The organism is Marivita sp. (genome assembly GCF_017643905.1).
In the GTDB taxonomy this organism is placed as follows: domain Bacteria; phylum Pseudomonadota; class Alphaproteobacteria; order Rhodobacterales; family Rhodobacteraceae; genus Marivita.
Genome location: NZ_JAEPMO010000013.1, coordinates 1 through 45,134, shown reverse-complemented (window position 1 = coordinate 45,134; position 45,134 = coordinate 1). Strand labels below are relative to the sequence as shown.

The window sequence follows — 45,134 nt, the reverse complement described above, 5'->3', positions numbered from 1 at the left end:
CTGAGGTATCTCAGGTCTCTTTTGGTCTATCTGCTCGCTGCTATTCTCAACGCAATCCAAAATTTGGAAACCAAAGCTCCCCGCAATCAGCCGCTATACACACCCGTCACAGCCTGAATTGCCTTGTTCAAGGTCGACTACATCGTGGCGGGGTTTGCCGGGGTGGCCGGGATGGCCTTGCTGCTTGTGCAACCTTTGCTGGTCGGCGGTCATCTGCCCGGTCTGAGGGGCATGCGGGGGCGCAGCCTGCATCGCGTCATCGGCGCCTTTCTGGTTCTCGCTGTCGTTGTACATGTTGCAGGACTTTGGGTCACCAGCCCTCCCGATGTGGTCGACGCGCTGCTGTTCGTTTCACCGACACCGTTTTCGGCATGGGGCGTGATCGCCATGTGGGCGGTGTTTGCGGCGGCCCTGCTTGGCCTGCTGCGTCGCAGGTTCGCGGCGCGGTTGCGACTGTGGCGTGTGTTGCACAGCGCCTTGGCCTGCGTGATCGTGATCGGCACAGTCGTGCATGCGGTGCAAATCGACGGCACCATGGAGACCGTCTCAAAATGGCTGCTTTCGGGATTGGCCCTGATTGCGCTGGGTCGCGTGATCCTGGATCGCCGGGTGTGGGCGGTGCTGAGCCTGCCCCGCGCGAAGTGAGTCACTGCAGGTACGGGTTGACGCTGCTCGGTCGCTTCGGTCAGGTGCGCCTGAGGAGAGCCCAATGGACCAGATTACGACACATGTGCTGCGGGACGGCGATACCGAGATAAAGATCTTGTCTCTGGGCTGCGCCATAATGGACTGGCAAGTCAGGGGCATTCCCGTTGTGCTTGGTTACGCAGAGCCGGAGCATTACCGTCAGAACCCGGCCTGGATGGGGGTGATCTGCGGCCGCGTGGCGAACCGGATCGCGCAGGCGCGGTTCGTGATGGACGGTGTGGCATATGCCCTGCCGGTCAATAACCCGCCGCATCACCTGCATGGTGGACCGGGCGGAATCGGCAAACGCAACTGGCAGATGTCACCAGATGGCGATCGTGCCGTGGAGCTGCGCTTGGTGTCGGACGACGGCGATCAGGGCTATCCCGGAAAAGTGGACTTCCGCGTTGTCATACGGTTGGAGGGTGGGCGTCTGACCTGGGAGATGGACGCTCTGCCCGACCGGGTGACGCCGATCAACCTTGCGCAGCATCTCTACTTCAACCTGACGGGGCAGGGGACAGTGGCGGATCATTCCCTGACGGTCGCCGCGGATCGATATACGCCCAATGGCCCGGATCTTGTGCCTGTTGGCCGGATCGACCCGGTGCAGGGCACGGATTTCGATTTCCGAACACCTGTCCGCCTTGGTGACGGTGAGGGTTGGGACGGGAATCTAATTCTGACCAAGGGCGCGGGTCCGGCAGCCAGAGTGGTGGCGCCGAATGGTCTTGGACTGCGCCTGTGGACCGACCGACCCGGATTGCAGGTCTACACGTCGAACACGCTTACCCCTGCCCTGCCCAAAGGCCCCGGTGCGGCGCATGGTCGGTTTGCCGGGCTTTGCCTTGAAGCGCAGGATTTTCCGAACGCGGTGAATGAGCCTGCGTTCGGGTCTATCCTGTGTTCCCCGGATGCCCCGTATCGACAGGTGACCTCCATCGAGATCGGCTAGGGCAGGGCAGGCGATGCGTCGACGCATCGCAGCTTTCCGTTCACGGAAAGCCGCCAGTGGCAGCGGTGCGCGGTGTCCGGATGTTTCGGACAGTGTCGGCCTTGCATGCGTATTTGGAAAGAGAAAAAGCAGGCGGATCAATGCTGTCCCGTCGCCAGATCGCTGAGGATCGGGCAATCGGGGCGATTGTCCCCGGCACAGCTTTTCACAAGGTCGGACAATGTGCGGCGCATCGATTCTAGTTGCGCGATCTTGTCTTCGATCTTGGCCAGATGCGCTTGGGCGAGGTCCTTCACATCCGCGCTGGCACGGGTGTCGTCTTCGTAGAGAGCCAGTAGGGTCCGGCAATCCTCGATGGTGAAACCCAAGGCGCGGGCGCGACCCAGAAAGGCCAGTTTGTGCAGGTCGCTTTCGCGGAACACACGGTAGCCGTTGGTGTCGCGCAGGGGCGTGATCAGGCCGATGTCTTCGTAGTACCGAATGGTTTTGGGCGGCAGGCCGGCTTTCTGAGCGACGTCTCCGATGTTCATGCCGGGGCCTCCGTATAGCGGGGTGTCGAGATGTCTTCCTGAACCGGCGCGATCTTGCGCAGGCGCAGGGCGTTGGTCAGGACAAACACGGAACTCAGCGCCATCGCGCCCGCGCCCAGCATCGGCGAGAGCAGGATGCCAAAGGCTGGGTAAAGCAGACCGGCTGCGACCGGGATCAGCGCGGTGTTGTAGGCAAAGGCCCAGAAGAGGTTCTGCCGAATGTTGCGCATCGTGTGCTTTGACACGTCGACCGCGTTCACGACGCCGGACACCCGACCGGAGGACAGAACAATGTCGGCCGCTTCGATGGCCACATCGGTGCCGGTGCCTATGGCGAGCCCGATGTCGGCTTCGGCAAGGGCGGGGGCGTCGTTGATCCCGTCGCCGACAAAGGCCACGGTGCCGAACTGGTCGCGCAGGGCCTTAATCGCATCGACCTTGCCATCGGGGCGGACGCCCGCTGTGACGTGGTCAATGCCCAGCTGGCGCGCAATGGCATTGGCTGCCGCCGCGTTGTCGCCCGAGATCATCGCGACCTTGAGACCTGCAGCGTGCAGTGCGTCTATGGCAGGTCTTGCGCTGGGTTTGATCTGGTCGGCCACAGCGAAGACGGCGAGGGCTTGTCCGTCACGGGCAAGGCAGACAAGGCTTTGGCCTTGCTCGGCGAACCGCGCGATGCTGTCCTTGAGAGGCGCGGTGTTCACGCCGTGATCCAACAGGTGCTGCTCTGACCCTACGTGCACAGTCTGCCCACTCACCGATGCGATGAGACCCGATCCGGGGATCGTCTCGCTGTCCGTGACATCGGGAAGATCGGTGGGCGCAGCCGACAGGATAGCGCGCGCAATGGGGTGGTCCGATCCCTGTTCCACCGCGGCGGCCAGCCGGAGCATCTCTGCCGAATCGCAACCGGGGGCAGTATACTGATCGGCGAGAGTCGGGCGCCCTTCGGTCAGGGTGCCGGTCTTGTCGAAGGCCACGACCTTGGCGCTGTCGAGCCGTTGCAGCGCATCTCCCTTGCGGAAGAGCACGCCCAGTTCGGCAGCACGTCCTGTGCCCACCATAATGGAGGTTGGGGTCGCGAGCCCCATGGCGCAGGGGCAGGCAATGATGAGCACGGCGACTCCGGCCACCATTGCGTATCCTAGCGACGGCTGCGGACCGAAGGCCAGCCAGATGGCCACGGTGATCGCCGCGATGCCCAGTACGACGGGGACGAAAATTCGCACCACCTTGTCAGCCAGCGCCTGTATCGGCAGTTTCGCGCCCTGAGCGGTCTGGACCATGTCGATGATGCGGGCCAGCACCGTGTTCGCGCCGACCGCCGTCGCGCGGTAGATGAGCGCCTTGCGTCCGTTGATCGTGCCCCCGGTTACGCTGTCATCTGTTGTTTTTGCGACGGGTACCGGTTCGCCTGTGATCATCGATTCATCGACATAGGAATCGCCCTCGATCACGACGCCATCGACCGCGATGCGTCCGCCGGGCAGCACTTTGATCTCATCGCCGACGGAAATCTCGGACAGGGGAACTTCGGTAAAGACCCCATCCCGTGACAGCAGAACAGTGTCGGGACGCAACCCGATCAGGTGCCGAATGGCAGCGCCGGTGCGCCCTTTGGCGCGGGCTTCCATCCAGCGGCCAGCAAGGATCAGTGTGACAATCACGCCGGCGGCTTCGAAATACACGGCACGGGTGCCATCGGGCAGGAGCGCCGGGGCAAACGTGGCAATGGTTGAATAGCTCCACGCCGCGAGCGTCCCAAGGGCCACGAGGCTGTTCATGTCCGGGCTGCCTTTGGCCAGGAGCGGCAATCCGATACGAAAGAACCGACGCCCCGGCCATGCAAGAACCAGTGTGATCAGAAGGAATTGCAGCACCCAAAAGGTCTGCATCCCGATGCTGCCCATGATCACGTGATGCAGCGGCGGGTAGAGGTGGCCACCCATTTCCGTCAGAAAAACAGGCAGCGTGAGTGCTGCGGCGATTATCGTGTCGCGGCGCAACGGTTCGATTTCGGAAGGTGGTTCCGACTGGGTGTCGTTGTCGACCGCTTTGGCCGGATAGCCTGCGTCCGTCACCGTTTGGGCCAGCGCGTCGATGGTTACTGCGCCATCAAGAACACGGACGCTCGCAGTCTGCGTGGCGAGGTTCACATTTGCGGACAAGACACCGGGCATCGCCTCGAGCGCGCGTTCAACGCGGCCTGTGCAGGAGGCGCAGGTCATGCCTTCGATGGACAGGCGGTGGGTGGCTTCGCGTGCAGGGTAGCCCGCCGTTTTGAGTGCGGCGCGCAATGTTTCGGGCGAAGCGGTTCCTGTAACTTGCGCCATGTGGTTGGCGATGTTGACGGACGCCTCAGACACGCCGGGGGAGGCTGCCAATGCGCGTTCGGCGCGGCCTGCACAGCCTGCGCAGCTCATGTTGTCGACGGAAAAGCGGAGAGTGGTCATGTGGGAATCCTTGTGGTTCAAGGATCAGATAGGGCTTCCAGTCGCTGGAAGGTCAAGGGGGCAGGTCAAGAAATCATGCGGCAGGAGCTGGACGCCTAGTTCAACGGGCTTTTTGCAGCCGGTGCAAAAATCCGCGCCCGGCATTCTTCGCACAAGAGCGGCAGGCCAAACCGCGACGCCGCGCAGAGCAGCGGAAGAAGAGCATTGGGGGCTACGAGAAACCCAGCCTCTGCCAACGCAGCGTCGCGCCTTTGTTCCGTTGACGCCATCACGAAACGCACCAAGGCGGCTTCGTCGGGCGACATACCCTTGGTCTCCATGGGCATGATCGTCAGGGGACGCCAGCCGTGTTTCGCCAGCAACTGAAGCATCTGTTCGAAGGCTTGCAGACAGGATCTCGCGCGGGCCTCTCCCATCGAGGTTTTCAGATCATCCCACATCTCAGTTTGCGCATCGAAATTGGTGTTCCATGCACGAAGAAGCGCAATCACGCGGATTTCGGCGGAACGCAGGTCATCGTCCGGCAGAAGAATGTGAGTGTGGTGCATGGGCGAGCCTTGTTGCATCGGGTTTGGACGCGGTGAGCTAATACCTAATTAAAAAAATCAGGATTATTCCTTCATAGAGGAACGAGCCTTGGGCAATCAAGGCGAATGATGGGGTCTTGGTTCAAAAATCAGGAAAACCGGCTGTTTTGTTGGCCAAATGACCAATTGCCCGGTTACCGCCGGACGTGCCCAACACAGATGCACTGCCTCTTGGGTTAGGAAATCCCGCTTTCCGCCGCGATCTGCGCCTTGGACTTGCGCTCGCGTTCGGTGGCCGACTTCAACTGACCGCAGGCTGCCATGATGTCTTCGCCGCGCGGCGTGCGGATCGGGGACGCGTAGCCGGCCTTGTAGATGATGTCGGCAAAGGATTCGATGCGTGACCAGTCAGACCGCTGGTAAGGCGCGCCCGGCCATTCGTTGAACGGGATCAGGTTGATCTTGGCCGGGATGCCCGAGATCAGTTTGACCAGACGGCGGGCGTCAGCATCGCTGTCGTTCACGTCCTTGAGCATTACGTATTCAAACGTGATCCGTTCGGAGTTGGATTTTTTCGGGTATTCCCGCAGCGCGTCCAGCAGTGTTTCGATGTTCCAGCGCTTGTTGATCGGCACCAGCATGTCGCGCACGGCGTCCGTGGTCGCGTGGAAGCTGACAGCGAGAAGGCAGCCGATTTCCTCGGCTGTCTTGGCGATTTCCGGCACAACGCCAGACGTGGACAGCGTGATACGGCGACGGCTAAGGGCGATGCCTTCGCCATCCATCGCGATCTTCATCGCGTCGCGCACGTTGTCGAAATTGTAGAGCGGTTCCCCCATGCCCATCAGCACGATGTTGGACAACAGGCGCGGGCCGTTTTCACCTGTGCCGACACCGGGTTCAGGCCATTCGCCCAGATCGTCGCGCGCGAGCATGACCTGCCCGATGATTTCCCCGGCGGTCAGGTTGCGGACCAGTTTCTGCGTGCCGGTGTGGCAGAAGGAACAGGTGAGCGTGCAGCCCACTTGGGACGAGATGCAGAGCGTGCCTCGGTCGGTTTCGGGGATGTAGACCACCTCGACTTCATGCCCGCCTGCGATGCGGACGAGGTATTTGCGGGTGCCATCCGCCGAGACCTGTTTCGACACGATCTCGGGCAGAGCGATTTCGAAATGCGCGTCAAGATCAGCGCGATAGGCTTTGGCGAGGTTGGTCATGGCGTGGAAATCGCGCACGCCCCACTGGTAGACCCATTGCCAGATCTGACCCGTCCGCATCTTGGCCTGCTTTTCCGGTGTGCCCATGGCGATCAAGGCGTCGCGTAGCTTGTCGCGGGTCAGGCCGACAATATTCGTCTTGCCGCCCTCCGGCAGTTTGCGGGGGATGGTCAGAACGTCTTGCGTGATCGGTGCAGAGCCGGTCATGGGGGCAGCCTTTCTCGAAAAGAGATGGGCCACATATAGGATTCTTTGGGCTTTGCCAAAGGGGAATGCGGGGGAAAGGCTCTTGTAAGAGCCTTGGGAAGAGTCTTCGAAGACGCTTCCCTGTGCCTAGATCATCGTCCAGCCCTGATAGGCCATCCCGATCAGGAACGCGCCGCCCAGCGAGATGGCGATGTAAAGCGTGAACACCCGGGGTTTGACCAAGGCCCAAACCGCAATGGCGGCGGGCAGGGATGTCACGCCCCCGGCCACAAGGAAGGCAAGGCCCGCGCCCTGCGCCATGCCCTGCTCCATCAGTCCGCTGATCAGCGGCAGGGCTGCATAGCCGTTCAGATAGGCGGGCACACCCACGACCGTTGCGATGGCGATGGGGCCAATGCCGGTGCCGCCAAGAACAGAGGTGATGGTTTCTGCCGGGATATAGGCCAGCATCAGGCTTTCCAGCAGAAATGCCAGTGTCAGCCATTGCGCGAGGAACAGCGTGGTTTTCAGCGCCTCCTTGCCGAACTTCTCAACCCGGTCGGCGTGGTCCCAAAAGCGCCAGACGACGGGCTTGGGGTTTCGGATCTTGGCCGATCCGCAGCCGCCATTGCCCACACCTTCGCGTAGGGCGTCATGCAGGACATAGCTGCCAGCCAGAAAGTACACGATGAAGCCACCCGCCACGCCAAGGCCAATCGCCGCCAGCGTCTTGGCCACCGCAAATTCAAACCCAAGCACCCCAGAGGTCAGCAGGAACATCGATGGGTCCATCACCGGCGACGCCAGCCAGAAGGCCATCACTGCCGACAAGGGCACGCCCATCGTCAAAAGTGCGGCGATCAATGGAATGACGCCGCAGGAACAGAAGGGCGACAGACCACCCGCCAGCGCGGCCAGAAAGATCATCAGCGCGGGCGATCCGGTAAAGGCGCGGGCGATCAGGTTGTCGGCCCCGGTCGCAACTGCCCATGCGGCTATGCCGATGGACAACAGAAGGTAGGGGCCGGTTTTCACAAGTGCCTGAACCACAAATCCAAGGCTTTCCTGGGCCTGAGAGGGCGATATCAGGGCGACCAGCATGAAGAGGATAGCAGAGGTGATCCACACCTTCTGTTTCTTGATCGCGATCCAGGTCTGGTTCGGCGGGGCGTTCGATGTGAGGTCGGCCATTCTGTATGTCCTTGTTTACGCGGCGTCGGTGTCGGCGTTTGCGCCAAACCCCGTGCAGCATTCGTCCGACAGGAAGCCAATCACCTTGTTCATCCTGTCGAAATCGACCGTGTTGATCACTTCGCGTCCCTGTCGCGTCTGTGCGACCAATCCGGCGTCGACCAGCATCTTGAGATGATGTGCCTGGGTCGAGGCAGGCAGGCCAAGGTGTTCGGCGATCTGGCTTACAGTCAGGCCTGAATGCCCGGCCTTGACCAGAACGCGGAAAATCTGAAGCCGGGCTTCATGGCCCAGGGCCGACAATGCGCGCGCGTGAAGTTGGATCTGATTCATGAAACTATAAAACTAGAAATGTAGTTTTGTTGCAAGGACCAAATTTCAGCCATGACAGAAAAGGGCCGGACACACCTGTCCGACCTGCCAAAATACCGACATCGATATGAAAGGGCCAAGACAGATCGCTCTGCCTCGCCGATGGCTTACCCGCCGGAACAGCGCTTTTCCGCGTCTTCGACCGCAGCGGTGAACCCCAAAAGCGAGAACGTGTCCTTGGTCGTGGTGCCCCGTGCCGAACGCGCCGTAATCACCGCATCAGCCCCGCGTTTCATCGCGGTGACGATCTTGGAATCGTCCTGCGGTGTGGCGGGCCATGCCCATTCGCCTTCAGTGAAAAACTCGAACTCGGTGCCGCTGATGTTGACATTGACCGTCGATCCCGGCGCGAACGGATAGCCGCCGGTAAAGGCCACCTGGCCCTGCACTTCGGCACCCGGACGGTAGAACACCATCAACAGGATTTCGCCGCGCGTCACGGCCACGACGCGTCCGTCTTTGGTGTTCACGCTTTCCTTGTAAGTCGTCACCGCCCAGCATTCGCGCGGATCCTGTCCTTCGAACACGCTCCAGTCGGTGATGGCATTCACGCGGTTCGTGCTTGTTTCCTGCGCCGCGCCCATACCTGCCGTCACCAGCGCCACCGCACCGATCACTGCCCCGCCAATCCATGAATTCATGCGTCCAGCCTCCAGACTGTCCTTAGCCTCAACTCGTTTGTTTGCCACAGTATGGGGTTAACCCCCCTTATGTCACTGCAACTTTGCCCTCGACGGCGTGAGAATAGCCTGATTTATGGGGATCTTTAAAGCCCAATTGGCAGTTTTTTGCCCAACCCTACAGGAGCAACCTATGGCACAGCCTGCTGCTTTGGCCGAGGTCTGGCGCGGACCGTTTCTCGAAAGCCACCATAGCGGTCACGCGGTGATTTGTGACGGATCGGGGCAGATCGTTTCTGCCTGGGGGGATCCTGACGCCGTTGTGCTGCCGCGCAGTTCGTCGAAGATGATCCAGGCGCTGCCTCTGCTGACATCTGGCGCAGCCGATGCGCGGGGTCTGACGACCGAACAGCTGGCTTTGGCCTGTGCGTCGCATCAGGGGGCGAAGATCCATGTGGACCGGGTGAATCGCTGGTTGGCCGATCTGGGTCTGTCCGACGATGCGCTGTGCTGTGGGCCGCAGGTCAGTCGCGACACCGATCTCAAGATCGAAATGATCCGCGCGCACGAGTCGCCCTGCCGCGTACACAACAACTGTTCCGGCAAACACGCGGGCTTCCTGACCCTGACCCAGCATCTTGGCGCGGGTCCGCACTATGTCGACCCTGAACATGCGGTTCAGAAAGCCTGCCTTGAGGCGTTCGAGACGGTCACGGATCAAACAAGCCCGGGGTTCGGGATCGACGGCTGTTCCGCGCCAAACTTTGCCACCACGATGCACGGTATGGCCCGTGCGATGGCATGGTTTGCAACCGCCTCGCAGCGCTCAGACACCATGAGCACCGCTGGGGCGCGGCTGGTCGAGGCGATGCACACCCATCCAGAACTTGTCGCTGGCGAAGGCCGGGCCTGTACGCGGCTGATGCGGGTTGCCAAAGAGCCGGTTGCTCTCAAGACGGGTGCCGAGGGGTACTTCATCGCCATCCTGCCGACCCGTGGCTTGGGTGTTGCGGTCAAGGCGGCAGATGGTGCGACCCGTGCCGCGGAATGTGCGATTGCTGCGATCCTCGTGAAGCTGGATGTGCTCGACGCCGACAATCCCGAAGTCAAAGCCTTCCTGACTCCGACCGTTCACAACTGGGACGGTCTGGTGACCGGTGAGATCAGGCCAGCGCCGGGGCTTCTGGCGTAACGAACTCGGCGCGGCTGTAGCCCTGCAGGAACAGCAGGGCTGTCAGATCACCGTGGTTGATGCGCAGCTTGGCTTGTGCCTGCACGCTGGGCTTGGCGTGCAGCGCAACCCCGGCACCGGCCCGTTGCAACATGCCGAGGTCATTGGCCCCGTCGCCCACGGCCAGCACGTCGGCCTCGGTGATCCCAAGTCGCGCTGTGATCTCTTCAAGTGCCGTCACTTTGGCTTCGCGGCCAAGGATCGGACGCGATACATCACCGGTCAGCGTGCCGTTTTCGACAAGCAGTGTGTTGGCGCGGTTTTCGTCAAAGCCAAGCGTTGCGGCCACCCGCGAGGTGAACGCAGTAAACCCGCCTGACACCAGCGCGGCATGCGCCCCTTGCGCCTTCATGGTGGCCAGCAAGACAGGGCCACCGGGCATGAGGGTGATGCGAGTGGCAAGAACGTCGTCGATCACCGACTCGGGCAGCCCTTTGAGAAGTGCGACCCGTTCGATCAACGCACCTTCGAAATCCAATTCCCCATTCATGGCCCGCGTGGTGATCGCTTTCACATGTGCACCGACGCCCGCCACCTCGGCCAGTTCGTCGATGCATTCCTGCTGGATCATGGTGCTGTCCATGTCGGCCAGCAGCATCTTCTTGCGCCGATTCGCGCTGTGCTGAATCGCCAGATCGACGCCCTGATCCTGAAGCGCCGTCCAACTGGACTCGGCGGTGTCGGGCACAGAGGGCATGTCAAATTCCGCCGCTTCGTCCGGGGACAGCCAGACCAGATCACCGCCGCCCCATGCGTTGCGCAGCGCTTCGGCAAGCGCGGAATCAAGGGCTCCCGGACGGGCAATCAACGTGGCTGTGAACATAAAGAGACTCCAGGCAGGGTAGGCGGCGATGTACCGACGGTCCGGAAAAAAGACCAGTCAGAAGTACGGCACAGACCTCTACTTCTCTATCCAAATTCGCCCGGTCTGCGCCACCAGCCGTCGCGACCTATGGCGAACTGATCAAAGTTTCCGATCCGCAACAGACGCCGCAAAGGAAATGCCAAATGCGCCGCATTGGTCGCATTTTCCGACTTGCTTGGCTGACGCCGCACGCATAAACGCAGCAGCGGGACACCCCTCCCCAACGAGGGGCGCTTATCTGGAAGGGTAGCTAAAATGGCTATTGCACAACCGGCATCGCGGCCGGTCAATCCGCGGTTCTCCTCTGGCCCCTGTGCCAAACCCCCCGTTTACAAACTGGAAAATCTCGCCGACGCGCCGCTGGGTCGCTCGCACCGCGCTGGTGTCGGCAAGGTCAAGCTGAACGCCGCGATCGAAGAGACACGCGCGCTGCTTGGCGTGCCCGCTGACTACAAGATCGGCATTGTTCCCGCGTCCGATACCGGCGCGGTTGAAATGGCGATGTGGTCGCTGCTCGGCGCTCGCAAGGCCACCATGGTCGCCTGGGAATCCTTTGGCGCTGGCTGGGTCACTGACGTTGTGAAACAGCTCAAGATCGACGCTGAGGTGAAAACCGCTGACTATGGTCAGATCGTCGACATGGCGACGGTCGATTATGACACCGATGTCGTGTTCACCTGGAACGGCACCACCTCCGGCGTGCGGATGCCCAACGGCGACGCGATCCCGGCGGACCGCGCGGGCCTGACGATCTGTGACGCCACCTCGGCCGCCTTCGCGATGGACCTGCCGTGGGACAAGCTCGATGTGACGACCTTCTCCTGGCAGAAGGTGCTGGGCGGCGAGGCGGCGCACGGGATGCTGATCCTGTCCCCGCGTGCGGTCGAACGGCTCGAATCCTACAAACCGGCATGGCCGCTGCCCAAGATCTTCCGCATGACCAAGGGTGGTAAGCTGATCGAAGGCATCTTTGTTGGTGAGACCATCAACACGCCCTCCATGCTGGCGGTCGAGGATTACCTGCTGGCGCTCGATTGGGCGCGTTCGGTTGGCGGCCTCAAGGGGCTGATGGCGCGGGCGGATGCCAACGCCAAGGCTGTCTGGGATTTCTGCGAGGCCAACGACTGGATCGCCAACCTTGCCGAAGACCCGGCCACACGGTCGAACACCTCGGTCTGCCTGAAATTCACCGATAACCGGATCACCGATGGTGCGGCATTTGCCAAGGCGGTCGCCAAGCGGCTTGAAGCCGAAGGCGTCGCGCTGGACATCGGGGCATATCGTGACGCGCCTGCAGGTCTGCGGGTCTGGTGTGGTGGCACGGTCGAAACGGCAGACATCGAAGCGATGCTGCCGTGGCTCGACTGGGCGTTCCACGCCGAGATCGAGGCGCTCGCCCAAGCGGCCTGACACGTGCCGGGCTGAAGCCCGACCTTCCCAAGATGCGTAAGGCGGGCATTTGCCCGCCACTCTTCCCATATTTTCAAAGGACCACTGACATGGCTCCCCGTGTACTCATCTCTGACGAACTTTCCGATGCAGCCGTCCAGATCTTCAAGGACCGCGGCATTGATGTCGACTTCCAGCCCAAACTTGGCAAGGACAAGGAAAAGCTTGCCGAGATTATCGGCCAGTATGACGGCCTTGCGATCCGCTCGGCCACCAAGGTCACGCCGACGATCCTTGAAAACGCGACCAACCTCAAAGTTATCGGTCGTGCCGGCATCGGCACCGACAATATCGACAAGGACGCCGCCTCGAAAAAAGGCGTGATCGTCATGAACACGCCCTTTGGCAACATGATCACCACCGCCGAACACGCAATTGCGATGATGTTCGCCTGTGCGCGTCAAATCCCGGAAGCGTCTGCTTCGACACATGCAGGCAAGTGGGAAAAGTCGAAATTCATGGGTGTCGAACTTACCGGCAAAACGCTGGGTGTGATCGGTGCAGGCAATATCGGCGGCATCGTTTGCGACCGGGCGCGTGGTCTGAAGATGAAGGTCATCGCCTATGATCCCTTCCTTGGTGAAGACAAGGCCAAGCAGATGCAGGTGGAAAAGGTTGAACTGGACGACCTGCTCAAGCGTGCCGATTTCATCACGCTGCACGTTCCGCTGACGGATCAGACCCGCAACATTCTGAGCCGCGAGAACCTTGAGAAGACCAAGAAGGGCGTGCGGATCATCAACTGTGCCCGTGGCGGTCTGGTAGATGAAGAGGCGCTGGCCGATCTGTTGAAATCCGGCCATGTGGCTGGTGCCGCGTTCGACGTGTTCAGCGAAGAACCCGCCACCGACAACCCGCTCTTCAACCTGCCGAACGTGGTCTGCACCCCGCACCTTGGCGCGGCCACAACCGAAGCGCAGGAAAACGTGGCGCTGCAGGTCGCCGAGCAGATGGCCAACTACCTGCTGACCGGTGCAGTTGAAAACGCGCTGAACATGCCGTCGGTGACGGCTGAGGAAGCCAAGATCATGGGCCCGTGGATCAAGCTGGCGGATCATCTGGGCAGCTTTATCGGCCAGATGACCGACGAGCCGATCAAGGCGATCAACATCCTCTATGACGGGTCGGTCGCCGAGATGAATCTCGAGGCGCTGAACTGTTCTGCGATTGCCGGGATCATGAAGCGCGTGAACCCGGACGTGAACATGGTCAGCGCTCCGCTCATCGCCAAGGAGCGGGGCATCAAGATCAGCACGACCAATCAGGCGAAATCCGGTGCGTTTGACGGCTACGTCAAGGTGACCGTCGTCACGTCAGAGCGCGAACGCTCGATCGCGGGCACTGTGTTCAGTGACGGCAAACCGCGTTTCATCCAGATCAAGGGCATCAATATCGACGCCGAGATCGGGGCACACATGGTCTATACCACCAACGAAGACGTGCCGGGCATCATCGGGACGCTGGGCACAACCATGGGCGAAAACAACGTCAATATCGCGAACTTCACTCTGGGGCGGTCTGCCGCCAAAGGTGAGGCGATTGCGCTGCTGTATGTTGATGAACCGGTGCCGACCAAGGTGGTGGACAAGCTCAAGGCGACCGGGCTTTTCAAGCAGGTCAAGCCGCTACAGTTTGATGTTGCCTAACGCCGGTATCCAAGCTTTTCGGGGGCGGTTCTGATTGCGCCGCTCCCAACCTCATGCCACACACCGGACATGACACGCACCATATACGCGATCGGTGATATTCACGGCCAGCTTGGCATGCTCGAAGACGCGTTGGCGATGATCGACGCTGACGGTGGCGCCAACGCACGCGTGGTCTTTCTCGGCGATTATGTGGATCGCGGCCCTGACAGCAAAGGCGTGATCGATACACTTATTCAGGGGCAGTCCACAGGGCTGGATTGGGTGTGCCTCAAGGGCAACCATGACCGGTTCTTTGAGTGGTATCTCGCCCCTGATGGTCCACGTTTTGATCCGCATCTTCTTGTGGGATATCACTGGTTTCACCCGGCCATTGGCGGCACGGAAACCATCGCGTCCTATGGCGTCTACCTGCCGGACCGCATCCGTAAGGCCGATCTGGCCGATCTCTTGCACGCAGAGGTGCCGGACACGCACAAAGCGTTCCTGCGGGCGTTGAAAACGTCCCATCACGAAGACGGGTTGTTCTTCGCCCATGCGGGCATTCGCCCCGGTGTTCCGCTGGATCAGCAGGTCGAAAACGACCTGCTTTGGATCCGGCAGGAGTTTCACAGCGACAAGCGCAACCACGGGTCCATCGTTGTGCACGGCCATACCCCCGTTGATGCGCCGGAGCGCTATGCGAACCGGATCAACCTCGACACGGGCGCCGGTTATGGGCGCCCGCTGACCGTTGCGGTGTTCGAGGGGGATGAGGTGTTCCGATTGACCGATGCAGGCCGCGAACGCATCCCTAGTCGTAGCTGAGCGTGGTAGCCTTGCCCCGGAACACCGCATAGGCCAACGCGGAGTATCCCATGATCATCGGTAGCACGAAGAGCGTGCCAATCAGGATGATGAACAGGCTTTCGGGGGCACTGGCTGCATCGTAGATGGTCAACTGGTCGGGCACGATGAACGGGTAGAACGAATAGGCCATCCCGAAAAAGCCCAGCACGAAAAGCACGATGGTTGCCGCGAAGGGGAACCACGCAAAGCTGTCATCGCTGGTGGGCAGGCGGCGCAGCGCCAGCCACAGAAGCACGATCAGCGCACCCGACATCAGCGGCAGAGGCAGGAGCAAAAAGAACTCCGGCATGGAGAACCATTTGTCGAAGATGCGCGGGCTGACAAAAGGTGAGGCCAGCGAGACCGCGCCCATACCAAGCACAACCCCCCAAATCCCGCCTTTGGACCATTGCACTGCCTTGAGCTGTAAAGCGCCTTCGGTCTTCAGGATCAGCCATGTCGCGCCGATGAAGCTGTAGGCGACCGTGAGGAACACGGCCGTCACCGCCGAGAAAGCCAGCGTAAAGGCGGTCACCTCCAGCCCCATGATGTACATGCCCAGCATGTAACCCTGGCTGAGCGAGGTCATCATTGACCCGATATAGAACGCCCAATCCCAAGCCTTCTTGTGATGCGACGGAGCTTTGACACGGAATTCAAACGAGACACCGCGCAGGATGAGCCCGACCAGCATCACCGCGACGGGCAGATACAGTGCGGTCAGAATGGTGCCATGGGCGGATGGAAACGCCACCAGCAGGATGCCGATGGCCAGAACCAGCCATGTTTCATTCGCATCCCAGAATGGGCCGATGGATGCGATCATGCGATCCTTTTCATCCTTGTCGGCGAAGGGGAACAGAACCCCAACGCCAAGGTCAAACCCGTCCAGCACGACGTAGATGAGGATCGACAGCCCAAGCAGGGCGGCGAAGGCGAGGGGCAGCCAAGTGGCCGGGTCTCCGAAAAGGTCCATGGCTTACTCCGCCGCAACAGTGACTTGGGCTTCGCCTGACGCTGGTATGCGCGTTCCAAGCGGTTCGCCCTTGGCGGCCTTGCGGGCAAGGTAGAAGAGCACGCCGATATAAGCCGCAAGCAATGCTGCGTAGATCGCGAGGTAGACGATCAGGGTCGAGGCGACCAGCGGAGCCGGTACATCAGCCACAGCGGCTTCCGTAGTAAGCACGCCCTGCACCAGCCATGGCTGACGACCGATCTCGGTTGTGTACCAGCCGGCAAGCGTTGCCACCCAGCCGGAAAAGGCCATCGGCACCATCGCCCAAAGCAGCGGCTTGGGCAGACCTTCGACACCGCGCTTCTTGCGGGCCATGAAGAACACGGCAGACCAGCTGAGCAGCAGCATCGCCATGCCGGTCGCCACCATAATGCGGAAGCTGAAGAACACGGGTGCCACGGGCGGGTGCAGTACGGTACCATCCTCTGCCACGAAGTCATTGAGCCCAGGCACGACGCCATCAATCGAGTGTTTGAGGATCAGCGAGGCGCCGTTCGGGATGCCGATCTCGAAATCGTTGGAACGGGTTTCCTCGTTCGGGATGGCAAACAGAACCAGCGGCACGTTCGGCCCGGTTTCCCAGTTGCCTTCCATCGCGGCCACTTTCTGGGGCTGATGCTCCAGCGCGTTCAGGCCGTGGAAGTCACCTGCCAGGATTTGCAGCGGGATCAGCACCGCACCGATGGTCATGCCGGTCTTGAGCGTCGCGCGGACGCCGTTCGACCGATCCCCGATCAACCAACGGAACGCGCTCAGACCCGCCAGAAGGAAGGCCACGGTCAGGCCAGAGGCCAGCAGCATATGGACCAAGCGGTATGGCATGGACGGGTTGAAGATGATGGCCCACCAGTCGGTCGCAAAGGCCACGCCATCGCGCATCTCGAACCCGGCGGGTGTGTGCATCCAGCTGTTTAGGACGAGAATCCAAAACGCTGACATCGTCGTGCCGAACGCCACCAGAAACGTCGACAGTGTATGTAGCCAGCTTGGCACCTTCGACATTCCGAATAGCATGATCCCGAGGAATACCGCCTCAAGGAAGAAGGCGGTCATAACCTCATAGGCCAGCAGTGGGCCTGCGATATTGCCGACGCTTTCCATGAAGCCCGGCCAGTTGGTGCCGAACTGGAACGACATGGTGATGCCGGACACCACACCCATTGCAAAGCTGAGGGCAAAGACCTTGACCCAGAAGCGATAGGCCTCAACCCATTTCTGGTCACCTGTTCCGGCAAAACGCAGTTTGAAGAAAAGCAGTACCCAGCCCAATGCGATCGTGATCGTCGGGAACAGGATGTGAAACGAGATATTCGCACCAAACTGAATGCGCGAGAGGATGAGAGTGTCCATGAAAGGCCATCCTTTAAGGTAATTTTGTCTGTTACTGTGAAAGATAGGGCGCAGATGCAGGTTTCCCTGCTCCTGCGACAGCATTGCACACCGATTTCTGAAAGATGCCTTGGCGCAAACTCTATTTTTGGTTGCGCCTTGTTCAAAAGCACTTCGATACAGGACAATGTTGCGCAAAACACTCTCTAAAAGAAAGATTTTTGCGGCGTTTGGGCGATCTTGAGCAGAAAAAGAGGCAAATGGGCTTTTCATTTAATGGTAGAGTGTCGGCACCGGCAGTTAGACCGGGAACACTCCAAAGGGGGACATTATGTCTGAGAAATTCGTCGTGGGATACGACGGGAGCGATGTTGCAAAACGTGCTCTCGATTTCGCCGTATCACGGGCCCAGGCCCAAGGGGGCAGCATCCTGATCGTTCATGTTCTGGAATGGTCGCCTTACTCGTTCCTGACACCAGAAGAGATTGAAGAGCGCCATGCGCGCCGAAAAGAAGAGCTGGATCGCGCGGAAAAGGCGCTGATGGCGCCTCTGAAAGCCATGATCGCAGCCGCAGGTGTCCCTGTGGAAACCCAGATCAAATACGGCCACGTCGCCAAAACGTTGTGCGAAGTCGCCAAGAAGGAAGGCGCCACGCAGATGGTCATCGGCCGTGATGGCGATGGCGGACTGTCCAGCCGCGTGTTCGGCTCGGTTGCCGGCTCTCTGGTTCAGGTCGCTCCGGTGCCCTGCACAATCGTTCCATAACCGCAGAGGAAATCCAAAAGATGACACGTCTTGTTCCAACGGCGGTTCTGGCCGTCTGTTTCACCATGGTCGCAGCCCTTTCGGCATCGGCACAATCCATCGACGAAACCATCAACGGCATCTTCGCCAGCTCCACAGGTTGGTTCGTCAACCTGATCTTTAGCAACTTTCCCGGCACCAACTTTCCATGGATCGTCGGCTGGCTGGTGGTCGCTGCAACCGTGTTCACCGTCTATTTCGGGTTGATCCAGTTCCGCGCCTTCGGCCACGCCATCGCGCTGGTCAAAGGCGATTATTCGGACCCGAACGATGCGGGTGAGGTCAGCCACTTTCAGGCGCTGGCAACCGCGCTATCCGGCACTGTCGGCCTTGGCAATATCGCCGGTGTGGCGGTGGCCATCGGCATCGGTGGGCCAGGTGCCACGTTCTGGATGATCCTTGCCGGTCTTCTGGGTATGGCGTCCAAGTTCACCGAGTGTACGCTGGGCGTGAAGTACCGTAACGAATACCCGAACGGTACGGTGTCCGGTGGTCCGATGTACTACCTGACCAAAGGGTTCGCCGAACGCGGCGTCGGTGGCGGCAAGTTCCTTGCGGTGATGTTCTCGATCTTCTGTATTCTCGGGGCGCTCGGCGGCGGTAACATGTTCCAGGCCAATCAGGCCCATGCGCAGCTGACCAATGTGTTTGGCGAATACCCCGGTTGGATCACTGGCGTTATCTTTGCCGGGATCGTGTTCGCGGTGATCGTGGGTGGTCTGAAATCCATTGCCCGCGTGACCGAAAAGGTCGTGCCCTTCATGGGGATCATTTATGTCGGCACCGCGCTGATCATTATCCTCATGAACTACGACAAGATCGGCTGGGCCCTTGGCCAGATCTTTGCCGGGGCGTTTACCGGGCTTGGTGTGGCTGGCGGGCTTGTCGGTGCATTGATCCAGGGCTTCCGTCGCGCCGCGTTCTCGAACGAGGCGGGCGTGGGCTCGGCCGCGATTGCACACTCTGCGGTGCGCACCAAGGAGCCCATCACCGAAGGGTTCGTGTCTCTGCTGGAGCCGCTGATCGATACGGTGATCGTCTGCACCATGACGGCACTTGTGATCATCATCACCGGTCAGTTGATCTCGGATCCGAACACTGGCCTTTACGTGCTCAATGAAGCGGGCACCGCGATCCGCACCGTGGGCGACACATCCGGCGTGGCGCTGACCTCTGCGGCGTTCTCGTCGTCCATCGGAGGCTTCAAGTATATCCTCGCGCTGGCGGTGATCCTCTTTGCCTTCTCCACCATGATCTCGTGGTCCTATTACGGGCTGAAGGCGTGGACCTACCTGTTCGGTGAAGGCAAGGGTCAGGAACTGACCTTCAAGGTGATCTTCTGCCTCTTCGTTGTCATTGGCGCAGCAGCCAGCCTTGGCCCGGTCATCGACTTCTCGGATGCCGCGATCTTTGCCATGGCGGTGGTGAACATCATCGGTCTTTACGTCCTGATGCCCATCGTGAAGCGCGAGCTGAACAGCTACTGGTCGCGTCTGAAGTCCGGCGAGATCAAGAAGTTCTCCTGAACCGTTCAATGGACCTGAAATGCGAAAGGGCGGGCCATCTGGTCCGCCCTTTTCCGTGTCCGCATCGCAAAAGCGGTTTCAAAACCCGCGCGACATCATATATCTACCCCTCTCGCGGGCAAAGGAGACCGCAGCGATGGCCAAGCCAAAGGACAATCCGAACTACAAGGTGATCGCCGACAACCGTCGCGCGCGGTTCGACTATGCCATCGAGGATGATCTGGAGGCGGGCATTGTTCTGCAAGGCTCCGAGGTGAAGTCCCTGCGCGAGAACAGCGCGAACATCACGGAATGCTACGCGGCGGTCGAAGAGGGCGAACTGTGGCTCGTGAACTCGTATATCGCGCCTTACAACCGCGCGATGTTCCCGCATGAGGAACGCCGCCGCCGCAAGCTTTTGGTGTCGCGCAAGGAATTGTCACGCCTCTGGAACGAGACTCAGCGCAAGGGCATGACGATTGTGCCGCTGGTGCTTTACTTCAACGACAAGGGCAAGGTGAAGATGAAGCTCGGCATCGCCAAGGGTAAGAAAAACCACGACAAGCGCGAAACCGAAGCCAAGCGGGATTGGAGCCGTCAGAAGCAACGTCTGCTCAAGACGGCCGGCTGACGGGGAATTTCACACAGCTTTTTCGCTGAAATCCGAACCAGGTTTCAGCCACGCTCTCTCGCACATGCGGGGTGTGAGGGAGGCGCTGATCTTTGGAACTTTTTATATCGATGATGTCCGGCCTGTTGGTTGGGGTGATCGCCGGAGCGATGTTCAAGCATATAGACTATGGAGCACTGGTTAATGCGCTGGTCGGCCTGGCGGGTGGCGCAGCCGGTTATCAGGCAATCAGACGGGGGGCCTCGTCCAACAATTCAGAGCATACCGACCCTGCGCCCAGTCTTGAACTCGATGTATTTGTCGATTTGCTTGTGATTGGCGGAGTCGGTGGTGCGATCCTGCTTGTGGTATACGGTGCGCTGCGCAATCGGGCGTCGCGCTAGAGTCGAAAGTCACATCCGCGTCGATCCAGTCCTCTCCCTTGCGAGTCAGGGCGGTGAGTTCTATGCAGAACCGATCACATTAAGAAGCGGCGACAGACATGGCACAGGACGACCCGAAAACGCTGGTCTCGACAGACTGGCTTGCCTCGCATATGCGCGACCCCGATCTGCGCATTCTGGACGCGTCGATGTACATGCCGGGAAGCGAACGGGACGCAAAGGCCGAATATGCCCAGGGCCACATCCCCGGCGCACGGTTCTTCGACATCGACGAGATCTCTGACAGCCGCTCTGACCTGCCGCATATGGCGCCGCCGATCGAAAAGTTCATGTCGCGGATGCGGGCGATGGGTGTCGGCGATGGCCATCAGGTGGTGGTTTATGACGGCGCGGGCCTGTTTTCTGCTGCGCGTGTCTGGTGGCTGTTCAAGCTGATGGGCCAGAACGATATCGCGGTCCTCGATGGCGGCTTGCCGAAATGGGTCGCCGAAGGTCGCGAGCTTGAAGACATGCCTCCGATCATCCGCGACCGCCACATGACGGTGCGGCGTCAGGCGCATCTGGTCAAGGACGTGACGCAGGTCTCTGCTGCCTCCAAGCTGCGCGATCAGGAGATCATCGACGCACGCTCGCCCGGACGGTTCCGGGGTGAAGAACCCGAGCCACGCCCCGGCATGCGCGGCGGCCATATTCCCGGTTCGAAAAACGTCCACTATGCAAGCCTGCTCAACGCCGATCAGACGATGAAAACGCCCGAGGAAACCCGCGCGATTTTTGAAGCGGCGGGTGTGGACCTGTCGAAACCAGCCATCACCACATGCGGCTCTGGCGTCACCGCGGCGATCCTGTCGCTTGCAATGGCGCGCATGGGCAAAGACGACCATTCCCTTTACGACGGCTCGTGGTCCGAATGGGGGATGTTCCCCACGGTTCCCGTTGCCACTGGAGACAATTGATGTTCGAGACCCTCAAGGAACAACCTGCTGACAAAATCCTTGCCCTGATGCAGACCTATCGCGACGATCCGCGCGATGGGAAAATCGACCTGGGCGTTGGTGTCTACAAGGATGCGTCCGGCAACACGCCGATCATGCGCGCAATCAAGAACGCCGAGCAGCAGCTGTGGGAGGCCGAAACCACCAAGGCCTATACCGGTCTTGCGGGTGATCCGGCCTTCGCAGATGCGATGATCGCGATGGTTCTGGGCGATGCCGTGCCGCGCGCCAACGTGGCGGCTGTGGCAACGCCCGGTGGCACGGGTGCCGTCCGTCAGGGCTTTGACATGGTGAAGATGGCGAACCCGGAGGCCAAGGTCTTCGTCAGCGATCCGACCTGGCCGAACCACCTGTCGATCCTCAAGCACATGGGCATGACCATGGTGCCCTATCGTTATTTCGATGAGGAGTCGCGCGGTGTGGATTTCAACGGCATGATGGAAGACCTCGCCAAGGCTGGTCCGGGCGACATCATCCTTGTGCACGGCTGCTGCCACAACCCGACCGGTGCGAACCTCAACATGTCGGAATGGAAGGCGCTGGTTGATCTGCTGATCAAGACGGGTGCGACGCCGATGGTCGACATCGCCTATCAGGGCTTTGGGGACGGGCTCGAGGAAGACGCAGCAGCGACCCGCCTGATCGCGGCGTCGGTGCCGGAGACCATCATCGCAGCAAGCTGTTCCAAGAACTTCGGTATCTACCGGGAACGCACTGGTCTGCTCATGGCCGTCGCGGCCAATCCGTCGGCGCATAAGCTGAATCAGGGCACTTTGGCCTATCTGAATCGTCAGAACTATTCTTTCCCGCCGGATCATGGCGCGCGTCTGGTTACGATGGTGCTGACCGACGATGCGCTGCGCGCGGAATGGGCTGCAGAACTGGAAGAGATGCGGAACGGCATGCTTGGCCTGCGCGAACAACTCGCCGCTGAGCTGCAGCGCCTGTCGGGCTCTGACCGGTTCGGATTCATCGCCCAGCACCGGGGCATGTTCTCGCGGCTCGGGGCGACACCCGAACAGGTAGAGCGGCTGCGCGAGGAGCATGCGATTTATCTTGTCGGAGATTCCCGTCTGAACATCGCGGGTCTCAACAAGGAGTCGGTGCCGATCCTTGCAAAAGCGATGATCGACGTCGGGATCTGAGTTTACCTGTTATTCGAATTGCATGGGCGCCTTCGGGCGCCCATTCTTTTTGTCTCGGCCTGCAGCCTCGGGCCTATGGGGGTGTGACGCGTTTTTCGGGTGCGGTGCGGTTTGCAATGTTGCATTTGCATATTTGCAAAAAGAAGAAGCCGTCAGCCATGCGCCTTGACGCTGTCCTCGGGGGCCTGATCGCGGTCGAACATGCCGTAGTCGCGCATCACGTGGCAGACGCGCAGGCGGTAGTCCGAGAATATACCATTGCGGCCGTTGGATTGGGCATTGCGGTGCGCGGCCAGTTTGCGCCAGCGGTGCACCGCGTCTTCATCCTCAAAGAAGCTGATGGACAGAAGCTTGTCCGGGTTCGTCAGGCTTTGAAAGCGTTCGACCGAGATGAAGCCTTCGACCTGTTCCACCATCGGTCGCATGGTGGCTGCGATGTCGAGATAGGTGTCTTTCTGGCCCTCGGCGGGCATGACTTCGAAGATGATGGCGATCATTTTGGGTTCCCTTTTTGGGGGCGACAATGACTTGACTGCTCGCGGCAATCAATCCGGGTTCGCGCGGGTGAAGGGCAGCGGCATCGGTGGTTTGTACGGTTTGGGTGTCGAAACGTAAGGTTGAACCGTACGGGACGGATCGGGCGTCAGGATGTGCCGCAGGAGCGCCACCGGGTGGCGGCGTAGGGTGAGGCGCAGGGCGACGTAATCCTCGACCACCTGTTCGCCCTCGGTCATGGCGGGCAGGTGGGCTGCGGGTTCAATGATCGCCTCGCCGTCGATGTCGCCGTCAAACAGCGGCAGGGTCTTGCGGGTGGTCAGCGCCTTGGCCTCCCACAGGGCTTGCCTGCGGGTGAGGCCGATCTCGCGGAAGGTGTCGGCCTCGGCCAGACGGGCGATGGTCGCGGGGTCAAGCCCGGCGCGACGCCAGAGGTCACCGATGCTCTGGTAGCCATTGCCGCGTCCGGCGGCGATCCATGACGCGTCTTCCTCGTTCAACCCTTTGATCTGTCGGAAGCCCAGCCGCAGGGCGAGGCCACCCTTGGCGTCGGGTTCCATCACGTTGTCCCAGAAGCTGGCATTGATGCAGACAGGCAGGACGGTCACGCCATGTTCGCGCGCATCGCGGACGATCTGGGCCGGGGCGTAAAACCCCATGGGCTGGGAGTTCAGCAGCGCGCAGGCGAAGATGCCGGGGTGGTGGTGTTTGATCCATGCACTGGCATAGACCAGCAGGGCAAAGCTGGCGGCGTGGCTTTCGGGAAAGCCGTAAGATCCGAAGCCTTCGATCTGCGAGAAACAGCGTTCGGCGAAATCATCGTCATAGCCCTTGTTGCGCATGCCGCGCATGAAGAGGGTGCGGAACTCTGACACGTTGCCGTGTTTCTTGAAGGTGGCGAGAGACCGGCGCAGGCGGTCGGCCTGTTCGGGGGTGAAGCCCGCGCCGACAATGGCGATCTGCATCGCCTGCTCCTGAAAGAGCGGCACGCCAAGAGTTTTGCCCAGCACCGCCCCCAACTCGTCCGAGGGAAAGCTGACCTCTTCTTCGCCATTCCGGCGGCGGATGTAGGGGTGAACCATGTCGCCCTGGATCGGACCGGGACGGATGATCGCGACCTCGATCACCAGATCGTAGAAGGTGCGCGGTTTCATTCGGGGCAGGAAGTTCATCTGCGCGCGGGATTCGACCTGAAAGACACCAACGCTGTCGGCTTTGCAGAGCATGTCGTAGACCGCCGGGTCTTCGGGCGGCAGGGTGGCGAGGTTGTAGTTCTGGCCGTGATGCAGTTTCAGAAGATCAAAGCTCTTGCGGATACAGGACAGCATGCCGAGGGCCAGCACATCGACCTTGAGGATACCCAGAGCGTCGATATCGTCCTTGTCCCAGCAGATGACGGTGCGGTCCTCCATCGTGGCGTTTTCGATGGGGACCAGTTCGTCGAGCCGCCCTTCGGTGATGATGAAGCCGCCGACATGCTGGCTGAGGTGACGGGGAAAGCCGATGATCTCGAAGATCAGCTCCATCGTCAGCTTGAGGCGGTGGTCGTTCGGGTCGAGGCCGATTTCGCGCATCCGATGCTCTTCGAGGCCATTGGTCGAGAAGAAGCCCCAGAGCTGGGAAGAGAGCGCGCCGATGGTGTCTTGGCTGAGGCCCATGGCAGCACCGACTTCACGGATGGCGCGTTTGCCGCGGTAGTGGATCACGGTGGCACAGAGGCCGGCGCGGTGACGACCATATCGGTCGTAGATGTGCTGGATCACCTCTTCGCGGCGTTCATGTTCGAAATCGACGTCGATATCGGGCGGTTCGTCGCGGGCCTCGGACACGAAGCGTTCGAACACCATCGTGCCGATTTCGGGAGAGACCGAGGTCACGCCGAGGCAGTAGCAGACCACCGAGTTGGCGGCGGACCCGCGCCCCTGACAGAGAATGCCCCGGTCGCGGGCGAAGGCGACGATGTCGCGCACGGTGAGAAAGTAAGGTTCGTATTTCAGCTTGCCGATCAGGGTGAGTTCATGGGCGAGCAGCTTTTTCACCTTGTCGGGCGCGCCATGCGGGTAGCGCCATTTCAGCCCTTCGTGCGCGAGGCGGGACAGGCGCTGGGCGGCGGTCTCTGACCCGGTGATTTCGCTGGGGTATTCGTAGCGCAGTTGGCCAAGGTCGAATGTGCAGGTCTCGGCCAGTTCTGCAGCGCGGTCCACCGCATCGGCATGGGGGCCAAGCAGGCGGCGCATTTCGGCCTCGGACCGCAGGCGCTGTTCGCCATTGGCGAGCGCCTTGGTGCCCAGTTCGTCAACGCGGCAGCCCTGGCGGATGGCGGTGACCACATCCGCGAGCTTGCGGCGGCGGCCGTGATGCATGATCGGATTGGCCGAAGCCACGGTGGGCAGGCCCAAGCTGTGTGCCAGCGCTGCGATGCGGTCGAAGCGGGGGCTGTCCTGCCCGTCATAGAGCGGGCTGAGCAGGAGATGGGTCTGTCCGGGGAAGCGGCGCGACAGCCGTTCCGCCTGTGAATGCCAGTCGCCCGCGCCGCGCTGTGCCGTCAGCGCCTGTGTCGGCGGGTGCAGGAGCCAGATGAGACCGCCTGTGCATTGGACCAGATCGTCGAGTGTCAGGTGGCAGTCACCCTTGGGGGCGCGGCGGCGGCCGGTGGTGATCAGGCGGCAGAGCTGCGCCCAGCCTTGCCGTGTGCTGGCCAATGCGGTGGCGGTGAAGCCGGTGTCGGTGACGACCTTCGCGCCGAGGATAAGCCGGGGCACATGGGTCAGGATGTGACTGCGCCGGTGGTCGATGTGGGTGGGCACAGGCGGGCCGATGGGGCCATTGCGCGATTCAAGGTCGGTGCGTTCGCGGATGAGACGTTGGAGGGTTTTCCCTTCCGTCCAGGCGCGGACGATGCCAGCCACGGAATTGGTGTCGGTGATGGCGATGGCCGAGAGGCCCAGCGTGGCGGCACGCTCCATATACTCCTCGGGGTGAGAGGCCCCGGTGAGGAAGGTGAAATTGGAGGTGATCGACAGCTCTGCGAACATATCTCTCCTTTATGTTCTTATTTTGTTCTTTTTCCAGTGATTCGAGTCAGTCAGGCGGCCTGCATCCTGGCAGGCGGTGCGTTTGCGTATTTGGAAAGAGAAGAAGATCAGGCGATGGGCACGGAAAGCCATGTCAGCACATGGGTGCCCGTCAGGCGGTGCTGGATCTCGAAGCGGCGTCCCGTTGGCAGGGTTTCCGTCAGGTCGGTGGTCAGGGCGAGGGTCAGGCTGGTCTGGCCGGGGGCTTCGGTCAGTTCGGCGGCGTCGAAACCGAAATGGTGGCCGACCTGTGGGAAGAGCGCCTTGAACAGCGTTTCCTTGGCCGAAAAAGCCAGCGTGGCGTTGGTGGCCGAGGGAAACGGGCCTTGGGTGATCCTGTCGCGTTCGGTGGCGTTCAGGGTTTCGGAAAGGATCGCGTTCAGACTGCGGCCCGACGCGATGGCTTCGGTGTCGACGCCGTAGCTGTGGGTCGTGTCACGGGACAGCAGACAGGCGCAGCGGCCTCGCGCATGGCTGATCGAGCCGGACAGGCCCTTGGGCCAGAGTGGCGCGCGTCCGGGTTCGGTGGTCACGCGGGCCAGCGGATGATCCAGAAGCGCCATCGCGGCCCGTGCCATGGCCCGGCCTGCGAGATATTCGGCACGGCGTTTTTCGACCGCGCCCAACAGATGCGTCGGGCAAACGATGTCCAGACTGTCGAACAGGGACTGTACGAAGCCACCGGGGTGGAAGGATGCAGTGACCAGCACGGCTCCGGGACTGCGGCTGTCCTCGATGTCGATCTTCGACAGGAAGCCCTCGGAACGGGTGTGAATTTCGATGAGGGGGGCATGGGTCATGGCTGCCTGCAATCCCTGTAACGCTGCATCTGGTCAAGCAAAAAACCATCGGGTTGCATTTACTTGGGGTCCCGGCGGCACTAGTCCTTGGCGTGTCAACTGGAGGTGGTGCGATGCAAGGCGGAACCCGCACACGCGGCGTGATGTATGTGGCCTGGGGCAAGGCGCATGTGGATGTCGCGCGGCGGTCGGCGGCGTCGGTGAAACGGCACAATCCGGGACTGCAGGCGGCGATTTGGTGTGCGGCGGACGATGACACCAGCGGGTTTGACCAGAGCTTTGTCATTCCGCCAGAGATGACCCGGCCCAAGGTGGGAGCGCTGAAGTTCAGCCCGTATGACGAGACACTGTATCTGGACAATGACACGATGATCCGGGCGGATCTGTCGTCGCTTTTTGACCTCTTGCAGAAGTTCGATCTGTGCGGGGCGCACGTGATGCTGTGGCATCGGCCCCGGCACAAGCGGGTGTGGCAGACCGAGGTGCCGGAGACTTTTCCCGAGATCAATTGCGGGGTGCTTTTATATCGCAAGGATGCCGCGACTGATGCGTTCTTCGATGACTGGCAGGCGGCCTATGATGCGGCAGGGTTCAAGATCGACCAGCCGACGTTCCGCGAGACGTTGTGGAAGTCCGATCTGCGGTTCTATGTGTTCCCGCCGCAATTCAACAAACGGATCTTCGAGGCGTCGGAGTTGATCTGGTCGGACCAGCCGAAGCCGCGCATCCTGCACTTGCCAATCCTGCGGCCACAGAAGAATGCGCTGAAGAGGTGGCTCTCGAACCTGATCCGCTAGGGCGCGCTACGCGGCGTCGTGTCTTGTCTGCGCCGTGTGGCCGTGTCAGCATTCGCGTTCAAGGAGTGAGTGATCCATGCAGACTACGACACGTGAGACGGTGCATTTGCCGCAGACGCTTGAGCCGCGCAATCCGGGGATGGCGCTGGATCTGGACTGGGTGATGCGCGCGACCGCAAACCGCTCGGCGATTGAGCGGCGGGCGGCGACGCTGCCGGGGCGGCGGTCGGTCAAGAAGGACTATCAGGCGGCGTGGCTGTGCCGGGCGATCACCTGTATCGACCTGACCACTCTGGCGGGGGATGACACGGTGGGACGTGTGGCGCGGCTTTGCGCCAAGGCGCGGCAGCCGGTGCGGGCGGATCTGCTGGCGGCGCTGGGCATGGATGGGCTCAAGGTCGGTGCGGTCTGCGTCTATCACGACATGGTCGAGGCAGCGGTGGAGGCACTGGCGGGAACAGGGATTCCCGTTGCTGCGGTCAGCACGGGGTTTCCGGCGGGCCTGTCGCCGTTCCACCTGCGGGTGGCGGAGATCGAAGAGAGCGTGAAAGCGGGTGCTGCCGAGATCGACATCGTGATCTCGCGTCGGCATGTGCTGACGGGCAATTGGCAGGCGCTTTATGACGAGATGCGCGCCTTCCGCGCCGCCTGTGGTGAGGCGCATGTGAAGGCCATTCTGGCCACGGGCGAGCTTGGCACGTTGCAGAACGTCTCGCGCGCCTCGCTCGTATGCATGATGGCGGGGGCGGATTTCATCAAGACCTCGACCGGCAAGGAAAGCGTCAACGCCACGCTGCCGGTGTCGCTGGTGATGATCCGGGCGATCCGGGATTATTTCGAAGAGACCGGTTACCGCGTGGGCTACAAGCCTGCGGGCGGGATTTCCAAGGCGAAGGATGCGCTGGTGTACCTTGCGCTGATGAAGGAAGAGCTGGGTGACCGCTGGGTGCAGAACGATCTGTTCCGCTTTGGCGCGTCGTCGCTTCTTGGCGATATCGAACGGCAGTTGGAACATCATCTGACGGGTGCCTATTCGGCCTCGTGGCGGCACGCGGCCGGGTGAGGCGAAACGATGGGCAATAACCCGATGGTACTGCTGTTCGGCCTCTCGGCGCTGATGTGGCTGGGGGCGCAGAACTGGCGGCGGCGCAAACTGAAACGCGCGGTGCGCGACTTGCCAACGCTGATGCAGCGGATGCTGGGGCCGGAACCGGCCTTTGACCCGCCAGCCGATCCACCTGAAGGCTTGCAGCGGTTCGCGCATTTGCACGACCGGACGCGCCGAGTTGAATGGGTCATCCGTGGAGCGGCGCTCCTTTGGCTGGCCTACGTTGTTTTCCTGCTTGTGAAAGGCACCTTCCAATGACCGTACAAGAGATTTTCGAGAGTATGGACTATGGGACTGCGCCGGAATCGGCAGGCGACGCGCTGGCGTGGCTGGTCGATCAGGGGGACCGGTTCGGCCATTTCATCAATGGCGCGATGACAGACCCTGGTGAGGTGTTCGAGAGCGGCAATCCGGCCACTGGCGAGGTGCTGGCCCATTTGACGCAGGGCACGCAGGCGGATGTGGATTCAGCGGTCGCAGCTGCGCGCAAGGCCCAGAAAGCTTGGGCCAAGTTGGGCGGCGCGGGGCGGGCGCGGTATCTTTATGCGCTGGCGCGGCTGATGCAGAAACATGCGCGGTTGTTTGCGGTGCTTGAGACCTTGGACAACGGCAAGCCGATCCGCGAAAGCCGGGACATCGACGTGCCTTTGGCGCAGCGGCATTTCTATTATCACGCCGGGCAAGCGCAGTTGTTTGACAGCGAATTTGCCGGGCGCGAGGCGCATGGCGTCTGTGGTCAGGTGATTCCGTGGAACTTTCCTTTGCTCATGCTGGCGTGGAAGGTTGCGCCTGCTTTGGCGGCTGGGAACACGGTTGTTCTTAAGCCTGCGGAATACACGTCACTGACCGCGCTTTTGTTTGCGGATGTGTGCCGTCAGGCCGGGTTGCCAAAAGGTGTGGTGAACATCGTCACCGGAGACGGAGCGGTGGGTGAGATGATCGTAACGCACCCGGATGTGGACAAGGTGGCGTTTACCGGATCGACCGCCGTGGGGCGTCGTATCCGTGAGGCGACGGCAGGGTCGGGCAAGGCCCTGACCTTGGAGTTGGGGGGCAAGTCGCCGTACATCGTGTTCGAGGATGCGGATCTGGATTCTGCGGTTGAGGGCCTCGTCGATGCGATCTGGTTCAATCAGGGGCAGGTCTGCTGTGCAGGGTCGCGCCTTCTGGTGCAGGAAGGTGTCGCGGATCGTTTCTATGCCAAGCTGAAGGCGCGGATGGACAAGCTGCGGGTCGGATCGCCTTTGGACAAGTCGATCGATGTGGGAGCGATTGTCGATCCGAAGCAGTTGGAGACGATTCAGAAGCTGGTGGACAGCAACACGGCGGGTGAGACCTATCGCGCGAATTGCGAGATGCCGGAAGCGGGCTGTTTCTATCCCCCCACTTTGATCACCGGGCTGAGTACGGCTGACCCGCTGATGCAGGAAGAAATCTTTGGGCCGGTGCTGGTGGGCACGACGTTCCGCACGCCGTCCGAGGCGGTCGATCTGGCGAACAACACGCGCTACGGGCTTGCGGCGACGCTGTGGAGCGAGAACATCAACGTCGCCTTGGACATCGCGCCCAAGCTGGCGGCAGGTGTTGTCTGGATCAACGGGACCAACATGTTCGACGCGGCAGCTCCCTTTGGAGGCATCCGTGAAAGCGGGTTCGGGCGTGAAGGTGGGCCGGAAGGGATAATGGTCTATACGAAGCCTTCGGGCACCGGTAAGGCGCTGGGCAAGATTGCCGGGTTCAGCAGCGGGCCGGATGCGGAGCCTCAGGCGGTGGACCGGACGGCCAAGCTTTATGTCGGGGGCAAGCAGGCGCGGCCCGATGGCGGCTATGCCTATGAGGTCTACACCAAGGCGGGCAAGCTGATCGGGCAGGCGCCTTTGGCAAACCGCAAGGACGTGCGCAACGCGGTTGAGGCGGCGCGTGGGGCGGCAGGCTGGGCCGGGACAACGGCGCATCTGCGGGCGCAGATCCTGTATTACATCGCGGAGAACCTCGCCGCGCGGAAAGACGAGTTTGCGGCGCGGTTGAACCAGATGACAGGTGCCAAGACCGGCGCGAAAGAGGTGGATGTCGCGGTGAACCGGCTCTTCACCCATGCTGCATGGGCCGACAAGTTCGACGGGCGCGTGGCGCAGGTGCCGTTGCGCGGGGTCGCGTTGGCCATGCGGGAACCCTGTGGTGTGATCGGGGCATTCTGCCCGGATGATCACCCGCTTCTGGGCCTTGTGTCGGTGATGGCCCCGGCGATTGCGATGGGCAACCGGGTGGTACTGGTGGCGTCCGAGCCGTTCCCGCTGGCGGCGACGGATTTCTATCAGGTGCTGGACACGTCGGATGTGCCGGGCGGCGTGGTCAACATCCTGACCGGCCGGCACGCCGAATTGGCCCCGACACTGGCGCAGCACATGGATGTGGAGGCGGTCTGGTCGTTCTCTTCGAGTGATCTGTCAGCCGTGATCGAACGCGGTGCGGCGCTCAACCTCAAGCGGACATGGGTCAACTATGGGCGCAGCCGCGATTGGATGGGGGTCGAAGGCGAGGGGCGCACGTTCCTCGATGCGGCGACCGAAACCAAGACTGTGTGGGTTCCTTATGGCGCATGACCGCCAATTTTGTCGCGGGTCATTGAGAATTCGGCCCTGCGGTGTTATTTTCACTCCACCCAGCGCCGGGGCGGAACGGCGTTTACACTTAGGAGGACGATGTCCTGTCTTTTCAAACGGATGTGGCGCGTGCCACTGACGGGGGTCTGCCCATGACCGGCACACCCGGAACCGGATCAGCCAGCGAAGCGACGCTCGCGGTGATTCTTTCTGAACTCGACGAAAACAAAGCCGAAGACATCGTGCAGATCGACCTGCGTGGCAAAACGTCTATTGGCGATTATATGGTCGTGTGCTCGGGGCGGTCGACCCGCCAGGTGTCGGCACTGGCCGAAAAGCTGGTCGAAAAGCTCAAGGCCGACCGTGGTATCCTGTGCAAGGTCGAGGGCAAGGAAACCGGCGATTGGGTGCTGATCGATACGGGCGACGTGATCGTTCACATCTTCCGGCCGGAAGTGCGTGAATTTTACCAGTTGGAAAAAATGTGGCTCCCGGCAGGGACCGCGCTGACCAACTAGGATGCGTGTGCATCTTCGCGCGGTCGGGCGGCTTGCGGGCCGCTCGGAGGAACGCGCGCTGACCGACGACTACCTGTCGCGCTTTGGCCAGACGGGGCGCGGCCTTGGCTGGCGCTTCGAGGGCGAAACCGAGGTCGAGGACAAGAAGAACGGTGGGATGGCGGCAGAGGCAGCGTTGCTGCGGGCCGCGATCCCGGCGGGGTCTCTTCTGGTCTGTCTTGACGAGCGGGGCGCGCTTATGTCCTCGCCTGACTTTGCCAAAAAGCTGCAGGGCTGGGCCGATCAGGGGCGGTCAGATGTCTGTTTTGTCATTGGCGGGGCAGATGGGATTGATCCGTCGCTCAGGGCCGAGGCGGATATGCTGCTGTCCTTTGGCAAGATGGTCTGGCCGCACAAGCTGGTGCGGGTGATGATTGCAGAGCAGCTGTATCGGGCGGCGTCGATCATCGCGGGGACACCCTATCATCGGGATTAGGGACACGATGCGACGACGCATCGTGGCTTTCGGTCGACCGAAAGCGGGTGCCTTTGGTCAAGTGTAGGCGATAACCAAAAGGATCACGCCGAGGATCACACGGTAGATCACGTACGGTGTGAAGCTGACGGATTTCAGCAGTTTGAACATCAGTTTCAGCGCTGCCAATGCCGAAAGGAGGGCAAAGACCGCCGCGATCCCGGCGTCGCGGACGATGCTCATATCCGCCTCTTGCGCGACTTCGATGCTGAGCAACGCGCCCGAGGCGAGGATCGTCGGGATCGACATCAGCATGGACAGCCTTGCCGCGCTTTCCCGATCATAGCCCAGTTGCCGCCCCGCGGTGATGGTGATGCCCGAGCGTGAGGTGCCGGGGATCAGGGCCAGCGCCTGCCAGAGACCCATGATGGTGGCGTCTTTCAGGCTCCAGCTTTCGGCGCGTTTGGTTGTCGGACCGGTCTGGTCAGCCCAATAGAGGACGATGCCGAAGAGCAGCATGGTCCAGCCGATCACGGCGGTGGAGCGCAACAGATCATTGAGGCCCGACAGCTTGAGCGCCAGACCCACCAGGATGACCGGGATGGTGGCGATGATCAGGCAGAGCGCCCAGAACGCGCCTTGGGTGTCGATCTTGCCCCGGATCACACGCCCTGCGCCGAGTGTCACGATTTTCACGTCGGACCAGAAATAGAGGATCACTGCCAGCAGTGTTCCGACATGTACGGCCACATCAAGTGCCTGCCCCTGATCGGCCATACCTGTCAGATTCGGCAGGAGAATCAGGTGGCCCGACGAGGAAATCGGCAAAAATTCTGTAATGCCCTGAATCAACGCTAGGATAAGCAGATGGGTCAGGGCCATGGTGTGATGTCCGAGTACAAATTCTGGCTTGGGTATAAAGCCTTTAAAACCAATAGGAAGGATAAATTTAAGTCCGGATCGGACCTAAAATAGCTGCATTGCAGCATGAATTTGCCTCGACGCAGGCGAAATTCACAAAAATAGGTCAGCATAAGTGACTTTTCTTTCTCTTTGGTCTTCTATAATCAGGCGCGACCAGATGAAGGGAAGGACATGCGCTATGGCAAAGCAGCCGATGTTGAAGTTCGTCAAAGTTGAACGCGACATGCCCACAAAGCGTGCTGCCGAAGAGCGGCGCGAGGACTTCCACGAAATTTACGCGGAATATGCCGATGCGAAGGCAAAGGAACAGGCCAGCCGCTGTTCACAGTGCGGTGTGCCCTATTGCCAGTCGCATTGCCCGCTGCACAACAATATCCCCGATTGGCTGCGCCTGACCGCCGAAGGCCGGTTGCAGGAGGCCTATGAGGTCAGCCAGGCGACCAATACCTTCCCGGAAATCTGTGGCCGCATCTGTCCGCAGGACCGTCTGTGCGAAGGCAATTGCGTGATCGAACAATCCGGCCACGGCACTGTGACCATCGGGTCGGTCGAAAAGTACATCACCGATACCGCGTGGGAAGAAGGTTGGGTTCTGCCGATCAAGCCCGCACGGGAGCGCAAGGAAAGCGTTGCGATCATCGGTGCAGGGCCGGGTGGCTTGGCTGCGGCCGACGTGCTGCGCCGTCAGGGTGTGCAGGTCACCGTTTATGACCGTTACGACCGCGCGGGTGGTCTGCTGACGTACGGCATCCCCGGTTTCAAGCTTGAGAAGCCCATTGTCATGCGCCGGAACGATCAGCTGGAAAAGGGCGGCGTGCGCTTTGTTCTGAACTGCAACATCGGTGAGGACATGTCGTTTGACGAGATCCGCGAACAGCATGACGCGGTGATCATCGCGACCGGCGTCTACAAGTCGCGTGATCTGGGCGGTCCGGGGTCGGGTGCCGATGGCATCGTCAAGGCGCTCGATTATCTGACCGCGTCGAACCGCAAGAGCTTTGGCGACGACGTGGCTGAATTCGACAGCGGCAAGCTGAACGCGGCAGGCAAGAAGGTTGTCGTGATCGGTGGTGGCGATACCGCCATGGACTGCGTCCGCACCGCGATCCGTCAGGGGGCCGAGTCGGTTAAATGTCTCTATCGCCGTGACCGCGCCAACATGCCGGGGTCGCAGCGCGAAGTGCAGAACGCCGAGGAAGAAGGCGTGCAGTTCGAATGGCTGACCGCGCCCAAGGGCTTTACCGGCGATCCCGTGAACGGCGTGATCGTTGAACGGATGCGGCTTGGTTTGCCGGATGCTACCGGTCGTCAGATGCCTGAAGTGATCGAAGGGTCGGACTATGTTGAGCCTGCGGATATCGTCATCAAGGCGCTGGGCTTTGAACCGGAAGCGCTTCCGACGCTTTGGGGTGTGCCGGAACTGGAAGTGACCCGTTGGGGCACGATCAAGGCGGAATTCACCACAGGTGCAACGGCGCTGCCGGGGGTCTATGCCGTGGGCGACATCGTGCGCGGTGCGTCGCTGGTTGTCTGGGCGATCCGCGATGGACGCGACTGTGCCGAGGCCGTGCTGCGCCAGTTGAACGGCGCGAGTGCCGTCGCTGCGGAATGAGCGATATCGCCGCTCCTTACCGGCGGACGGGTCGGCTTGTTGGCACCTGCCTTTGCGGTGGAACACGCATCCGCGTGGATGGTGACTACGTCGCCGCTGTTGGTGTGTGCCACTGCCGGAAGTGTCGGGTCTGGTCCGGGACGATCACCGGATACTTTCTTGCAAAACCCGATGCGGTGTATGTCGAGGGCCCGACCAAGAGCTACGCGTCGACGCCTTTTGCCTCGCGCACCTTTTGCGAGGTGTGTGGGACGAACCTTTGGCTTCGCAACAACGGCGAAGACGACGAGTACGAATTGATGCCCGCGCTGTTTGCCGAGGCGGATTCGTTTCCCGTCATATCTGAAATCTACTGCGACCGCGCGCCAGCCTACGGGCAGCTCAAAGGCGACCACAAGCGCGCGACGCAGGCGCAATATGAAGCGAACAACCCTTTTGTCGAAGGAGACACGCCATGACCAAGTATGATCAAGAATGGGTCCGCGCCGAGGAAGCCAAGCGCAAATGGATGGCGGAGAACGGTCTCTACTCGGAAGAAGACGAGCATTCGTCCTGTGGCGTGGGCCTTGTGGTCAGCCTTGATGGCAAGCCGTCGCGCAAGGTGGTCGAGGCGGGTATTGATGCGCTCAAGGCAATCTGGCACCGCGGTGCTGTCGATGCTGATGGTAAAACCGGCGATGGCGCGGGTATTCACGTGCAGATCCCGGCCCCGTTCTTTTACGACCAGATCGAACGCACCGGTCACAAGCCGCGCAAGGACGAGCTGATGGCCGTGGGTCAGGTCTTCCTGCCGCGTACCGATTTCGGCGCACAGGAAACCTGCCGGACCATCGTGGAAACCGAAGTTCTGCGCATGGGCTACTACATCTACGGCTGGCGGCACGTGCCGGTCAGCGTGGATTGCCTTGGCGAAAAGGCCAACGCGACCCGCCCCGAGATCGAACAGATCCTGATTTCGAACGCCAAAGGTGTCGACGAGGAAACGTTCGAGCGCGAGCTTTATGTGATCCGTCGCCGGATCGAAAAGGCTGCGGGTGCAGTGGGGATCGGGCAGCTTTACATCGCGTCGCTGTCTTGCCGGTCAATCATCTACAAGGGCATGATGCTGGCGGAACAGGTGGCGGAGTTCTATCCCGACCTGCAGGACGAGCGGTTCGAGTCGGCGTTCGCGATCTATCACCAGCGCTATTCGACAAACACCTTCCCGCAGTGGTGGCTGGCGCAGCCGTTCCGCATGTTGGCCCATAACGGTGAGATCAACACGCTCAAGGGCAACGTCAACTGGATGAAGAGCCACGAGATCCGCATGGCCTCGTCGGCGTTCGGGGACATGGCCGAGGACATCAAGCCGATCATCGCCAATGGCGCGTCGGATTCGGCGGCATTGGACGCGGTGTTCGAAGTGCTGGTGCGTGCGGGCCGCAATGCGCCGATGGCCAAGACCATGCTGGTGCCTGAATCTTGGTCGAAGCAGGCCATCGAACTGCCCGAAGCGTGGCGCGACATGTATTCCTACTGCAACTCGGTGATGGAGCCATGGGACGGCCCTGCCGCCCTTGCCATGACCGATGGTCGCTGGGTCTGTGCCGGTCTTGACCGGAACGGCCTGCGTCCGATGCGCTATGTCGTGACGGGCGATGGCCTGCTGATCGCGGGTTCCGAGGCTGGCATGGTTCCGATTGACGAAGGCACCGTGCGCGAAAAGGGCGCGCTTGGGCCGGGTCAGTTGCTGGCTGTCGATATGAAAGAGGGCAAGCTCTACCACGACGTTGAAATCAAGGACAAACTTGCGGCCAGCCAACCCTTCGGTGAATGGGTCGGCAAGATCAACGAGCTTGATGAAGAGCTTGGCAAAGTGACCGAGACCCCGATGTTCGAGGGTGCGGAACTGCGCCGTCGTCAGATCGCGGCGGGATATACCATCGAAGAGTTGGAGCAGGTTCTGGCGCCGATGGCCGAGGACGGCAAAGAGGTCGTTGCGTCTATGGGCGACGACACGCCGTCGGCGGTTCTGTCCAAGAAGTACCGGCCTTTGTCGCATTACTTCCGCCAGAACTTCAGTCAGGTGACCAACCCGCCGATCGACTCGCTTCGCGAATACCGCGTGATGAGCCTCAAGACACGGTTCGGCAACCTGAAGAACGTGCTCGACGAGTCGAGCGCACAGACCGAGATCCTCGTGCTGGACAGCCCGTTTGTCGGCAATGCACAGTTCAAGGAATTGGCCAACCACTTCAACGCCGGTCTCTGCGAGATCGACTGTACCTTCCCGGCGAACGGCGAACAGGGTGCCTTGCAGGTTGCGTTGGAGCGTATCCGCTCCGAGGCGGAAGACGCGGTGCGGTCTGGTGCCGGTCACATCACCCTGACCGACGAGTATTGCGGTGAAGGCAAGGTGGCGATGCCGATGATCCTTGCCACCAGCGCGGTGCACAGCCACCTGACCCGCAAGGGTCTGCGGACCTTCTGTTCGATCAATGTGCGGTCGGCGGAATGTATCGACCCGCATTACTTTGCGGTTCTGATCGGTGCAGGTGCGACCGTGGTGAACGCCTATCTGGCAGAGGATTCGCTGGCGGATCGCATCAAGCGAGGTCTTCTGGACCTGACCTTGACCGAGGCGGTGGCCAAGTACCGTGAGGCGGTTGACCAGGGCTTGCTCAAGATCATGTCGAAGATGGGCATCTCGGTGATCTCGTCCTATCGCGGCGGTCTGAACTTCGAGGCCGTGGGTCTGAGCCGTGCCATGTGTGCGGAATACTTCCCCGGCATGTTGAGCCGGATTTCCGGCATTGGCCTGAACGGGCTGCAGCGCAAGGCCGAGGAAATCCACGCGCTGGGCTTCCGGGGTGGTCAGGACGTGCTGCCGATTGGTGGCTTCTACAAGGCGCGCAAGTCGGGCGAGACCCATGCGTGGGGCGCGCAGACAATGCATCTCATGCAGATGGCCTGCAACAAGGCGTCCTACGAGATCTGGAAGACCTATTCCAAGGCGATGCAGGCGAACCCGCCAATCCATCTGCGTGACCTCTTGGCAATCAAGCCGCTGGGCGAGCCGATTCCGCTGGAGCAGGTGGAAAGCATCACCAGCATCCGCAAGCGGTTCGTGACCCCCGGCATGTCACTGGGTGCGCTGTCGCCCGAGGCGCACAAGACGCTGAACGTCGCAATGAACCGGATCGGCGCGAAGTCCGATAGCGGTGAAGGTGGCGAAGACCCGGCGCATTTCGTGCCAGAGCCGAATGGCGACAACCCGTCTGCGAAGATCAAGCAGGTGGCGTCGGGCCGGTTTGGCGTGACTGCCGAATACCTGAACCAGTGCGAAGAGCTTGAGATCAAGGTCGCACAGGGTGCGAAGCCCGGTGAGGGTGGTCAGCTTCCGGGCATGAAGGTCACCGACCTGATCGCCCGCCTGCGCCATTCGACCAAGGGTGTGACGCTGATTTCACCGCCGCCGCACCACGACATCTACTCGATCGAAGACCTCGCGCAGCTGATCTATGACCTCAAGCAGATCAACCCGCGCTGCAAGGTGACGGTCAAGCTGGTGGCATCCAGCGGCGTCGGTACGATTGCCGCCGGTGTGGCCAAGGCCAAGGCGGACGTGATCCTGATTTCCGGCCACAACGGTGGCACCGGCGCGTCGCCTGCGACCTCGATCAAATACGCGGGTCTGCCGTGGGAGATGGGCCTGACCGAGGCGCATCAGGTTCTGTCGATGAACAAGCTGCGGGATCGTGTGACCCTGCGGACCGATGGTGGCCTGCGCACAGGGCGTGACATTGTCATGGCGGCGATGCTGGGCGCCGAGGAATACGGCATCGGCACAGCGGCGCTGATCGCAATGGGCTGTATCATGGTGCGTCAGTGCCAGTCGAACACCTGCCCGGTTGGTGTCTGTACGCAGGACGAATCCCTGCGGGCCAAGTTCACCGGCAACGCGGACAAGGTGGTGAACCTGATCACCTTCTACGCGCAGGAAGTGCGGGATGTGCTGGCGTCGATTGGTGCGCGGTCTCTGGAAGAGGTGATCGGACGAGCCGATCTGCTGAGCCAGGTCAGCCGTGGGTCGGATCACCTTGACGATCTCGACCTCAACCCGCTGCTGATCCGCGTCGATGGGTCGGACGACATCGTCTATGACCGCAACCGCCCGCGGAACGCAGTGCCGGACACTCTGGATGCGGAAATCGTGCGCGATGCGGCACGGTTCCTTGAGGATGGTGAGAAGATGCAACTGTCCTACGCGGTGCAGAACACGCACCGGACCGTGGGCACACGCACCTCGTCGCATATCGTGCGCAAGTTCGGCATGCGCAACGCGCTGCAACCGAACCACCTGACGGTGAAACTGACCGGCTCTGCGGGCCAGTCGCTGGGCGCGTTTGCTGCTCCGGGGCTGAAGCTCGAAGTGTCTGGTGATGCCAACGACTATGTCGGTAAGGGTCTGTCGGGCGGCACCATTGTGGTGCGTCCGCCGATGATGTCGCCGCTGGTAGCGGCCGAGAACACGATCATCGGCAACACCGTGCTCTACGGGGCGACCGACGGCTACCTTTTTGCCGCAGGTCGCGCGGGCGAGCGGTTCGCGGTGCGGAACTCTGGGGCCAAAGTGGTGGTCGAGGGCTGTGGATCGAACGGCTGTGAATATATGACCGGAGGTGTTGCGGTGATCCTTGGCGATATCGGGGCCAACTTCGGTGCGGGTATGACCGGCGGCATGGCCTATCTCTACGATCCCGAGGGCAAGGCGCAGGCGCTTATGAACCCTGAGAGCATTGTGACCTGCCCGGTGACGGTGGATCACTGGATCGACCAGTTGAAGGGCCTGATCGAGCGTCATGCCGAGGAAACCATGAGCCGCAAGGCGCAGGACATCCTGCAGCATTGGGACCTCGAACTGGGCAACTTCATGCAAGTCTGCCCGAAAGAGATGCTGGACAAGATCAGCCATCCGCTGGGCATCGAAAAGAAAGCGGTTCCTGCCGAATAATTGCGGAGCCAGTGACCAGGTCAACGACCCGGCCCTGCGGCCGGGTCGTTTGCGTTTTGGGGCATTGATTGCGTATTGGCGACAAAAACGAGCCTCAATACGGCCAAATTGCCCCCCTATCCCGATCCCGACCCAGTACGGAGTTCGGGACATGGAAACACTGCAGAACTTTATCGCGGCGACGCTTGATGCGCCCTTCGATTTCAATGTGCGGTACTCCATTTTTTACCTGACCTGCACGGTCCTGATCGCCTTTGGCATCTGGAAATACCGGGGCAGTCCGGGCACGTTCACCTCTTGGCTGTTGCCGAAAGAGGTCTACCGGCACCGTTCCAACCTGTTGGATATAAAGCTGTTTTTCGCATCGCGCTTTTTCGCCGTATTGGGCGTGTTTGGCGCGGTGTTCTTTCCGACAACGGTCGCCTACGGGCTTCTGGCGCAATTCGGCGGTGCCGATTACGCGCCGCCCGAAACCACCTGGCTGCGCATCGCTGCCGTTACCCTGATCGTCGTGGTCGTCAGCGATTTCTGCAAATATTGGGCACACCGCGCGCATCATGAATGGCGCGCGCTTTGGCCGTTCCACGCGGTGCATCATTCGGCGGATGTGCTGACGCCTTTGACGGTGCAGCGGGTGCATCCGCTGGAGCCGATGATCAATTCACTGTTGATGACGCTTTTCGTCGGCATCGCGCAGGGTTTGGCGCTCTACTTCCTTGTTGGTGAGTTGAGCATGGTCACCATTGGCGGCGCCAATGCGGTCTATTTCCTATTCCATACGCTCGGCTCGAACTTCCGGCACAGCCATATCTGGATCAGCTACGGCCGGGTGATGGAGCACATCCTGATCTCGCCGGCCCAGCATCAGATTCACCATTCGGTTGCCGTCAAACACCATGACAAGAACTACGGGTCGATCTTTGCGATCTGGGACTGGATGTTTGGCACACTTTACGTTCCCGAAAGCTACGAGGACCTGACCTTTGGCGTGTCCGATGCCAAGGGCCAACGTCGCGAGCAACCTTATGAGACCCTTGGCGCTGCCTTGTTCAAACCGTTTGTGGAAAGCGCACAGAATGTGCTTGGCATGGTGCGGAAGGGACGGCCAGCCGCAACCGGAACCGTGGGTACCGCACGCATGAGCCAAGGGTTTTCGCTCTGGCTGGATGCTCTGCGGGCCGGTGCCGCGTTGACGGTGCTGTTCGGACATATGGCGCATACGCGCTTTACCGGCGGAGATTATCAGTTCCTGCGCGATTGGAACGTGGCCAGCGATGCGGTTGCCGTCTTCTTTGTCCTGTCGGGTGTGGTCATTGCCTATGCTGCGCAGCGCGACGGAACATTGGGACGCTATGGGTTCAACCGGATCACACGGATCATGTCGGTGTTGATCCCGGCTTTGATGCTGACGCTGGTCTTTGATGCGGTAGGCACAGCCAAGGATATGTCGGCCTATCAGGCGCCCTATTATCAGGACGTGCCGCTGGGCGAATTCTTCTGGCGTGGCCTGACGCTCACCAATCTTTGGACCGGAACCGGAGACTGGGTGCGCCTTGGCAGCAACGGTCCGATCTGGTCACTGAGCTACGAGGTGGCGTTCTATCTGATCTTCGGCGCGGTGCTGTTCCTGACAGGTGTTCAGCGCATCGCGGTCTTGCTGGTTTTGGTTCTTCTGGTGGGCGTGCCAGCCTTGGCTTTGCTGCCCGCGTGGTGGGTCGGCGTCTGGGTATGGCGGCATGCGTCGGTGCTGACCGATGGCCACGGTCGCGGTCGCGCTTGGGTGCTTGCGGTGGGCAGCGTTGTCGCGCTGGTGATGATGAAGATGTCGTCGATCCCTGCCGATCTGGAAAGCTTTACCGCGCGCTTGCTTGCGCCGCATGACCACCACGCGATTCTTGTTTATTCGAACGAGGTGCTTTGGAACTCGGTGATCGCGCTGTGCCTCGCGCTGCATCTGGTGGGCGTGCGGTATCTGGCCGACACCTGGCCTGAACGGACCGAAGGCGGCATTGCCAAAACGGTGCGTTGGGTCGCGGGTGGCAGCTTCTCGCTCTATCTCGTGCATTACCCGACGCTGCATCTGCTCGATGCAACACTGCCGGAAACCCTGCCGGCCTATAACCTCGTCTTCCTGCTGCTGACGCTGTCGATCTGTTTTGGCTTTGCCACGCTGTTCGAGCGGCCCATCCGCCAGTATCGCGCCGCTCTTCTCAAAACATGGGACCGCCTTGCGCCGCATGTCCCAGCAATGAATCGGAGGTCCGTGTCATGAGCGGTTCAGGTTGCAAAGGCTGCAAGAACGCCCAGAACGGCGGGTGCGCCCGCGCCAAGGCAGGTCAGCCCATATTTCCAGTCTCGGTTCTGACCGGTGATCCGCAGCAGTCCACCCATCGCAAGGCCAAGACCGATCATGAACGCCGGAAGAGCGATCGCGCCGCTCAACGCGATTGAGAGCCAAGGCTCGATAAAACCCGTCTGAACCAGAAGCCATAGCGTCAGCGCGGCAACAGCGGCCACGGCGCACAGACCGACGCCCTGCACCAAAGCCTTTTGTGCAAGCGTAAAGGCGAAGGCCAACCAAAGGCTGCACAGATAGAAGCCAAGAAGCGCGAGAACGAGAAGCATGCTCTGGGTCTTGTGCGATATCGGGCAAAAGTAAACCAGTTTCACCAAGTTGCCATTCTGTGGCCCAGCTTGCACCGGATTCTGCGACTACCCGCGATGACGGACAAGACCAGAGGGGATGTTTTCTTGCATGGCAGTTGCGCCTAATGTGCCTGCGATGGCAGGCGGAAAACCCAAACCCACTCCTCAGCAGGGGCCTCGGCTGAACAAGCCGAAGGCCAAGCGCACGCGTGCCGGAAAAGAGCCGGGTCTGGTCGACAAGATCCTCGCGCCCTATCGCTGGCTGTTGAAATGGGGCTTTCGCACGGCTCTTGCGCTGATCGTTCTGGTTCTGGCGATTGTCGGGCTGTTCGGCGTTGTGAACCCGCCGACAACCCATACGATGTGGTCCGAGGGGCGCCGTCTGGGCGCGCCCGTCGATCAGGTCTGGGTCGATGCCGAGCAGATCGCACCAGTGATGTTCCGCTCTGCCGTGGCGGCGGAAGACGCAAATTTCTGTCTGCACTGGGGCTTTGATGTAGACGCCATTCAGGCCGCCATCGAAGCAGGCGGCGCGCGGGGCGCCTCGACGATTTCGCAGCAGGTCGTAAAGAACGTGTTTCTCTGGCAGGACCGGTCCTGGGTGCGCAAAGGCCTGGAGGCGGTGCTGACCCCGGTGTCCGAAGCGATGTGGTCCAAGCGGCGTATTCTTGAGCTGTATCTGAACGTCGCTGAATTCGACGAGGGTGTGTTTGGCGTACAGGCTGCTGCCCAGCATTATTTCGGCGTTGATGCTGCCGATCTCAGCCCTCTTCAGGCAGCGCGGCTGGCCGCGGTTCTGCCGTCGCCCAAGACGCGATCCGCCTCGAACCCGAGCAATTTCGTGGACCGCCGCGCCCGTTCGATCCGGAGTGGGGCAGAGACCATCAATCAGGACGGTCGGGCCGCCTGTTTCCAGAATTGAGCCCGGTTGGGTGAGACGAAAACCGCGCGTCTGGGATTAATCCGGCTCCGGCCCATTGTATTGCGGGGCGCTTCGCGGCAATTAGAAGGGACCGATCACCCAATTTTCGAGACTCGTTTCGCATGGCCAAACTCTATCATGTTCCGTTGTCGCCGTTCTGCCGCAAGGTTCGGCTGAGCCTTGCGGAAAAGAAGATCGAGTGCGAGTTGGTGGAAGAGAAATACTGGGAGAAAGACCCGGATTTCCTGCGCCGCAATCCCGCTGCGAAGGTGCCTGTTCTCAAGATCGATGGGCGTACGATGGCGGAAAGTGCGGCCATCTGCGAATATCTCGAAGAGAAATATCCCGAACCGCCGCTGATGCCCCGGTCGCTGGATGCGCGCTATGAAGTGCGGCGTCTGGTGGGTTGGTTCGACGACAAGTTCCACAATGAGGTGACGTCGAAACTGCTTTACGAGCGGGTGAACAAGAAGGTCACCAAGCAGGGCTTTCCGGACAGCGCGAACGTCAAGTCTGGGGCCAAGGCGATCAAGTATCACCTTGATTATATGGCGTGGCTTCTGGATCATCGCCGCTGGCTTGCGGGGGATACCATGACGCTTGCCGATTTTGCCGCTGCCGCGCATCTGTCGTCGCTGGACTACATCCGGGATGTCGACTGGAACCGCAGCGCCGTGGTCAAGGATTGGTACGCCAAGATCAAATCTCGCCCGGCCTTCCGGTCGATCCTGGCCGATCAGGTGCCGGGCTTCCCGCAACCGCCGCATTATGCCGATCTGGATTTCTGAGGCGGACCCGATTTTTCGTCCGAAAAATCGGAACATGGGGACATGCATGGACCTCACGGCCCGATTGAAAGCGCAGGCGTTGATCGAAGGGTTCTCGGCCTGCCGCATCTGTCGCCCGTGGGACGTTCCGGAGGTTCCAAAGCGACTGCGCGCGTTTCTGGATGCAGGCTATCATGGGCAGATGGGCTGGCTGGCTGACCGCGCGCATTGGCGCGGTGCGCCGCAAGTGCTGTGGCCAGAGGCCCAGTCGGTCATCATGTTGGCTGAGAATTACGGGCCAGAGCATGATCCGTTGGACGTGCTTGAGCATCCCGAGCAGGCGGCCATCTCGGTCTACGCGCAGAACCGTGATTACCATGATGTGGTGAAGAAACGGCTTAAGCGTCTGGCGCGCTGGCTGATCGCCGAAGGTGGAGGCGAGGTGAAGGTGTTCGTCGACACGGCACCAGTGCCGGAAAAGCCGTTGGGGCAGGTGGCGGGACTGGGCTGGCAGGGCAAGCACACAAACCTTGTGTCGCGTGAGTTGGGGTCGTGGTTCTTTATCGGCTCGCTCTTTACCACGCTTGATCTGACGCCAGATGTGGCCGAAGTGGATCATTGCGGGTCGTGTCGGGCCTGTCTGGATGTGTGCCCGACCGAGGCGTTCCCAGCGCCCTATCAGTTGGATGCGCGGCGCTGCATTTCCTACTTGACGATCGAGCATCATGGGCCGGTGGACGAAGACCTGCGTGGGTTGATGGGCAACCGCATCTATGGCTGCGACGATTGTCTGGCCGTATGTCCTTGGAACAAGTTTGCCTCACGCGCGGCAGAGGTGAAATATCATGAGCGGGAG

The 45,134-nt window shown here is 60.9% G+C and carries 40 protein-coding genes; 25 read left to right on the top strand and 15 right to left on the bottom strand.

Going from position 1 to position 45,134, the window contains the following annotated elements:
* Window positions 1-123: 123 nt before the first annotated feature.
* Window positions 124-645 carry a ferric reductase-like transmembrane domain-containing protein gene (locus JJ869_RS03535; protein WP_292264602.1) on the top strand — a complete coding sequence of 174 codons (522 nt, stop codon included), beginning with the start codon at window positions 124-126 and terminating at the stop codon, window positions 643-645.
* 64 nt (window positions 646-709) lie between these two features.
* Window positions 710-1,642: an aldose epimerase family protein gene (locus tag JJ869_RS03530; protein WP_292264601.1), complete on the top strand. Its 933-nt coding sequence runs from the start codon at window positions 710-712 to the stop codon at window positions 1,640-1,642.
* A 137-nt stretch (window positions 1,643-1,779) separates the two neighbouring features.
* Here JJ869_RS03530 and cueR read toward each other — a convergent pair whose 3' ends face one another.
* From cueR to JJ869_RS03495, 7 genes are all read right to left on the bottom strand, one after another.
* Window positions 1,780-2,172 (bottom strand): Cu(I)-responsive transcriptional regulator, encoded by a 393-nt coding sequence (gene cueR, locus JJ869_RS03525; RefSeq protein WP_292264600.1) that lies wholly within the window; start codon window positions 2,170-2,172, stop codon window positions 1,780-1,782.
* On the bottom strand, window positions 2,169-4,625 hold the full coding sequence (locus tag JJ869_RS03520; RefSeq protein WP_292264599.1) for a heavy metal translocating P-type ATPase: 2,457 nt from the start codon (window positions 4,623-4,625) through the stop codon (window positions 2,169-2,171). Before JJ869_RS03520 ends, cueR begins: the two co-directional genes overlap by 4 nt.
* A gap of 95 nt (window positions 4,626-4,720) precedes the next feature.
* Entirely contained in the window at window positions 4,721-5,173 is a 453-nt protein-coding gene (locus JJ869_RS03515; RefSeq protein ID WP_292264598.1) for a hypothetical protein, read from the bottom strand.
* A 215-nt stretch (window positions 5,174-5,388) separates the two neighbouring features.
* A complete protein-coding gene (gene rlmN, locus JJ869_RS03510; protein ID WP_292264597.1) occupies window positions 5,389-6,576 on the bottom strand; it encodes a 23S rRNA (adenine(2503)-C(2))-methyltransferase RlmN in 1,188 nt (395 codons plus the stop codon).
* Between the two features lie 126 nt (window positions 6,577-6,702).
* Window positions 6,703-7,746 carry a permease gene (locus JJ869_RS03505; RefSeq protein ID WP_292264596.1) on the bottom strand — a complete coding sequence of 348 codons (1,044 nt, stop codon included), beginning with the start codon at window positions 7,744-7,746 and terminating at the stop codon, window positions 6,703-6,705.
* A 15-nt stretch (window positions 7,747-7,761) separates the two neighbouring features.
* The gene (locus JJ869_RS03500; protein ID WP_292264595.1) at window positions 7,762-8,079 is read right to left on the bottom strand and encodes a metalloregulator ArsR/SmtB family transcription factor; all 318 of its coding nucleotides are present in this window, start codon (window positions 8,077-8,079) and stop codon (window positions 7,762-7,764) included.
* 146 nt (window positions 8,080-8,225) lie between these two features.
* Window positions 8,226-8,702: an invasion associated locus B family protein gene (locus JJ869_RS03495; protein ID WP_292264604.1), complete on the bottom strand. Its 477-nt coding sequence runs from the start codon at window positions 8,700-8,702 to the stop codon at window positions 8,226-8,228.
* Window positions 8,703-8,931: 229 nt separating this feature from the next.
* Between JJ869_RS03495 and JJ869_RS03490 the strand changes: the two genes are divergently transcribed.
* A complete protein-coding gene (locus JJ869_RS03490) occupies window positions 8,932-9,930 on the top strand; it encodes an asparaginase (protein WP_292264594.1) in 999 nt (332 codons plus the stop codon).
* Here JJ869_RS03490 and serB read toward each other — a convergent pair.
* Window positions 9,902-10,792, bottom strand: coding sequence for a phosphoserine phosphatase SerB (gene serB, locus JJ869_RS03485; RefSeq protein WP_292264593.1), 891 nt, complete (start codon window positions 10,790-10,792; stop codon window positions 9,902-9,904). The genes JJ869_RS03490 and serB overlap by 29 nt on opposite strands.
* 297 nt (window positions 10,793-11,089) lie before the next feature.
* On the opposite strand from serB, the gene JJ869_RS03480 reads away from it, so the two are divergent.
* The 3 genes from JJ869_RS03480 (at window position 11,090) to JJ869_RS03470 (ending at window position 14,736) form a co-directional block, all read left to right on the top strand.
* Window positions 11,090-12,244 (top strand): phosphoserine transaminase, encoded by a 1,155-nt coding sequence (locus JJ869_RS03480; protein WP_292264592.1) that lies wholly within the window; start codon window positions 11,090-11,092, stop codon window positions 12,242-12,244.
* Between the two features lie 89 nt (window positions 12,245-12,333).
* A complete protein-coding gene (gene serA, locus JJ869_RS03475) occupies window positions 12,334-13,929 on the top strand; it encodes a phosphoglycerate dehydrogenase (RefSeq protein WP_292264591.1) in 1,596 nt (531 codons plus the stop codon).
* 69 nt (window positions 13,930-13,998) lie between these two features.
* The gene (locus tag JJ869_RS03470; protein ID WP_292264590.1) at window positions 13,999-14,736 is read left to right on the top strand and encodes a metallophosphoesterase family protein; all 738 of its coding nucleotides are present in this window, start codon (window positions 13,999-14,001) and stop codon (window positions 14,734-14,736) included.
* On the opposite strand, the gene JJ869_RS03465 is transcribed toward JJ869_RS03470, so the two are convergent.
* Window positions 14,723-15,733, bottom strand: a complete 1,011-nt coding sequence (locus JJ869_RS03465; protein ID WP_292264589.1) for a cytochrome d ubiquinol oxidase subunit II — start codon at window positions 15,731-15,733, stop codon at window positions 14,723-14,725. The two genes, JJ869_RS03470 and JJ869_RS03465, sit on opposite strands and share 14 nt — an antisense overlap.
* A gap of 3 nt (window positions 15,734-15,736) precedes the next feature.
* A complete protein-coding gene (locus JJ869_RS03460; RefSeq protein WP_292264588.1) occupies window positions 15,737-17,122 on the bottom strand; it encodes a cytochrome ubiquinol oxidase subunit I in 1,386 nt (461 codons plus the stop codon).
* Window positions 17,123-17,432: 310 nt separating this feature from the next.
* Here JJ869_RS03460 and JJ869_RS03455 point away from each other — a divergent pair, with 310 nt between their 5' ends.
* The 6 genes from JJ869_RS03455 to JJ869_RS03430 all read left to right on the top strand — a co-directional run bounded on the left by JJ869_RS03455 (window position 17,433) and on the right by JJ869_RS03430 (window position 22,565).
* Window positions 17,433-17,867, top strand: coding sequence for a universal stress protein (locus JJ869_RS03455; protein ID WP_292264587.1), 435 nt, complete (start codon window positions 17,433-17,435; stop codon window positions 17,865-17,867).
* A gap of 65 nt (window positions 17,868-17,932) precedes the next feature.
* The gene (locus tag JJ869_RS03450; protein ID WP_292264603.1) at window positions 17,933-19,432 is read left to right on the top strand and encodes an alanine/glycine:cation symporter family protein; all 1,500 of its coding nucleotides are present in this window, start codon (window positions 17,933-17,935) and stop codon (window positions 19,430-19,432) included.
* A gap of 136 nt (window positions 19,433-19,568) precedes the next feature.
* Window positions 19,569-20,042 carry an SsrA-binding protein SmpB gene (gene smpB, locus JJ869_RS03445; RefSeq protein WP_292264586.1) on the top strand — a complete coding sequence of 158 codons (474 nt, stop codon included), beginning with the start codon at window positions 19,569-19,571 and terminating at the stop codon, window positions 20,040-20,042.
* 92 nt (window positions 20,043-20,134) lie between these two features.
* On the top strand, window positions 20,135-20,425 hold the full coding sequence (locus JJ869_RS03440) for a hypothetical protein (protein ID WP_292264585.1): 291 nt from the start codon (window positions 20,135-20,137) through the stop codon (window positions 20,423-20,425).
* 98 nt (window positions 20,426-20,523) lie between these two features.
* Window positions 20,524-21,381, top strand: a complete 858-nt coding sequence (gene sseA, locus JJ869_RS03435; RefSeq protein ID WP_292264584.1) for a 3-mercaptopyruvate sulfurtransferase — start codon at window positions 20,524-20,526, stop codon at window positions 21,379-21,381.
* Complete coding sequence (locus JJ869_RS03430; RefSeq protein WP_292264583.1) at window positions 21,381-22,565, top strand: amino acid aminotransferase; 1,185 nt, start codon at window positions 21,381-21,383, stop codon at window positions 22,563-22,565. Before sseA ends, JJ869_RS03430 begins: the two co-directional genes overlap by 1 nt.
* 152 nt (window positions 22,566-22,717) lie before the next feature.
* On the opposite strand, the gene JJ869_RS03425 is transcribed toward JJ869_RS03430, so the two are convergent.
* From JJ869_RS03425 to JJ869_RS03415, 3 genes are all read right to left on the bottom strand, one after another.
* Window positions 22,718-23,062, bottom strand: coding sequence for an antibiotic biosynthesis monooxygenase (locus tag JJ869_RS03425; RefSeq protein ID WP_292264582.1), 345 nt, complete (start codon window positions 23,060-23,062; stop codon window positions 22,718-22,720).
* Window positions 23,063-23,110: 48 nt separating this feature from the next.
* Complete coding sequence (locus JJ869_RS03420) at window positions 23,111-26,095, bottom strand: error-prone DNA polymerase (RefSeq protein ID WP_292264581.1); 2,985 nt, start codon at window positions 26,093-26,095, stop codon at window positions 23,111-23,113.
* 107 nt (window positions 26,096-26,202) lie between these two features.
* Window positions 26,203-26,934, bottom strand: coding sequence for a 4'-phosphopantetheinyl transferase superfamily protein (locus tag JJ869_RS03415; RefSeq protein ID WP_292264580.1), 732 nt, complete (start codon window positions 26,932-26,934; stop codon window positions 26,203-26,205).
* 113 nt (window positions 26,935-27,047) lie between these two features.
* Here JJ869_RS03415 and JJ869_RS03410 point away from each other — a divergent pair, with 113 nt between their 5' ends.
* The 6 genes from JJ869_RS03410 (at window position 27,048) to rlmH (ending at window position 32,435) form a co-directional block, all read left to right on the top strand.
* Entirely contained in the window at window positions 27,048-27,731 is a 684-nt protein-coding gene (locus JJ869_RS03410; RefSeq protein WP_292264579.1) for a hypothetical protein, read from the top strand.
* Window positions 27,732-27,807: 76 nt separating this feature from the next.
* Entirely contained in the window at window positions 27,808-28,794 is a 987-nt protein-coding gene (gene deoC / locus JJ869_RS03405; protein WP_292264578.1) for a deoxyribose-phosphate aldolase, read from the top strand.
* Window positions 28,795-28,803: 9 nt separating this feature from the next.
* A complete protein-coding gene (locus JJ869_RS03400) occupies window positions 28,804-29,097 on the top strand; it encodes a hypothetical protein (protein ID WP_292264577.1) in 294 nt (97 codons plus the stop codon).
* On the top strand, window positions 29,094-31,442 hold the full coding sequence (locus JJ869_RS03395) for an aldehyde dehydrogenase family protein (protein ID WP_292264576.1): 2,349 nt from the start codon (window positions 29,094-29,096) through the stop codon (window positions 31,440-31,442). Before JJ869_RS03400 ends, JJ869_RS03395 begins: the two co-directional genes overlap by 4 nt.
* A 152-nt stretch (window positions 31,443-31,594) precedes the next feature.
* Window positions 31,595-31,960: a ribosome silencing factor gene (rsfS, locus tag JJ869_RS03390; RefSeq protein ID WP_292264575.1), complete on the top strand. Its 366-nt coding sequence runs from the start codon at window positions 31,595-31,597 to the stop codon at window positions 31,958-31,960.
* Window position 31,961: 1 nt separating this feature from the next.
* Window positions 31,962-32,435 carry a 23S rRNA (pseudouridine(1915)-N(3))-methyltransferase RlmH gene (gene rlmH, locus JJ869_RS03385; RefSeq protein ID WP_292264574.1) on the top strand — a complete coding sequence of 158 codons (474 nt, stop codon included), beginning with the start codon at window positions 31,962-31,964 and terminating at the stop codon, window positions 32,433-32,435.
* A gap of 57 nt (window positions 32,436-32,492) precedes the next feature.
* Here rlmH and JJ869_RS03380 read toward each other — a convergent pair whose 3' ends face one another.
* On the bottom strand, window positions 32,493-33,296 hold the full coding sequence (locus tag JJ869_RS03380) for an undecaprenyl-diphosphate phosphatase (protein ID WP_292264573.1): 804 nt from the start codon (window positions 33,294-33,296) through the stop codon (window positions 32,493-32,495).
* Window positions 33,297-33,516: 220 nt separating this feature from the next.
* Between JJ869_RS03380 and JJ869_RS03375 the strand changes: the two genes are divergently transcribed.
* From JJ869_RS03375 to JJ869_RS03360, 4 genes are all read left to right on the top strand, one after another.
* Window positions 33,517-34,950, top strand: coding sequence for an NAD(P)-dependent oxidoreductase (locus JJ869_RS03375; protein ID WP_292264572.1), 1,434 nt, complete (start codon window positions 33,517-33,519; stop codon window positions 34,948-34,950).
* Complete coding sequence (locus JJ869_RS03370) at window positions 34,947-35,408, top strand: GFA family protein (protein WP_292264571.1); 462 nt, start codon at window positions 34,947-34,949, stop codon at window positions 35,406-35,408. Before JJ869_RS03375 ends, JJ869_RS03370 begins: the two co-directional genes overlap by 4 nt.
* On the top strand, window positions 35,405-39,943 hold the full coding sequence (gltB, locus tag JJ869_RS03365) for a glutamate synthase large subunit (protein ID WP_292264570.1): 4,539 nt from the start codon (window positions 35,405-35,407) through the stop codon (window positions 39,941-39,943). Before JJ869_RS03370 ends, gltB begins: the two co-directional genes overlap by 4 nt.
* Window positions 39,944-40,094: 151 nt before the next feature.
* Entirely contained in the window at window positions 40,095-42,215 is a 2,121-nt protein-coding gene (locus JJ869_RS03360; protein ID WP_292264569.1) for a sterol desaturase family protein, read from the top strand.
* Window positions 42,216-42,220: 5 nt separating this feature from the next.
* On the opposite strand, the gene JJ869_RS03355 is transcribed toward JJ869_RS03360, so the two are convergent.
* Complete coding sequence (locus JJ869_RS03355; RefSeq protein WP_292264568.1) at window positions 42,221-42,568, bottom strand: hypothetical protein; 348 nt, start codon at window positions 42,566-42,568, stop codon at window positions 42,221-42,223.
* A 130-nt stretch (window positions 42,569-42,698) separates the two neighbouring features.
* On the opposite strand from JJ869_RS03355, the gene mtgA reads away from it, so the two are divergent.
* The 3 genes from mtgA to queG all read left to right on the top strand — a co-directional run.
* On the top strand, window positions 42,699-43,511 hold the full coding sequence (mtgA, locus tag JJ869_RS03350) for a monofunctional biosynthetic peptidoglycan transglycosylase (RefSeq protein ID WP_292264567.1): 813 nt from the start codon (window positions 42,699-42,701) through the stop codon (window positions 43,509-43,511).
* Window positions 43,512-43,633: 122 nt separating this feature from the next.
* On the top strand, window positions 43,634-44,299 hold the full coding sequence (locus JJ869_RS03345) for a glutathione S-transferase family protein (RefSeq protein WP_292264566.1): 666 nt from the start codon (window positions 43,634-43,636) through the stop codon (window positions 44,297-44,299).
* 46 nt (window positions 44,300-44,345) lie between these two features.
* The coding region (queG, locus tag JJ869_RS03340; RefSeq protein WP_292264565.1) for a tRNA epoxyqueuosine(34) reductase QueG at window positions 44,346-45,134 on the top strand (789 nt) is incomplete at its 3' end.

Coding starts and splice junctions, on each gene's coding strand:
- JJ869_RS03530 (WP_292264601.1), top strand. CDS start 710: ATGGACCAGATTACGACACATGTGCTGCGGGACGGCGATACCGAGATA.
- cueR (WP_292264600.1), bottom strand. CDS start 2,172: ATGAACATCGGAGACGTCGCTCAGAAAGCCGGCCTGCCGCCCAAAACC.
- JJ869_RS03520 (WP_292264599.1), bottom strand. CDS start 4,625: ATGACCACTCTCCGCTTTTCCGTCGACAACATGAGCTGCGCAGGCTGT.
- JJ869_RS03515 (WP_292264598.1), bottom strand. CDS start 5,173: ATGCACCACACTCACATTCTTCTGCCGGACGATGACCTGCGTTCCGCC.
- rlmN (WP_292264597.1), bottom strand. CDS start 6,576: ATGACCGGCTCTGCACCGATCACGCAAGACGTTCTGACCATCCCCCGC.
- JJ869_RS03505 (WP_292264596.1), bottom strand. CDS start 7,746: ATGGCCGACCTCACATCGAACGCCCCGCCGAACCAGACCTGGATCGCG.
- JJ869_RS03500 (WP_292264595.1), bottom strand. CDS start 8,079: ATGAATCAGATCCAACTTCACGCGCGCGCATTGTCGGCCCTGGGCCAT.
- JJ869_RS03495 (WP_292264604.1), bottom strand. CDS start 8,702: ATGGGCGCGGCGCAGGAAACAAGCACGAACCGCGTGAATGCCATCACC.
- JJ869_RS03490 (WP_292264594.1), top strand. CDS start 8,932: ATGGCACAGCCTGCTGCTTTGGCCGAGGTCTGGCGCGGACCGTTTCTC.
- serB (WP_292264593.1), bottom strand. CDS start 10,792: ATGTTCACAGCCACGTTGATTGCCCGTCCGGGAGCCCTTGATTCCGCG.
- JJ869_RS03480 (WP_292264592.1), top strand. CDS start 11,090: ATGGCTATTGCACAACCGGCATCGCGGCCGGTCAATCCGCGGTTCTCC.
- serA (WP_292264591.1), top strand. CDS start 12,334: ATGGCTCCCCGTGTACTCATCTCTGACGAACTTTCCGATGCAGCCGTC.
- JJ869_RS03470 (WP_292264590.1), top strand. CDS start 13,999: ATGACACGCACCATATACGCGATCGGTGATATTCACGGCCAGCTTGGC.
- JJ869_RS03465 (WP_292264589.1), bottom strand. CDS start 15,733: ATGGACCTTTTCGGAGACCCGGCCACTTGGCTGCCCCTCGCCTTCGCC.
- JJ869_RS03460 (WP_292264588.1), bottom strand. CDS start 17,122: ATGGACACTCTCATCCTCTCGCGCATTCAGTTTGGTGCGAATATCTCG.
- JJ869_RS03455 (WP_292264587.1), top strand. CDS start 17,433: ATGTCTGAGAAATTCGTCGTGGGATACGACGGGAGCGATGTTGCAAAA.
- JJ869_RS03450 (WP_292264603.1), top strand. CDS start 17,933: ATGGTCGCAGCCCTTTCGGCATCGGCACAATCCATCGACGAAACCATC.
- smpB (WP_292264586.1), top strand. CDS start 19,569: ATGGCCAAGCCAAAGGACAATCCGAACTACAAGGTGATCGCCGACAAC.
- sseA (WP_292264584.1), top strand. CDS start 20,524: ATGGCACAGGACGACCCGAAAACGCTGGTCTCGACAGACTGGCTTGCC.
- JJ869_RS03430 (WP_292264583.1), top strand. CDS start 21,381: ATGTTCGAGACCCTCAAGGAACAACCTGCTGACAAAATCCTTGCCCTG.
- JJ869_RS03425 (WP_292264582.1), bottom strand. CDS start 23,062: ATGATCGCCATCATCTTCGAAGTCATGCCCGCCGAGGGCCAGAAAGAC.
- JJ869_RS03420 (WP_292264581.1), bottom strand. CDS start 26,095: ATGTTCGCAGAGCTGTCGATCACCTCCAATTTCACCTTCCTCACCGGG.
- JJ869_RS03415 (WP_292264580.1), bottom strand. CDS start 26,934: ATGACCCATGCCCCCCTCATCGAAATTCACACCCGTTCCGAGGGCTTC.
- JJ869_RS03410 (WP_292264579.1), top strand. CDS start 27,048: ATGCAAGGCGGAACCCGCACACGCGGCGTGATGTATGTGGCCTGGGGC.
- deoC (WP_292264578.1), top strand. CDS start 27,808: ATGCAGACTACGACACGTGAGACGGTGCATTTGCCGCAGACGCTTGAG.
- JJ869_RS03400 (WP_292264577.1), top strand. CDS start 28,804: ATGGGCAATAACCCGATGGTACTGCTGTTCGGCCTCTCGGCGCTGATG.
- JJ869_RS03395 (WP_292264576.1), top strand. CDS start 29,094: ATGACCGTACAAGAGATTTTCGAGAGTATGGACTATGGGACTGCGCCG.
- rsfS (WP_292264575.1), top strand. CDS start 31,595: ATGACCGGCACACCCGGAACCGGATCAGCCAGCGAAGCGACGCTCGCG.
- rlmH (WP_292264574.1), top strand. CDS start 31,962: ATGCGTGTGCATCTTCGCGCGGTCGGGCGGCTTGCGGGCCGCTCGGAG.
- JJ869_RS03380 (WP_292264573.1), bottom strand. CDS start 33,296: ATGGCCCTGACCCATCTGCTTATCCTAGCGTTGATTCAGGGCATTACA.
- JJ869_RS03375 (WP_292264572.1), top strand. CDS start 33,517: ATGGCAAAGCAGCCGATGTTGAAGTTCGTCAAAGTTGAACGCGACATG.
- JJ869_RS03370 (WP_292264571.1), top strand. CDS start 34,947: ATGAGCGATATCGCCGCTCCTTACCGGCGGACGGGTCGGCTTGTTGGC.
- gltB (WP_292264570.1), top strand. CDS start 35,405: ATGACCAAGTATGATCAAGAATGGGTCCGCGCCGAGGAAGCCAAGCGC.
- JJ869_RS03360 (WP_292264569.1), top strand. CDS start 40,095: ATGGAAACACTGCAGAACTTTATCGCGGCGACGCTTGATGCGCCCTTC.
- JJ869_RS03355 (WP_292264568.1), bottom strand. CDS start 42,568: ATGCTTCTCGTTCTCGCGCTTCTTGGCTTCTATCTGTGCAGCCTTTGG.
- mtgA (WP_292264567.1), top strand. CDS start 42,699: ATGGCAGTTGCGCCTAATGTGCCTGCGATGGCAGGCGGAAAACCCAAA.
- JJ869_RS03345 (WP_292264566.1), top strand. CDS start 43,634: ATGGCCAAACTCTATCATGTTCCGTTGTCGCCGTTCTGCCGCAAGGTT.